Genomic DNA, 57,671 nt, shown 5'->3' with positions numbered 1-57,671 from the left:
CGGCATTTTACGGCCAATGGAAAAATTCATAAACCCCGCATATCCCTTTCCTTCAAGGGGCCGATCAGTTGACCGTTCGGACATCGATACGAGTTCAGTGGAAGCCGTCAGATCCCTATGCGCGGAATTCGTTTCTCCAAAAGTACGTTCATTGAGCTGGCCGACAAAATGATTGGTACGCTGCTCATTTAAAACTGCCACATACGATACGCCCACCGAGGTATAGAATCCGCGCGCCACTTCGTACCGCAAGTCTATGGGAATGTCCAGTGTTACGACACTACTGGTCACCGAAATATCCTGTTTATACTGTTCGGCGTTGGTCGTAAAACCTGAGTATCCTCCAACGGGCGATGGAGACGCATACACTGGCGGCGATCGATCGTACGACGAACCTGGCTGGTAATCCGGGTTCTCGCCGACACCAAGTTGGCCGATCGATACACCGGAGCCGATGGAAAACTTATCCGACAGCCGGTATGCTACGGCAATACCGCCTCCCATATTTACCTTTTCACTGGTCATCGACGGCGATACCACTAATCCCAGATTCCACTTTCTGGCATCATGACGTGTTTTGGCAGCGGCCATCGCCGGTGCAGCATGGTCCGTTGCCGCATGGCGGGAGACGCCCTGCTCAAGAAACCGGCCAACGGATTGTTCTTGCTTGGACGCATTGCCTTCGGCCGTAGCCGCCAAACGAGGCGCATTTTCAGTCGTCGCACTGCTGTCGTCTGCCCCCACCGTAACCACGAAATGTTGCCCGCCAGCACTGTCCGTTGCCGCATTGGTTTGACTTACAACCATCGACAATAAAGGCTGCTCAGCGGCGGGTGTACGTTGGCCATGCTGCCCGCGCGTACCATCCGGCGCTTGTTGCGCGAGCTGCACCGATTGTCCCGATTCGCCTACGGGCGATTCGACCGCCCGTTGCGTATCCGATGCCGAAGGGGCTGACACTGGCGATTCAACGCTGTACTGGACGATATCCGGCACATCGCCTGGTTGGCGACTGAACCAAAACAGCCCCACGGCCAACAGCAATACCGCCGCAGCACCCCAGTAAGGCCATCGCAGCGCCCGCGGCCTCCGCCCGCCATCCATGGCTGAAAAACGCTCCCACGCCCCTTCCCGGTACGGCTCAACATGGTTGCGCAGGGCCTCTGCCATCCGTTGAATCAGTTCCTTATTTTCTTTACGTTCGTTCATTTCAGCATACCGTTAAAATCCTGCTGTGATATTTATTGATGCCAAGTAAAGTTGCCTCAGCTTTTTCTTCGCCCGGGTAAGGTAAGTGCGGGATGTACTTTCAGGAATATCCAGCATAACGGAAACCTCCTCATGCGAATAGCCTTCTACCTCATACAGGTTAAAAATCGTACGCTGAATCTCCGGCAATTGCAACAATAATTTCATGATATCCTCTACATGCAAATTTCCCGACACCTCCACCTGTTGCTGCTCAATTTCCCCTTCGCCAACGTCATCTAATGCCAGCAACTGCTTTTGGGCGCGTAAAAAGTCAATGGAGATGTTTACAGCTATACGGGCCAACCAGGCGCGGAATGAACGTTCAAATCGCTCGCCCGACTCTACGCTACTGAACGTCGCTATTTTATTGAATGCCCGGATAAAACTTTCGTTCGTCAGCTCTTCCGCGTCAAATTCGTTCTTAACATAACGCATCGTAATGGCTCGGACATAACCATAACAGCTCTTGTATATCCATTCCTTGCTTCGCTCATCACCGTTTTGGACACACCCCCGCACTGCGTTCTCCAATGACAACACACGCTTCCCCTTCAAGTATCGGATGTTAAAACTCACGCTGCGGCTATGCTACTATTAATCAGCTCGTTTATTTGACATGCAAACTTAGACAAACCGGCTTTCATATTCAAATCAAAAACGAGCGCCAACGAATCTATACATTCAACCTATCGGCAGTACGTAGCCAGCCCTGAACCGTGCTCCATAAGCTTATCACCTTTGTTTTGTAACACAACGAATCTCAGCACAGAAATGCTACACCTAATAGCCGACGACCGAACTTCCAAACACACATTGCATATCAGCCGTAATTTAGGTAAGTTTGCCGCTCAATTTTCATTGAATGAGTACCACACTATCTGAACAGGAACTTCAACGCAGGGATGCGTTAGCGAAATTGACGGCATTAGGCATAAATCCCTACCCTGCCGAGGCTTTTGACGTCAATGCAACAGCCGAAGATATTTTGGAAAACTACGAACGCGACAAGTTAAATTATAAAAATATCAGCATTGCCGGCCGCATGATGAGCCGCCGTGTGATGGGCAACGCTTCATTTATCGAATTGCAGGATGCCACCGGGCGGATACAAGCGTATGTGAAACGCGACGATCTGTGCCCGGAGGAAGATAAGACGCTTTACAACACGGTGTTTAAGAAATTGCTTGATATCGGCGACTTCCTCGGTATCAGGGGTTTTGTGTTTACGACCAACACGGGTGAAATTTCAATACATGTACAACAGCTTACGCTGTTATCGAAATCATTGAAGCCGTTGCCTGTGGTCAAGTCTGCCGACGGCAAGACGTTCGATGCTGTCACAGACCCTGAATTTCGCTATCGCCAGCGCTATGTCGACCTGGTGGTCAATCCGCACGTGCGCGAAACGTTCGTCAAGGTATCCAAGGTAAAAAGTGCCATCCGGGATTTCCTTAATGAGCGAGGTGCACTGGAAGTAGATACCCCCGTCCTGCAGAGCATACCCGGTGGTGCGGCTGCACGCCCCTTCATCACACATCACAATGCGTTGGACATTCCGCTGTACCTCCGTATCGCCAATGAACTTTACCTCAAACGGCTTATTGTCGGCGGCTACGATTGGGTATATGAGTTCAGCCGCAACTTCCGCAATGAAGGAATGGACCGCACACATAATCCGGAATTTACCGTACTGGAGTTTTATACCGCTTATAAAGACTATCGGTGGATGATGGACATCACCGAAAAGCTATTCGAGCACGTTGCCATTGAGACCAATGGAACAACAAAACTGACGGTTGGCGATAACGAAATTAGTTTTGCCGCCCCCTATCCGCGGATAAGTATCTACGACGCTATCAAGGAACATACCGGATTCGAGGTAGACGGCTTGGACGAAGCAGGCTTGCGTGATGTCTGCAAGCAACTTGGCATTCCCACCGACGAAAGTATGGGCAAAGGAAAACTGATCGATGAAATTTTTGGCGAGAAATGCGAGCATCATTACATCCAACCGACCTTCATCATCGACTATCCGGTTGAGATGAGCCCGCTCACCAAAAAACACCGCTCAAAACCGGGTTTGGTCGAGCGTTTCGAACTGATGATCAATGGTAAAGAACTGGCCAATGCCTATAGCGAACTCAACGATCCCATTGACCAGCGGATTCGCTTTGAAGAACAGCTCAAATTGATGGAACGGGGTGACGACGAGGCCATGTTTATCGACCATGATTTCCTTCGGGCGCTGGAATATGGCATGCCCCCGACGGCAGGCATCGGCATCGGCATCGACCGATTGGCCATGTTGATGACCAATCAGCAGAGTATCCAAGACGTCTTGTTTTTTCCGCAAATGCGCCCCGAGAAAGTTGTGAAACAAGCCGGCGTGGCCGACTATAAGGCGCAGGGAGTACCTGAGGAGTGGATACCGGTATTGCAGAAAATGGGACTTAACACGATAGAAGCGTTGAAAGCAGCCAACCCGAATAAAGTATTCAACGATTTGGGCGGTCTGCGCAAGAAAATGAAACTTGAGATGCCAATGCCTACAAAAGATGAGGTATTAAAGTGGTTCGATTAAGGATGCGCCATGCTCCGCGTCAGTGAACTATATGTTTATCCCATTAAATCATTAGGGGGTATCTCGCTGCAAGAAGCAATGGTAGCGGAGCGTGGTCTTCTGTACGACCGCCGCTGGATGCTGATTGATGCGCATCATCGTTTTCTCAGCCAACGCCAACAGCCACGGATGGCATTGATACAGGTCCACTTGACCGACGACGGGCTGCATGTTACCCATCAGGGCGTCCGCCCCCTACATATTCCCTTCACACAAGTGTATGAACAAGCGGAAACCGTAGCCATATGGGACGACACCTGTACCGCCATGTTGGCGCCCCCAATGTATCACCGATGGTTTAGCCATGTTCTTGGCATCGAGTGCAGGCTGGTTTACATGCCAGAAAGCACGCGCCGAGCCGTCGATCCGCGTTATGCACCCCCCGGCCATATCGCGTCCTTTGCAGATGCTTACCCCTTCCTGATGATCGGGCAGGCGTCATTGGACGACCTCAATAGCCGGCTGGAAACACCCCTGCCGATAAATCGCTTCCGGCCGAACATCGTCTTTACCGGAGGGCAACCGTATGAAGAAGATCGGATGGGCGGTTTCCGGATCGGCCCTATCCGCTTCCATGGTGTAAAGTTATGTGCCCGGTGTGTGATTACCACCATCGACCAGCAGTTTGGAGAAAGAGGCAAAGAACCGCTGAAAACACTCGCTACCTACCGCAGTAAAAACAACAAAACCCTATTCGGACAAAACCTCATTCACCAAGGCACGGGTATGATCCGTGTGGGCGATGCCATCACGGTAGAATATATGCACGACGATGACCGATTTGTGGTTTAAGCACTGCGGAGTGAGTGCAAGTACACAGGAGGGTAGTGCGCTAGCGTCCAGTGCTACGACAGCGAGGCCCGATGCAGCGCTACAGCATACATCTTCATTTGCTTCACCATTGCCAATAAGCCGTTCGCACGGGTGGGCGACAAATGCTCCTTCAATCCGATCTGGTCAATGAAATAAAGGTCGCTACCCGCTATTTCTTCCGCGGTGTGACCAGATAATACTTTGACCATCAAGGCGACCAGCCCCTTGGTGATGATGGCATCGCTATCCGCTGTGAATAAGACCTTTCCGTCCTGGTGGTCCGCATGTAACCACACTTTCGATTGGCAGCCTTTGATGAGGTACTCGTCTTTCTTATATTGTTGGTCAATCAGCGGCAGCTCCTTACCAAGCTGGATGATGTACTCGTATTTGGCCATCCAATCATCAAAGAACGCAAAGTCATCAATAAGTTCGTCCTGTATTTCGTTTATGGTCATTTTTTTTGTGTTCAATTGCCGGTAGTCCGTGATTCGAATGCCCCATCGCTCAGGCTTCCGTCTTCGGCCCCCGGCATCCCGATCTAAATAAGCATTGAAGCCGCTCTTTCGACGCCAGCGACCAACGCATCGATGTCTTCCCGCGTGTTGTATAGGGCTATGGACGCCCTCACCGTACCGGGGATACCGTAGCGATCCATTAGCGGCTGCGTGCAGTGATGCCCTGTCCTGACAGCGATACCCAGCTTATCGAGGATAACTCCCACATCATACGGGTGCGCCCCCTCCAGCAGAAACGATACGACACTCGATTTTTCCTTAGCGGTGCCGATAATGCGCAGTCCGGGGATACGCAGCAAACGCTGGGTCGCATAGTCCAACAGTTCATGTTCATACCGTGCAATGTTATCCAGGCCTATATCCATGAGGTAATCAATCGCATGTGCTAAGCAGATGCCCGCTTCAATATTCGGCGTCCCTGCTTCAAACTTGAATGGCAACTCGTTATAAGTGGTCTTGGCAAACGTCACCTCTTTGATCATTTCACCGCCACTTTGATAAGGCGGCATGGCGTTCAGCCATTTTTCCTTTCCATAGAGCACACCGACGCCGGTAGGTCCATACATTTTATGTCCGGAAAAGGCCAAAAAATCCACATCTAACGCTTGGACATCGATGGTTAAGTGCTGTACAGCCTGGGCAGCGTCGAGCAGTACCGGCGCCCCCGCAGCATGGGCCAACGCAATGATTTCATTAACCGGATTGATGGTCCCCAACGCATTGGACACATAAGTCATCGCTACCAGCCGGGTCCGATCGCTCAGCATTGAACGGTACGCATCCATATCCAATTCTCCCGCATCATTGATGGGCACTACCTTGAGCAACGCACCACGCTCCTCACACATGATCTGCCAAGGAACGATATTCGAATGATGTTCCATGGCAGAGATGATGATTTCATCCCCGGCATGGACAAACGCTTTACCATAGCAATTCGCCACTAAGTTGATGCTTTCGGTTGTCCCTTTGGTGAGGATGATTTCGTGCTCATGGGCGGCATGGATAAAAGGTTGCAGTTTATGCCGTGTCACTTCAAACGCATCCGTGGCCAGCTGGCTTAAGTGGTGTACACCCCGGTGTACGTTGCTGTTCATTTGCGTATAATAGTTTACAATCGCATCGATCACCTGCTGGGGTTTTTGCGTGGTAGCGCCATTATCAAGGTATACCAAAGGCTTTCCATTCACCGTACGGGTGAGTATGGGAAAGTCCTTTCTTACACGCATGACGTCAAATTGCTCCAGTACTGCTGTCCGTTCCATAGTTTACAAAGGTACGAGTAATTTTTGTTTTCTCACCGGTGAAGCACAGACCGTTCTAACCTAATAGCGCAAAACTAACCATCGGATGACAGTTGCGCCGTTTTCATATATGCCGTTTTCATATATACGGTAAGTTAACAGTTATTTTACATAACGAACGCGTGACAAGGCGGGCTTGACGGCCGATTCAGCCGACGACGGTCTGATATTTGTGCGGTTGCGCCCAGATACTAAAACAATACATTCATTAATGAAATATTTACTTTATGCCGTGCTGCCATGCTTATATCTGCAGTCAGCCATGGCCCAGCAGCACACCCTCAAAGGGCAAGTACGCTCTGCCAGTGACAGCATTCCGTTCCCTAATGCAACGATATCCTTACTTCACGCGCCGGACTCACTCGTTATCCGGCAGACGGTGACCCATTCGGACGGTACGTTTGAGCTGGAAGAGGTGGAAGACGGAGAATACGTCCTCCGCGTACAATACCTCGGTTATGAAAACACAGAACAGCCACTGGAAATCAACGATGATATCAATATCGGCACCTTATACCTCCGTGAAGGATCGCGGTTCCTTGACGAAATAACCATCACCAGACGGCCTCCGGTAGGCAAGCAGCGCGGTGACACGACCGAATTCAACGCCGCTGCATTCCAGACGATGAAAGATGCCTCCGCGCAGAACCTCATCGAGAAAATGCCGGGCATGGCCAGTGAAGATGGCAACCTTCAGGCACAGGGTGAAAATATCGCGCAGATCCTGGTGGATGGTAAGCCGTTTTTCGGGACCGACGTCAAAGCGGCGTTACAGAACCTACCCGCCGAGATTATCCAGAGCATCCAGGTGTTTGACAAACTAAGCGACGAGGCCGAGGCCAGCGGGTTTGATGACGGCGAACGCCTGAAAACCATCAATATTGTCACCAAGCCCAATAGCCGCAAAGGGCTCTTTGGCAAATCGTCCGCCGGGTACGGCGACAGCGAAAGGTATATGGCAGGAGCCAGCGTAAACGCCTTCAATGAGGGCCAGCGGCTCACCATTACTGGGCTGACCAATAACATCAACGCGGTAGACTTTTCGGCAGACGCAAACAGCCAGGGCGAGGTACGCCCACAGAATGGCATCATCAACACCAACCGCATCGGGTTGAACTACACCGACAACTGGGGCGAAAAGATAGCAATCAACGCCAGCTACTTATTCAATCATCGCAAAAACTTCGGCGAATCTTCGCTTTTCCGCGAATACGTGCTTCCGGACAGTGATGGGCAACGTTATACCGAATCGAGCACGAATACTCGCCGGAACGCAGCCCACCGGTTCAATATGCGGTTCGAATACCAAATCGACAGCAATAACCGCATCCTTTTCCGGCCAAACTTCTCTGCCCAAAATGACAAGGAAAACAGCTTTTTCACCGGAAATACCTTAGCAGACCCGGGTCCGATAAACCAAACTGAAAACCGCCGCCTGGCCGACAACTCGGATATTGACTTCAATAGCCGGCTGTTGTACACCCGCCGATTCGCAAAGCGCGGGCGGAGCATGCGATTGGGACTGGTGACAGGCAATCACAAAAATGATGATGACGCCGACAGACAGGCAGAAAATGTATTTTTTGACCCCGCTGAGCGCGTCGAGAACATCAGCCAGCAAATTGTGCGCACGCGCAAAGGATTTGACTGGCAAGCCAATGCGGCCTATACAGAACCGCTTGGCAAGCATGGCATGGTCGAACTGGAGTATCAAATCGGTACACGCAAAGACGACTCGGACCAACTGACGTACGATACAGACGATTGGGGAAACCGCGTGCGCCTGGACACCGTACTCAGTAATACCTTCGACAGTAAATACCTGACCCAGGAAGCCGAGTTAGGCTATCAATATTCCTTGGACAGACTCCGCATTCAGGTCGAAGCGGAGTTTCAGCATGCCCAGCTCAAAAACGACCAAGCATTCCCGGTGCCATTCGCATTACAGCGCACGTTCCGGGCCGTAATGCCTTCGGTAAGGTTAGACTATAAAATCACAGACGCTAAAAACCTGGAATTTGATTACGACGCACGCACCAACGCCCCAAGCGTCGGGGACTTGCAAGCGGTTATCGACAATTCGAACCCCCTGCACCTCCGTACCGGAAATCCAAACCTGGACCAATCGTATAGCAACCGGTTCAACCTCCGTTACCGGAGTTACAATCCGAAGACCGAGCGGAGTTTCTTTGCCATGGTACGGTCTACCGTCACCTCCAACAATGTGGTCACCAATACGACTATCGCAGAAGCACCTATTGAGCTGGCAGAAGGTATTGTGCTCGAACGGGGCTCCCAACTCACTCGTCCGGTCAACCTGGATGGTTACTGGGATTTGCGATCAATTTTCCACTACGGTTTGCCTATACGTTTTTTACCAACCAATTTCAATCTGCATGGCGGTATCTCCTACACCCACAGACCGGGGATGATCAATGATCAAATAAATGCTGTAAACACGACCCGCTATAATGGAGGCATTTCGTTAAGCAGCAACATCAGCGACCGGATTGATTTCAACATTTGGACCCGATCGTCGTACAATACCGTCCAGAATTCCCTGCGTCCTACGCTCGACAACAATTTTTTCAATCAGACGACCCGCATCAATTTTAATTGGATCCTCTGGCAGAACCTGATCTACCGGCTGGACGTCAACCACCAGCTTAATACGGGATTGTCAGAAGGCTATGACAACAGCATTTTTCTGGCCAACATGTCCATCGGGAAGAAACTGCTCAGAAACGAACGAGCCGAAGTCAGCCTGAATGTATATGACCTTTTCGGGCAGAACAACAACATCCGGCGTGATATCACGGAGACGTATATCCAGGATTCGCAGTCCAATGTATTGCAGCGGTACGTTATGCTTAGCTTTACCTACAATATTAGGTACTTTGGCAAAGGGACAACCATGGAGGACTACGAGAACATGTATAATTGATGAAAACAAACCGGGTGGGTGCGCATGCTGATGCTTAATAAACCGATGGCTCCTGAAAGGTGAGTAGAAAGATCTGCAAAAACCGCCCATCCCCTTCGCCTACATACCGGTTGTATGCAATGGTGCTCCCATCGGGCGACCAGTTCGGTGCACCAACGGGCTTATCCGCATCTTCAAACCGCGCTGTGAGGCGATGCGTATCGCCGGTAGCCAGTTCGGTGATGAATAGGCTATTGTCCGCCGTATAGGCTACCCATCGTCCATCTGGGTCGCTGTTAAATGGCCCCTGTACCGGAAAGGGATTGGCCGTAAGTTGCCGCGGCTCGCCACCATTGGGCGACACGCCGAACAATTGCACGATGCCTCGGTGATCGTTTGCCAAGTAGAGAATCATTTCGCCATCTGGTGTCGTCCGGAGCCAATGCCGGGGGCCTTCTATGCCCGCTACAGAAAAGGTGATCCGCCGCTGGATTACACCAACGGGTACACAGGGGCGCGTAGTGGCGGTACCCGCCAGCGGCTGCCCATCGGCCTCCTCCGTCAGATCATCCGGCAAATCCGCCACAAAAACCTCCGTGACCGCCCGGCCTTCGGCGTTGCGCACCTTGCCCTGGAAAGCGATAGCGCGGCGCTGCCGCTTGCCATCCGGCTTGAGGTAGCCATGTGTACCAATCCAGCATTCGTCAAAAGCCCGTTCTATTTCATCAGTTCCCCGTGTAGGGCATTCCGTCACCGCTGTCACGACCACAGCAAAATATTCCCCGCTGTTGTTTTCCAAAGATCCATCGTCCGGTACGGCCACCCTCCCGGGCACCATCACACCTACCATGCGCAGATCGCTTACGGCTGAATCCGTTTGAGCCAATTGCTCCATCACATGGTCATTGTATGTAAAGCTAATCCACTGTCCATCACCGCTCCACGTATGCGCATGTGTGCCCCCGCGTAATGCCCCTTTCGTAAATGGCGGTATAATGTTCCGGGCATCCATAAACACCGGTTGTCCGGGCCGATCTATATCGATGGCGACTCCCGTACGGCGTGTCATGCTGTATGGCCGGGAAGCATCCGCATTCCGGATTCCATGGATGAATAGCACCCGATCGGCCACGGGTGACCATGTCGCGGCTCCCACCCCCGGACCATCGGGCGACTGGTTTGGCGTTTGATACAGCGTACGCGTTTCTCCAGTGTGCACGTTGACCATCGCTATGCGACCCGTACGGCCTATTTGGGTATCATCATTTCGCGTATCAAAAACAATCCATTGGCCGTCCTTAGAAAATACTTGCGTATTGTGGATGGTATGCCCCTGCGGGGCATTGGTAAGCTGTATTTCGTTTACGTTCATCGGCTTTTCTTCTATACGGCAAGCCATCAGGCTACAGCCCAGCGCCAATGTCCCTAGTCCGTAGGCTATGACCGCCGGTAGTGGGCTCATAACTGTTTGCTTGAGGTTTTGAAAACAACGTAAAAGTAATCCACCCGTCACAATGCTTCTTGTACAATATTGGTACAAGTATATAGCATATTGGCTTTAGCATATCGCAAAACAACGCAAAGATTCAACAATCTTCGTAAAATTTCTGCCATACAATCGTTTTTTCAAACTATTTTCGTTAGAATCGTCCGTTTTTTAAACGCAAAAGTGCTTATTAACCCAAAACAAAATGACATGGTACATGTGAACTTTTTACGAAAACCCCTTCCCTCAGCTAAGCCGGTAGCGCTGTCCCTGCTGTTGGGGCTCTCCAGTTTGACCACTGCATTTGCACAACCGCAATGGATGATGCAGGAGCAAAAGCTCGAACCGATCGTGGAGCAGATCGTAGCCGAAGCCAATAACAATTCACAACTGGAACAGCTTGCTCACGAACTGCTGGACGTGGTAGGACCGCGATTGGTAGGCACTCCGCAGATGAAAAATGCGCACGATTGGGCGGTTGACAAATACAAGGGGTGGGGCATTGAAGCCCGTTATGAAGAATTTGGCGAATGGCGGGGATGGGACCGCGGCATTTCGCACATCGATATGGTCTACCCACGTGTAAAGACACTGGCAGGCACCCAATTGGCATGGAGTCCCACTACCGGTGGCAAGGCGGTAGAAGGAGAAGTCATTACATTGCCCGATGTACGGGATTCCGTGGCCTTCAAGGCCTGGCTACCCAATGTAAAGGGTAAATACGTATTGATATCCATGCCGCAGCCTACCGGACGGCCCGACCACAACTGGGAACAATTCGGGCGTCCCGAGTCCATTGAAAAGATGAAGAAAGAACGCGATTCGTTGACAGCAGCCTGGAACCAGAAGATTCAGGCAACGGGCGTTTCAGCCAACTCACTTCCACGCATACTGGAAGATGCCGGAGCCGCAGGAATCCTTTCCAGCTATTGGTCGCGTGAGTTTGGTTCCAACAAAATTTTCGGATCGCGCACCACCAAAGTGCCTTCATTGGACATCTCCCTGGAGGATTATGGTATTTTATACCGGCTTGCCGAAAATGGTCATAAGCCGCGCATCAAGGTGGAAACGGACTCCAAGGATCTGGGAACCGTACCGACGTTCAATACCATTGCCGAAATCAAAGGTACCGAGAAACCCGATGAATACGTCATCCTCTCCGCACACTTTGATTCCTGGGAAGGCGGATCGGGTGCTACCGACAATGGGACAGGGACGATAACGATGATGGAAGTAGCCCGCATCTTGAAAAAAGTGTACCCCAATCCCAAACGGACCATCCTGATCGGGCATTGGGGGAGCGAAGAGCAAGGGCTGAACGGCTCAAGGGCATTTGTGCTTGACCATCCGGATATCGTGGAAAAGACGCAAGCAGTATTTAATCAGGACAACGGTACCGGCCGCGTGGCCAATCTGAACGGGTCAGGATTCTTACATGCCTATGATTTCATGGGCCGGTGGATGGCAGCTGCCCCCCGCGACATCACCCGGGATATTCAAACCGATTATCCAGGATCTCCGGGAGGTGGCGGCTCCGACCATGCTTCCTTTGTTGCTGCAGGAATACCAGCCTTCATGATGAGTTCATTATCCTGGGGGTATAGTACCATCACGTGGCACACCAATCTGGACACGTATGACAAGCTGATTTTTGACGATCTGAAATCCAACGTCATCCTTATTGCGACGCTTGCTTACAAAGCTAGTGAAGAACCGGAATTGGTCAATCGGGAAAAACGCGTGCTTCCCCCCGGCAGGGATGGGCAGCCGCAGCAATGGCCAACCATCCGCCAACCCAGGCGTACAGGCGTCGGCTATTAATCCAAAGCCCACGTGAGATTCACGTGGGCTTTGTTGCTTATAGACCGTTGGCTTTCGACCGAGGACAACTATGGTTGCAGCTTTGCCAACAACCACTCCTGAATTTTCGTTTGCTGTTCAGGGAATGTCCAATGCCCCGTTTCTTGCACAAGGAAAAGTTCTTTAGGTGCATCGATTTGGTTGTAAGCCGCATAATAGGAGGTCGGAGGGCAGGTCTCGTCATTATAGCCCCACGTATAAAATCCGGGCACATTGACCGCACGGGCAAAGTTGACCACATCGTAATACGCGGACACGGCTATCTTCTCATCTTTTGCCATAAATTTGGCATTTGCTTCGTTGAACATATGCGGCCAGCCCCCTGCCCGCCCGTGAAGATAGCCGGTCAAGTCGCACAGGGCCGGATACAATGATACCAGGTAATCCACCCGGTTGTCCAGCGCCGCCGTGACGATGGATAAGGCGCCGCCTTGACTGCCGCCCCATACAGCCAGCGTATTTCCGTCGAATTCAGGCAATGAATACAGATAATCGATAGCCCTTATACAGCCCAAGTAAACCCGTTTGTAATAATACTGGTCGCGATCATCCATATTGAAAAACTGATAATTTTTCAATGATGCCGCGCGCAGGTCGTCATACAATCCTGCCTCATAAATCACGGGTATGCCATGTATGCCGATTTGCAAGGTGATAACGCCTTTTTCAGCCAAATCCACGATGCCAGCATAAGGTCGGATACCCGCTCCCGGCACCTGCAATACCGCGGGATACTTTCCTGCAGCCTTGGGCTTGGCCAGTATGCCATAAAGACGTGCGCCGGTCTCGAAATTCTGGATATTCACATGGTATACATCGGCTTTCGCAGTACTGCGCTCAGGAAGCAGCGTCAGCTTGGCGTCCAAAGGTACTTTGGCCGCTTCGGCCTTTGCACCGTTCCAGAAATCCCAGAAGTCGTCCGGCAGTTGCTGTGTAGGCTGAATACTTTCCGGGGCCACTGCTGCCGTGGCAATGCCACGGTATTCCACACCGTCCACGGTAATGCGTGCCTCGCAGCGCAGGAAGCCCGGTTCATCCAGCTTAAGCGCTTTACCGACTGCCGCCGTACCGGTCTTCAATGTGGCCTTTCCCGATTGCAACGGCGTCATCTTTTCCAAACCGATGGAGTAGGTCACTTCAGCATGCTCCATCAGGGCTTGATGCCTGAGCACCGTCACAAAAAAGTTTACCTCTTCGCCTACCGCATAAGTCCAATCAGGCCTTTCCGGAGAAACAACCACTTGGATAAGTTGATTGGAACGCGACTGCGCAAAAACGCCCAGTGAATGGGACAAAAGGCTACAAACCAATGCAACCGTTCGAATGAAGGATAGTCTATTCATCATTACAGGATAAGCTTAATAATCGTTCCCGCGAATATGCATATTTTATTGACGCGCGACAATGTGATAAGCAATATTCCTATCTTCACCAAGCAATCGGTTACCAGGGTTTCCCCGTGCCTTGCACTATCCACGGCTTTGACCATTGGCTGTTCGCCCCCCTATCCTGTGATAGGGGCTCCAGCCGGCCTAAAGCTTCCTGAAGATTCGCGGTGTTGTTATTCAGCTCATTTTCACCGTAGATAAAACGCAACGGCATGTAGCGTTCCTGTGCAGCCTGGCCCGGCGTCAAATTTGGCAATCCTGTCCGCCTGTAATCAAACCACGATTCGGTGGCCGCCGCGAAACTTGCAATCCACTTTTGTTCCATGATGCGCGCAAGCGTGCCATCATAGGCAACACCGGGTTGTGCAATGAATGCATCATACGTGTTATCAGCTTCCCAAGCTTTCAGCGACTCCAGCACACCGTTGTTGTAATGCGTCTCCGCGTCACCCACAGACCAACCTTTTAATGCCGCTTCGGCCAAGATGAAGGCAGTCTCAGCGGCCGACATCAACCGCATGGTGAGTACGCCGCCCGTACGTTCCCTAAAGATTGGCGCCAGCTGCGACACATGTTGATTTTCGACGGTTTGCCCCGGAGTGGGGTTGTAATTATAGGTATCAGGAGCATTGAGCCCCGGGGGTATACCCACATATTCCCGTGTATCCAACACAGCTGTCGTAAACGTGTTGGGGTTAAAGTGGCGTGTGAAGGTATTGCCATTGGCAATTTCCTGCCTATACTGGACATCCGTCAGTGACACGATATTGGTCAGTACGCCGTTTCTCCTGATATACGGATCCACGGGCACAGTGAGCGAAGGATCGGCTACCCAACGGCAATACACGGGCTGGAACCAAACTGGCACCCTCGGATCGTTGTTGGCCAACATGATATCAAGCAATGTGCTGCATGGCTTGCGCCGCCGGAAATCGGTATCGTCCGACGTAAATCCTCCCGCCGTAGGCCAGGAGTTGTCGCGGTCGGTGCCCAGGAAATCATGAGTAGCGTCATCCGCCGCATCTTGGATATAGATGCCTGTTTGATAAACGCTTTCTATTCCTTGTCGCGCCACCTCGGGGAGCTTCTCGGAAATGCGCATGTAATACCGCAGCAAGAGCGAATTGGCGAAACGGTGCCATTTTTCAGCATCTCCCCCGTAGAAGAGATCATATTCGGCGATGATACCGTTCGTATTCCTTTGTGCAAAAATATTGGCTGCTGCTTTGAGATCTTCGATGATCCCCAGGTAAATAACTTCCTGGCTATCGTATTTCGGATGGGTAATGGCGTCTGCGCTCCCCGCCTTTAAGGCCTCCGTGTAAGGGGCATCCCCCCATAAGTCGGTAATCACTCCAAACAGGAACGCCCGCATGGTCAATCCAATTCCAGCGTGGAACGGCCAGCCCAGCTCTTCGGCACGTCGGAGGATCAATTCGTTTGTCCGCAGCGGCCCGTACCATCCCCCCCAGTTTTCCGGTGCCCACTGGTAATGGTTATAGCCGGCGAACCAGCCATCTTCCTGCATATGCTGCATCACCCCGCCGACCGTTCCAAATCCAAGTCGTAAATAGCCCTTGGCCGCTTGAGACAATACGGGGGCAAGCATCAAATTCGGGTTTGCCGAATTCGGGGCAACCGCGTTTGGATTTTCATTAAGTTCGACCAACCGGTCTTTACACGAGAAGCTCAGCATGAGCAGCATACTCACGATGATCTTATATAGTTTACTACCCTTGTTCATGGTGTTTTTTTTAGTCTTGTTTTTACGTTATCCAAATTAAAACGTGACATCCAGTTTAAACCCTACCGGCATGGTCATGGGCATGATATTCTGCAGCTCTATGCCTTGGCGATACATCGTTGAGGTGTTTCCCTGCACACCGGATTGCGCTTGGAACGCCCGTTCGGGATCGATGCCAATCTTGGCCGCGGTCCATAAGACGATGTTTCTCGAAAACACGGAAACCCGCGCATTGCGCAAGCCCCAAAGTTTGGGAATGTCGTATCCAAGGGTTACTTCCCGCAATTTAATGAATGATGCATCAAAGGTAACGGCTTGATTGTAGCTCCAGGGGAACAAGTTAGACACCGGATAGATAACCGTACCTGGGCCACCAAGGTGCTCTCGGTATGTACCGTCGCCATTGGCAATCACACCGGGGATGAACGCACCGTCATAAGCCTGGTTAGGACTGCCGAAATTGTCATTAAGATAACCACCTGTCGATTGCTCATACCCGCCTACCCGCGGGAAATGTCCGTTTCTTGGTATGATATACCGCTCGGGATCCGACCTTAGCATGGCCGCCAAATCAGCCTCGTCATACAAGCCACCCGGTATCAGCTCGCGCATTTGTCTGGCAGACTTCCAGTCGGAGCCGCCATACCGGTACGTAAATGACATAAACTGTCCGCCATGGCGCCAGTCGAAACTAAGGCCGAGCGAGAACCGCTTGTATTGCAGGGTGGTCTGCAGCCCCACCTGAAAATCAGGATTGTAGTTTCCGACGAGCATCCGCGAATCCGGATCGTTGACCGGAATATACTCACCCCGTTCAGTAAGAATCGGCCATCGGTAATAAGGCGAGCTGGGGTCATCGACATATGCATAGCCCCTGCTATACAGGTTACCCAGCCGTTCACCTTCCCGGGCAAAGGAACCGCCGCCGTTATCTGACCACATGGTCAGGATGGGGAAGCCTTCGGTAAGCTCCTCCACGATAGTACGGTTACGGTAAAAATTAGCATTAACGTCCCATGTCCACGAGCTGTTCTGAATGGGTGTGCCGCCAAGGCTCAGTTCCCACCCTTTGCTTACGATGAGTCCGGCATTGACAAACGTACTGGAAAAGCCCGACGATTCAGGCAGTGGAATGGGCAGCTGCTGGTTCTTATTGCCTACGTTATAATAGGTTCCCTCAAAGCGCAGCCGATTATTATAAAGGTTCAAATCCACGCCAAACTCGGCAGATGTCGCTATTTCCGGCTTTAGGGTTGGATTGCGCAAATCAGCAGGCACCGAAGATGTAATCAGGTTGCCATATAAGCCTGTACCCAGCATTTGATGTATTTGGTAAGCACCAGGTGCATTGCCTACCTGTGCCCAGCCGGCCCGGAATTTGAGCAATGAAACGGTTTTCGGCAAATTGAAAGTCTCATTAGCCAGCCAGCTCAAGGAAGCAGATGGATAAAAGAAAGACAGGCCATCTTCGGGCAGCGAGCTGGCCCAGTCATTGCGCGCCGTCAAATCCAAATACAGCATCCCACGATAGCCAATGGATCCCATGGCATACAGGCTGTAAATTGCCCTGTCCGAGGTACCGTTGGAGTACTGGAGCTGATTGGCCGGCACGTTACTTATCCGGTACAGCCCGGGGATGGTCAATGCAGCACCGCCCATATACGCGTCGCGATAGGTCTGGCGCATGTAATTGCCCCCGCCCGAAAAACTTAGATCCACATCCGCAAGTGCTTTGCGATACGTTACCAGGAAGTCGGTATTCAATTCCGCACTGGCGATATCCTGAAGGTAGTACCCTCCCTGTGCGGCCCGGGAATAACTTTTGGGCACTTTAGTCTCTCGGTTTTCATTCGATTTGTCCAACGCTACCCGTCCGAATGCCGAAAATTCGGGAGAAATGTTCCAATCCAGCTTGATATTTCCATAAACGCGATCCCGCACAAAACCATTATTAAGTTCATACGCAAGGAAATAAGGATTGTCCGTATTGTTGTGTACCGACCGCTGTTGGATGTCCTCCTGGCCTTGCTGCCAATAGTCTCTGAGTTCGAGAATGTTGACATGCGGATAAGCCATCACCGCATCTAATGGATTGGCGGTACGGTTGGCTGTGGTTGGCCTGTTATCCGAATTGGATCGCGCAAGGTTGATGTTCGTGCTCAATTTTAATTTGCTATTCAGCTCATAGGCCAGCACAGCCGACAACGAATTGCGTTGCAGGTTGGAATTGGGTATCATACCGCCGTGGCTCATGTTATTGAACGAAAGGCGGTATGAACTGCGCTCTCCGCCGCCACTGACCGACAGGTTGTTTGTCGATGTTATCCCGGTACGCAGAAAGTTCTTCATATTGTCCTTATACGAACGGAGCTCAGTAGGGATTGGCACACCGTTTTCATCCAGAGGACTATTCCATTGCACAGCGGTGATGCCGCGATCCAATGGGAGTCCGGTCCAGTAGGCCGAACCCTCGTCAAGCAAATTGCCCCTATTCCCCGAAGCGTACATATAATGGAAGTCCAGGAATTTAACTGGCTGCTCAAACACGTTGCTCGTTGAAAAATTTACCGTAGTACGTTCACCCTTCCTTCCGGATTTTGTGGTAATCAACACAACACCGTTACCGGCACGCGAACCGTACAATGCCGCTGCACTTGGCCCCTTTAATACCGAGATGCTTTCAATATCATCCGGATTGATGTCGGAGATCGCATTTCCGTAGTCCACGATGTTGCGGTCGCCCATCTGCCGTTGGTTATTCAGTCCGCTGGACACGGGCACACCGTCAATGACAAACAGTGGTTGGTTGTCCGTCGTCAGGGAGTTGGCTCCCCGGATAATCATGCTGACCGACGAGCCGGGCCCACTCGTTTCGTTCAACGTGACACCAGGAAGCTTGGCAGATAGTCCCCCGAAAATATTCTCCTGGGCAACCTTGACCATGTCCTCGCCTTGCACTACGCCCACACTGTACCCCAAGGATTTCTTCTCCCGCTCGATACCGAGCGCCGTCACTACGACCTCGCCGAGCATCTCTTCCAATGGCACGAGCGAAACGTCCACCACCTGCCGGTTGTTTACGGCAACTTCTTGCTGTTGGTAGCCAACCGACGTAAACACCAGCACCGGATTGTCTCCCGAAACGTTGATCGTGTATCTGCCGCTGGCGTCGGTAGCAGCCCGGGTATCCGCACCTTTGACCGCTACGCTAACCCCCTCGACGAGGGCGCCGTCGGTGCTGGTCCTTACAACACCCGACACAGCCCTGCTTTGCTGCTGGGCATTGGCAATGCCTTGCAACATGCAGGCCGAAAGCAAAATGCACAGCATATTTGCCCATTTCATCTTGAATGTAAAACGTTGTTTCATTGTCATCTCATTTTAGGAAGTAGCATATTTTTTCGATTATGGTTGTTGTTTTCTTACCGTGATGTTATTGACCAAAGGTGTCGTCATTGCCTCCAGATCCTTTTTAAATTTTAATGAAGATTTTCCTCCGATAGAGCAGATAAACGAGTATGTAGCACAACGCACATATCCCCAAAGCCCATAGCAGTGATGCCATTTGAGGCCAATTCGCCCCTTCCACCACGCTGCCGACATACCAGCTATTCAATGGCATCAGCAAATCCGGCAATATGCTGCCTATCACGTAAGCCACGATGGCGTTACTCCCGAAGACCACACCAACCTTAGCCCATGCCGCGTGTCCCTGCACCTCAATGACAAAAAACAAAGACGCCAGCACCATCGATGCCAACCCGGATGTGTACAGCACATATGAACTTGTCCAAAGGTTTTTGTTGATTGGAAACCCCCATCCCCATATTGAACCAAGGGCAAAGGCACATAACCCGGCAATATAGAGCCAGATCACCTTTCGCTCCTGTGACATGGCCGTGGCCGCAATAAGCCTGCCGGCAAGCATCCCGGAAATTCCCGATGCAATAGCCGGTACCGTACTCAATACGCCTTCCGGATCCCACGTACCCTGCCACATTTTGCCCGGTACCAGCGCGCTGTCTACCCAAGCGGCAAGATTTTTACCGGGTTCCAGCAAACCCGTACCCACACCGGGAACAGGAATACATACCATCGCTATCCAGTAAAGCAGCAACGCCGCGGCACCGACGACGGCCTGCTGCTTCCAGTTGGTATACCAAAACAACACCGCGCACACCAAAAACACAATGGCAATACGCTGTAATACCCCAGGTATACGTATTTCCGAAAAATTGAAATCAGGGAACAAGCTCAGGAATATACCAATGACGAAAATGAGAAAGGCACGCCGGAACGTTTTCCCAAGTACCTTGCCGGTAGCGACACCCGCTGCTTTGAGCTTCCCGTACGACAAGGCAATGGAGATACCCACAATAAAAATAAAAAAGGGAAAGACATAATCCGTAGGTGTAATACCGTGCCAGGAAGCATGCAGCAAAGGCGGGTACACATGCTCCCAGCTTGCCGGGCTATTTACCACAATCATCCCCGCCACGGTAAAGCCTCGGAAAGCATCCAGCGAAACCAAGCGTCTTGTTGATTTCCCCTGCCCCGGCGTTTCGGTGTTTTTATTTTCAGCCATAAATCGACATTACGAGTTTACATGCACTTACTGCATTTTCATCACCCATTTATACAAAATTCTTTACGAGAATCGGCTATCGTTCGTCTTTCTTGGCCCCTTTCAAGATAAGGCAATTGCTTGAACAACGCTTCAAATTTAACTTAAAGTGTACCACGATACTTGTAGGATATTAGCATTTAAATTGTATATCTTACCATTTAAACGAGCACAAACTACTGATTTACAACACGTAAATGCATATTAATTTGATATAAAGGCTGCATGAAAAAATCATCAATATTCCTACTTGGTGTATGGTGTCTGTTCATCAGCGGGCGGTTGAATCACGCCAAGGTATCGCCCCATCCAATACGGAAACAGCCAGATGTCTCCAGCACTGTTTTCGGCAGCGCCGTTGTTACCGCCATCCAGGATGAAACGGTTAGCGTTGTGCCGCGAGATTTTCAACTCATCGGGTGGTAGTACCGTTTCAATGGTCTGGTTGCGGAAGTTGGGAGGCAACAGGGTAATGTCCTTGCGGTGGCTGTTTGTAACCGTCCACTGTACCAAATCAAGTGGATATTCCTTCAGATACCACACCGCTTCGTCCAGGTCAAAGGTATCGATCTCCGTAATGGCCGTAAAGATGTTCCAAGCCCCTTCTTTTTCGGGGCGTTCGGCTTCCCAATGATCGAGGATAGCCTCCTTGTATTTCACTTTCAAGGTATCATTAAACGCATACCTGTACAGGCCCCAATAACCCGCAAAATACATTTCGTCATCCGAGTGGTTCCACGAACCCGAAAGCAGCTTACTCCAATCATCTGCGCCTTCCGGGGCTTTCCCTATCTCGCTCATCGGTCGCATCAGGTTTTCAAGGTAACCATGGTTGTCCATCAGGTCAAAGGCTTTTTCCTTGTATACCGACTTTCCCGTGAAATGGTAGGCGGTCTGCAACATACCGATGATATTGGATGAGTTCAGTTTACGGTCGCCCACAGTCGTGGGAAATCCATTCACATACTCCGGATTCCACTTGCCCCACGTGGTCGGCTGCCCATCATAATCGACCAAGTAGTAATCATTTTTCACGATGTGGCCCATTAATGTATCAATCAGCCGGATAGCCTTATCCCGCGTTTCTTTGTGATCGACCAGTTCAGCAATAACACCGAAGGCAAAGATATGCCCAATCGCTTCATCGCTGCTTGTCGTTGCCTTCCAATACCAATCGGGATGTTCCGCCAGCTGCCAACGCTCGGGATCAGACAGCATATGGCGCGTATCGCCTTTGCCGCGCCGTTCGAAGGAACGGGCAGGGAAGCCCGGAACGGGAGTGATATCGTATAAGCGGGCCATGGCATCCAGCGATTCCATGCAGTGTTCCAAGGCCTGTTGCTCGCCCGTCGTGGCATAGCGGAATGCCTGCGCAGCCAGGTATAGCGAAGTCCATAGACCATCATTGTCCGAATCGCCCAGGTATCCTGTACTGAAATCACCGTCAGTCATGCCCGTGAGCGTAGCATTAAAACCATTTCGGATATGCCTGTCCCTCACCTGCTGTTCGTAGTACATAGCCTTTTCATGCAGGGTCATCTTTTTGAAGCAGATGTGCCCCAGTCCATTTCGGGTCAATACCAAGACGGTGCCGTCGCCACCTGGAGCAATGGCTACCACCTGATCATCGGGCAACCAACGCTTGCTGGCATAATAAGTGATATTGCCGTTCTCCTTTACGGAAAATGCACCCTTAGGTGTACCAAACCAGCTGTTGCCGTCAATGACTTGCACAGCGGTGATTTCAGTCCACGGAAGCGCCCTTTGTCTCTCGCCCACCTGCTTACCTTCTGCCAAGCCATAGCGTAAATAGCCATCGGCGGTTCCTATGACCAGTTGGTTTTTCCGCACATCGATGTCAAAGGCAGTAAAATCGGTCCCCTCGTGGATTTTCTCCAATTGGTTGGTCGCTGCGGAAAACCGGTACAGCGCTTCAGGGGCCAACAGGAAGAAAAGCGACTGATCTTCCGGATGGCCAAGTACCTGCAACACACCGCCCTCGGGGACCTGTCCTCTCCACGCCACAGCGTGCCGTCGTATAAAATGGAGCACATGCCCATTGGTCACCAAAAACTCCAAACTATCGTTAGCTGCAAACGCTGTTGGATTATCCAGTTGGTGTTCGACGTGGAGTCTCCCGGACCAGGCGTTGCTGAAGATGGTATGCCCACCCAAATAGACAAATTGCCCCTGGCACAGCGCCATATCCACAATATTTTTTGCCGCCATAAAACGATACGTATGGTCGGCCACGACCCTCCCGGGGTATAAAAACCGGCCGTCATGAAGCTGTTTCAGACCGGTGGAAGCCAGCACTTGTATCTTCCCTTCTTTATTGGCATATACCCGCCACAATGCGGCATCTTTTTCATCGACGTGGTACTTCACGCTGTAATCCTGCAGAAACGCCGTATCAGCATAGGACGACGATGCAGTATGGGTTGACGAGGGCTTGCTACAGGCGCTTATCAATAGCGCCAAAGAGCAAAGGATCGTTACGTTGAATTTCATCATGGTTATCGTGTTTAGTGTTTTTTTGGTTCTCGGTTCATGCTTGCGGCAATGCTCAAGGCGTTACCACCACATACTTAATTGCCTTCCGGTCGTTATCAAGGTGGAATGAATACGTCATATGGAGCCGCCCGTCCATCCCTTGGATCAGGGAGGGATAACTATACCTGCCGGATTTGGAAACATCATCTTCAACCGCGAAGCGTATTGGCCAGGTTTTCCCCTCATCGGCCGATAGGTAAAGGCTCAGCCGGTAGCGTCCGTCATCTACGTCATTGCCCAGCATGGCCCACCTGCCGTCGTCCAGCACAACGACATCCACACTTGCGCCGTTGGGTATCTCCGTCTTGCGGGCGACACTCCAGCTTTTGCCACCGTCTCGAGACTCACTAAGCTGCACCCGTGTCGGCGCATCGCCGCTGTCCCGCATGTAGGCAACGATGCTGCCATCTTTGCGTCGGGCCAACGCAGGTTGTATCGGACCCCTGCCCACGATCGGCCGGCTGGGTTGCCAGGAGGCACCACCATCATCGGAAATGGCCAGCATCGACAGGTTAAATCCGTCCGAGTACAACGGCAACAGAATCCGTCCATCAGTAAACACCAGTGGCTTTATCCGCGTCATCCACCCGGTGCTCCGCTTGGTAATATCTTGGCTAGCCGCAATGATTAACTTATCGTACTGCGGTGCATACTCTGACCAACCGGACTGTAACGGCGGTAACATACGAAGTTTCCCGGCCACTTCCGCGGCAAACGTTTCATCAGGCTTCAAGAGGATATTATCCTGCCACTGCCATGTGGGAGCCCCCTCGCCGGTATACGTCGACGTCGACCGTATCCGAAGTATGGAATGCTCCCATTTATTGGCCTGCACAGCAATCCATACCAGGAAAAGTTTATTCCCTGCCATGAAAAGTACCGGGTTGCAATCCGGCAGGTAAGGGGTATCGGCCAGTTCGAAAGGTTTGCTCCATTGACGCTTGCCCTTCTTCAGGCGCGCGCCCATGATACGTACGTCGTCCGCCGTCCGTTCCCCGCTCCCCTCGAACCACGCCAGCAACAAATCGCCGTCTGGCAATTGCACGACGCTGCTTCCATGCACGTGCTGAGACTGCAAGGGAAATACCAGTGTGGAGTCGGCTACCGTGATTGTTGTGGACGGCACTACTTGCGCCACCGACGAACTCCAGCCTGCAAACAGGCAAAACAAGAATATGGATAGGCTTTTCATCATTGATTAAGGAATATATTTATTGCGATCCGGCATGGATCGGGATTTGATTGACCAGCCGGTTTATACCGCCCGGCGTCTTATGTAGTTCAAATTCGTCATAACGTTCGCCTGTTGCTGTCAACGCCCTAAAACGCAGCACATCGTTTTCGATGTCGATCACATGGAACAATTGGGTGTGGTCGGCGCTACGCTCCATCCAATCGGCTTGCAATACATCAGCCATTTTCGGGCCGCTTACCGATACGACGTACATCGTGCCGGACGACTTCCCGTCATCCATGGGAATGCTTGTCATACCGCGGGCGTAGGTGTGGTCATGTCCCTGTAAAACCAAATCCACGCCATATCGGTCAAACAATGGTTTCAGGTCCTTCCGCAGTTCGGCGTTGTCGCGATTGCGTTTGGTCGAGTAAATGGGGTGGTGCATGACGACACAGGTCCACCGGTTGGGGTTATCGGCCAGTAACCGTTCCAACCACTCCCGCTGGTTCTTCCGGTCGTCATTGGAGACGTCATAGCGTTCGGTGTTGATGGATATGAACCTCACCCCCTGCACATCGATGAAATAACAGCTTTCCTCCAACCCGCTTGGCCCATTCTCAGGCAAAGTAAATTGCGGCCGCCAGAATACACTGATGCGATCATCCCCTTGCTCCGTATCGGCATGATCGTGGTTGCCCGGGGTAGGCATAGCCGGCACTTCGCCGTGGATAAACCCACCGGCGGCAAACCATTCTCCCCACTCCACATCGCGATTTGCCCGGTTGACCAAGTCGCCCCCATATAACGCCAACCGCGTTTCGGGTGCCACTCGGTAGGCGTGCCGAATCACCCGCGACCACAATGGACGGATATTAGCCTGTACATCACCGAAATACAGAAACGTCAGTTTCTCTCCTCGATTTCCGGCTGTCGTAAAGTGGAGCCATTCGCTCCAATACTCACCGTTCCCTACACGGTATGCATAAGTGGTATTGGGACGGAGGCCGTTGAATACAACAGCATGATAGTTGGCCCCTACCTCTTCAACATGCAGGGAGTGTGTCGCTGCCGTGACGGTCTTTGCCGAGCCAGCAAAGGCAGGGTTTGCATCCGCAATAGCTATCTGGGCAGCACCAGCCGAGACGTCCCGGCTCGTACGCCACGTCACCGCCATGGAGGTGGAAAGATCTTCCGTCACGTTCAGCACGATTCTATCAGGGATTGGTGAAGGAGGATATGCAACGGTTTGCTGGCCCTGCGCATAAATGCCAACGCCACGACAACAAAGCAAGACCACAAAAAGCAAAGGTAATAGAAAACTATTTTTCAGGGAGGGCTTCATCGTTGTTACATCGTTTTACTCCCCAAATGTAGACACGGCAGGAAGAGCCTTAATATAATAAGTTAGCGAGGGATTGTATGATATTATCCTTATGGAAAAAAAAACATCTCCCCGCTGGTCAATCCGCGTAAAAGTCGATAAGCGAAGCGGCATATTCAGTACGCCAACCATCCACGATGTTATCGTACTCCTCATCGGGAATATTGCTTTGCCTTACCTCCATTGAAGTCCCGTGCTTATGTTCATGGAGCTTGATGGTCACAATGGAGGGCTCTTCCTGCTCACCGAAATACCACTGTTGTTCGATTTTTCTGCCGGGTTCAAACGACAGATTCTTCCCCACTATTGCGCCGTCCCACAGCGAAAACTCCGTGCCGGGTTGGGCAACCATCACGACCTCATCGCCCGTCCAAAGCCGGATGGTCTCCGCCGTGGTAAGGGCCAAATAAACCTGTTCGGGGGGCGCTGGGATAATAAAATATGCTTTGTAGTCTTTCATCGCATTGGATCACGCAACAAAAGTAGGTATTTCGGACGATATGCAGCTACAGCTGGGTGTGCAACAAATGCCGGTTTGTTTCCAGCTGTTGGCGTTTGGGCCTAGGAGCGTGAACGAAGTGAGCGTTCCAGCCCAAACTCCAACAGCTGGAAACATCGGGAATTTCTCAACATCTGAACGTTTTCTCCGTTCCTGCCGCTGTACCGCTGGGCCCTGCTACAACTGTTTTGGATCCAATACCACATACTTTATCGTTCTTCTGTTGTACGTGTATGTGATATGAACCAGTCCGTCAGCCGACTGGATAACAGCTGGATAGGCGTAGCCATCTTGGATAGGTTCGTTTTCCAATGTCATCACCGGCGTCCAATCTTTTCCGTCATCGGACAATGCGACATTTAATATATTCCTTCCTTTAGGTTCTGCCCCTTGGCGGGTCGAATGATTATATACCAGCAATTGACGGCCATCCTGTAACGTTACCGCGTCCGTCCCCGAGTTGGGGTTAGGCAATCCGGTCGCCGTCACCTTACTCCAGGTCCTCCCCTGATCTTCGGACCAGCTTTCGACCAACACATGCTCGCGGCTCCGGCAAATCACTTGCAATTTGCCGTCTGGATAGGTTAATATACTGGGCTGGATTGCATCGAATTCGATGCCATCATTGATGGGCCCCACCACTTCCCAGCTTTGCCCTTTATCGCTGCTGATCTCAAAATATACGCGCCAGTCTTGATCGTCGCCGTCACGAGGATATTCAATACTTGTCGGACTGATAATGGTCCCGTTTGCCAACTCAACCGGTTTGTTCTTGATAGGGCCAAGCAAGTGGCCAACGGCGGCGTCCTCACCCAATTTATGAGCCTGTGACCAGGTAACACCATTGTCATTCGACGTGATGACCATCCCCCACCAGGTTTGCGGGCTGGGCCCGACTTTATAAAACAACATCAAATCCCCACCCGTTGGTTGGAACAGCACCGGATTCCAGCACGGATAACGCAATGTGTCGTTCTGTACACCGTTGACCACTTCCTCAGGCCATGTCCATGTACCGTCTACCAATCGCGATACACGAATGCCCACATCCGGATGTCCCTCTTCGGTACCGGCAAAAAACGCGGCGACCAGCCCATCAGGTGTTTCAACGATTGTTGACGCATGGCACTCCGGCGTAGGCCTGTTATCCAGCGGATAAAGGAGCTCACCTTTTAAATAGGCGCCTTCGCCGATGGTTGCCCGTTCAGGCAACTGCTCGGCAAGCGTATCGGAATCACCGTTAAGTTGACCCCGATGCTTGGCGTTCCCTCCGCAAGCAAGCGATAAAAAGATTATTCCCACCAGCTTTATATAGCACACTTGTTTCATCTGTAAATTATTATTCATTTTACTTCGTAAAGGCTTTAAATGCTTAACGGTACGAATGCACGCTTCGTATCTGTTTCCACATGGGCTTCATTTTCCACCATCTGGCAATCCGTCAACGCCGCTCACTTCGATATGTTGAAACAGTTGTTGATACGCATCATAAAGTACCTCCACACGCTGCTTCACCTGTTCATCAAAGACCCCCACATCCCTTCTGGTAAATGTCGCGATCGGCATACCACGTTTCTGCAAAAAGTACTTGGCCGCCACCGGATATACGGCGTGCATGACATCCATGTGATCAATAAAAAACTGCTGCACTCGGGCAACTTCGTCAGCCAGTGCTGTGTTGTCATAATTTTCACATAACCATACGATCAGCTCCGGAAAGTAATTGCCCTGGATACAGGATAACCCCGCAGCACCGGCTTTCAGCGATTCGACAGCATGTACCATGTAAGCATCATATAAGCCGAAAGCGGCCACATCACGGGTGACTTCAAGTTTGGCACGCACCTGTTCAATATCCAGGCTGGTATCTTTGTGATAAATTACCCGGCCTGTGTCGACAAACTGCTTGAGTTGCGCCGCTGAAAGCACACGTTTAAACGGATCGGGACACTCGTAGAATCCAAGTGGTATTCCATTGGTGGCATCCAACAACTTGAAAACGTTTTCTTCAAACACTTCGTCTGCTTCGGCCGCTCCGGCCAGCATATTGGTGATCACGATAGCCGCATCGATACCCACGTCGTACATCCGCTTCGTGAAGTCGGCCTGCTGAAAAACGGTCCCCCCGAACGTGGTGGTAGCCACCACGGGTACAGCCCCGCCTGCCACGTTGATCACATGCTGCGTCACCGCCAAACGTTCCACTTCGTTCAACTCAAACATTTCGCTCGAAAGGCAATTGGCAAATAGGCCGGCAGCGCCGGCACGCAGATAGCTTTCCGTTAATTTGGTCAGCCCTTTATAATCTACCGCTCCGTTCTCTTCAAACGGAGTCAACATGACGGGAATATATCCTTTATTTTTATTGCTCATCGCTATCAGGGTACTTATCTACCTTATAAATGACACATTCAAAGGTAGGCAGTACAGTAGCCGCTGTTCTGTAGCAAATTGGCGGTGTATTGTAGGATGTTAGCGAAATGATTGCTTCTGTCGGCGGACATTTGCCAACCCGATTCCCACTAACGAAATCACCAGGGTTCCGACCACAATAATCATATTGGCATGTAACGGATATTTCAAGTAACCGTATTGCTCGGGTATCAGGTATGAAAAAGTCATCCAAAGTATGGCAAGTACACCGGTGATCACAGCGACGATAGCATCGCTATTGCGAGCCATTTTACTCATGATCCCCAATAGGAACAGCCCCAGCATGCCGCCGGCAAAGATACCGGAAAGCTGCCACCACACATCGAGCACGCTTTTAATGCCGATCATGGCCACGCCGGTCAGCATACCCGCTAAACCGAAGATTGCGGTCGCCAGGTACAACAGACGCAATTGGCCCTTACCTTCCAGCTTTGGGTTGATATACCGCTTGTAAATATCTTCGGAAAACACCGTAGCTGATGCGTTCATCCCCGAGCTGATGGTGCTCATTGCGGCGGATAGGATGGCCGACACAATCAGCCCGACAAGGCCTACGGGAATTTCGGTAACCATGAAATGCGGCATGACCTTATCACCGTAGTCTTCGGGTTTCAGGGTCGCTGCAAGTGCGGCGATTTCCACCGACGTGGCCGAGCTTCCCAGGTGTTCAGCTGCTGTCTGTATCTTGACGGGTTCGATCAACGTCGGATTGGTCTGGTAATAAGCATACAGGCAGGTGCCGATGATAAAAAACAGCAACGAAGCTGGCACATAGATCCACACACAGAGCCAAACCGACTTACCAGCTTCTTTGGCCGAAGAGGCGGTGTGATAACGCTGCACATAGTTTTGGTCCATCCCGAAGTTGTTGAGGTTGATGAAAAACCCATATAACAGAATCACCCAAAACGACGAGGAAGTAAAATCAAGCGAAAATGTCCCCAGGCCAAATTTATGGTCAGCCTGACCGATTTCAACAATTTTCGAAATACCTCCCGGCATATTGCTGACCACCAGGAAAACAATCAGGGCCGCCCCAAGTGTCTTGATAATCCCCTGCACCACTTCTGTCCAGATGACGGCCTCAATGCCCCCCATCACGGTATAGATAATGATGCATATACCGGTTATCAGCATAATCGTCTCCATGGAATAGCCGGTAAGCGCTTGCAGACTGAGCGCTATCCCGAAGAAAATCGACCCCATTCGGGCAAGTTGGGTCAGCAAAAAACAGACGACCGCATAACTGCGCGCCCAGGGGCCAAATCGCTTTTCCAAATTGGTATACGCGGAGACTTCGCCCGTTGCCCGGTAAAAAGGCACAAAATACTTGACCGCCACCCAGGCTGCCAACGGCATGGAAACACTGAACACAAAGGCATTCCAATTGCTGCCGAACGCCTTGCCCGGCACCCCTAAGAATGTATTGCTGCTTAAGAATGTCGCATAGATTGAAAGCCCGATCGCCCATCCGGGAATCAGGCCCGAGGCTTTCGTGAACTGATCGGCACTCTTGTTTTTCCTTGAAAACCATACGCCCACCAGCACCATGGCGGCCAAGTAAGCAATGATTACGGCAATATCAATAAGGGGTAGATTTTTCATCAAGGTTTATTATTTGATATTTAGTCTGTGGAAGCAAAGATAGCGCCTTGACGATATAAATCGTTCTACTATTTTTCCCACTGCCTATAGGATGTTGGCTTCCCCGGGGGCAACCCAAACCCGGATAGATTGGAATTTATTGCCTTCTTATTGTACAATCTTGCCATTTCCTTGGAAATCGGATTTTTATTCTATATTTTAGGACTCGTGCTGGGGTGACAGATCCTCAGCCGTGAAGTACACAGGTTATAGACCTTTTTTTTCAACGCCGAAAGAAGAAAAAAAACAACGATTTTAAGCCATGAAACCACTTTTCCACAAAGTACCGACCCAAATTCAGTCATCATTCAGTGCGCGGCACGACGTCTTGGCGAATTTCGGATCGCTATGGCATTACCACCCCGAATTGGAGCTGCATCACGTTATCCGGGGCAAAGGCGTACGCTTTATCGGTGATAATATCGGCAACTTTTCGGAAGGTGAAGTGCTGTTACTGGGCGGCAACCTACCGCATATGTGGCAGTGCAACGAGGAATATTACCAAAACCATCCGGATCGGAAGGTGGAAGCTATTGTGATTCATTTTCTTCCCGACTGCCTTGGCCGTGACTTCCTTAACCTACCGGAAACCTACTTGATTCCCAAGCTGTTTGAAAAGGCCCGCAAAGGAATGAAATTTACGGGCAGAAGCCGCACCAAATTGATCGACCTAATGCACAGCGCAACGTCGGCAACCAACATGGAACGGCTGATTATACTCCTGTCTATCCTCAAAACGATGGCAGAAACCGATGAGTATGTATCGATTGCTTCTGCACATGCGTTTTACAACTCCAATGAAATGGACGCCGCGCGCATCAACAAGGTATGCACCTATACGTTAAGCAATTATAAAAAGGAAATTTCCCTGGATGAGATCGCCTCGATAGCCAACCTAAGCGTCACCTCGTTTTGCCGATACTTCAAGCTGATGACCAAAAAAACCTACTACGACTTCCTGATTGAAATACGCATTAGCCATGCATGCCGGCTATTGGTAGAAGACATCCTACCTACGGAAGTCGTTTGCTTCGAGTGCGGGTTTAACAATGTGTCCAATTTTTACCGGCATTTCAAGAAGGTCACGGATATGACCCCACTGGAGTATAAAAGGAAGTACCTGCACAGAAAGGCCGCTGTAGGGATCTGACTGGCGGTATTCGGTGGCGGGTGAACAGCGAACGGTGATGAGTGAACCGTGATGGGTGATCGGTAGCCGTCATAAGACAGGCCACTGCCCCCCATCACTGACCACTTATGTATCTATCTTCGCATACTTGGCATTGCGCTCGATAAACTCACGTCTCGGCGCTACTTCATCACCCATTAGCATAGAGAAAATCCGATCGCATTCCGCTGCATTCTCTATGGTCACCTGCCGCAGCGTCCTGGTCTGGGGATTCATTGTAGTTTCCCAAAGTTGCTCCGCGTTCATCTCGCCGAGACCTTTGTACCGCTGCACATGGACACTATCTTCCTTGCCGGCACCTTTCAGTCGTTGGATTGCCGCATCCCGTTGGTCATCATTCCAAGCATATTCCTGCTCCTTACCCTTTTTGACCAGGTACAGCGGTGGCGTGGCGATATACACATAACCGTTTTCAATCAGCTCCTTCATATAACGGAAATAGAAGGTAAGGATCAACGTGGTAATGTGCGAACCGTCCACGTCGGCATCGGTCATGATGATTACCCGGTGATATCGCAACTTATCCAGATTCAGCGCTTTGGCATCGTCTTCCGTGCCGATACTTACACCCAAAGCAGTAAACATGTTCTTAATCTCCTCGTTTTCGTAGATCTTATGCTCCATCGCTTTCTCTACGTTGAGGATTTTACCTCGGAGCGGCAATATAGCCTGAAACTCCCGGTCGCGGCCCTGTTTGGCGGTTCCGCCCGCAGAGTCCCCTTCCACGAGGTATATTTCACACTTCGACGGATCATTGTTCGAGCAGTCCGCCAATTTGCCGGGTAGGCCGCTGCCTCCCATCACGTTCTTGCGTTGCACCATATCGCGGGCCTTGCGTGCCGCAGCACGGGCTTGCGCCGCAATAATTACTTTCTGAACGATAGCCTTGGCTTCCTTGGGGTTTTCCTCGAGATAATTGCTGAGAATTTCACCGACGGCCATGTCTACGGCACCCATGACCTCATTGTTGCCCAACTTAGTCTTGGTCTGTCCCTCAAACTGCGGCTCGGCCACCTTCACCGAAATTACCGCCGTGAGCCCCTCACGGAAGTCGTCTCCCGTGATTTCTACCTTCATGTTTTTAAGCAGGCCGGATTTGTCCGCGTAGGCTTTCAACGTACGGGTAAGCCCCCTGCGGAACCCCGCCACATGTGTACCGCCTTCGATGGTATTGATGTTGTTGACATACGAATGCACATTTTCGGAGTACGTATCGTTGTATTGCAAAGCCAGCTCCACAGGAATCCCCTGTTTGATGCCTTCGACATAGATGGGATCCGGAATGAGCGGCTGGCGGGTGCCATCAAGGTACTTGACAAACTCCTTCAATCCGCCCTCCGAATAGAACACATCGCTCAGCAACGAACCATCCTCTTGCTCCTCACGTTCATCAACCAGCGTCAGCCGCACACCTTTATTCAGGAATGCCAGTTCACGCAGGCGGCTTGCCAGCGTGTCATAATTGTATACGGTTGTGGTCGTGAATATTTCCGGATCGGGATGAAACGTCACCTTTGTACCGGTTCGCTCGCTCTCGCCCACTTCCTTCACGTCGTACTGCGGCTTCCCCTTGTGGTATTCTTGCATGAATACCTTTCCCTCACGGTGTACCTCAGCTATCAGCACCGTGGATAAGGCGTTTACGCAGGACACCCCCACGCCATGGAGACCGCCGGAAACCTTGTAGGTATCCTTATCAAACTTACCCCCGGCATGAAGCACCGTCATGACCAATTCAAGGGCCGATTTGTTTTCTTTCTTATTAATCCCGGTGGGAATCCCTCTACCGTTATCCTCAACCGTAATGGAATTGTCTTTGTGGATAATTACATGGATATCATCGCAATAACCGGCAACGGCCTCATCGATCGAGTTGTCTACCACTTCATATACCAAATGGTGCAATCCTTTGACGCCCGTGTCACCGATATACATGGAAGGCCGTTTACGCACGGCCTCCAATCCTTCTAATACCTGTATGTTATCTGCTGAATAAGTTGATTGCTTCTTATTTTCTTCGTTCATTATTGTTGTTAAATTCGGTGCCCAAAGATACGAAAAATGTGCAAGAAATGAAATAGTATTCGCGCACTGCTGTACGTCCCGTTATTCGTTAATAGTAGCGACCGGCGAGGTGAGCAATTACTGCTTCGCTATGATTTGCAGTACCAAGCACGAGCCTGCGTAAATACCCCCTTACCGCCACCGTTTCGCCATGTTGCGTCGCCTAAGAGCCGCCGGATGGCGGATGACCGGACGGCGCCGCGCGTCAAAATGGCGCCTGCAAATCGCAATTTAGTGCGGGAAATATGGGATTTTTATCTTAGGTTTGCCCTTTAATTAAGAAAATGAACAAGAGAAGTATGAAAAACGCGTTCGCATTTATTGCAAAAGCCGGAATATGTGCATTGCTGGCCGCCACTGTAGTGTCCTGCAATAACCAAGGAACAAAGCCATCGACAGCTGCCCCAGGGGGAGACTCACTCCAAGCCAACAACGCCGAAAAGATTGTCTATGTAAACATAGATACCTTGCTCGAAAAATTCGAATACTTCAAGGATGTGAGGACCAAACTGGAGGACAAGGCAAAGAAAGCACAGGCCGACCTGCAATCCCGCAGCAATGCTTTTCAGCGCGAAGTCGCGGATTATCAACAAAAGGCAGCAACCATGAGCGCCGCTGATCGGCAAAGCACCGAGGAGCGTCTGGCCCGCAAACAGGACGAACTGGCCCGCCATAACCAGAATGCAAGCGCTTCATTCGCACAGGAGGAGGCCGCTGAAAACGAGAAATTGTATTCGCGGATCACGGATTACCTGAAAAAACATGCAAAGGAGAACGGTTACAAGTTGGTATTAACCTACTCTGCGGCCAATCCGGGTGTGCTCTATGCCGATGAAAGCTTAGAAATCACCAATGAGGTGCTTTCCGCGCTGAATGCAGACTATGCGAAAGAGAAAAAATAGCAAGCAAATGCGGCGAGATGCGCCATGAGACATTATCCTGAGGCTGCCTTTTCGGCAGCCTCTTTTTTTATTCAAAGTTTGGCATCCTATTAGCTCATGCTAATTAAGCTGTAATGCATGGATGAGTAAGGAAATAGCGCTGCAGTCAACTGAATTTTTGTCAGTTCTGGTGAAAATCGAAACTAATTACCGTTTTTTAAGTTTAAAAGAACACGAACGTTTATTGTTAGGAATAAATTTTACCATTACGAAAACACGATGAAGATTGCATTAATTGGCACCTACACGCCGCGGCAATGCGGTATTGGTTCTTTTTCAAAAAATCTGTTTGACTCCTTATCTTCCGACACCGGAAACACCGCTCAAAACTTCGTGGTAGCCATTAATGACCCGGGGGGTGAATACAATTACCCTGCCGAGGTGAAGCATATTATCCGCCAAGACGATCACGATACCTATTTGAAAGCGGCGGATGTTATCAATCAAAGCGGTGCAGACCTCTGCCTAATCCAACACGAGTACGGGATCTTTGGCGGACAAAACGGCGTATATATTCTTGCCTTGCTGCATAGCCTGGAAATTCCGGTTGTCGCCACCTTCCATACCGTACTCAAAAAACCCTCGTACAACGAATTGTATATCCTTAAGGAAATTACGAAGATAGCGCAACGCGTAGTGGTCATGGCTGATAAAGCGGTTGAGCTCCTTCAAACCATTTACGAGATTCCCGCCAGTAAAATTGTGGTGATACCCCACGGCGTTCCGGATATCCAATACGACCGGCGGGCAGTAAGGCAGGAACTGAAGCTAACCGACCGGAAAGTACTTTTGACCTTTGGGTTCATCGGCCGCAATAAAGGTATCGAAACGGCGATCACAGCCTTGCCGGCCGTAGTGCATCAGCATCCCGATGTCCGCTATATCGTGCTTGGGAAAACCCACCCCAACGTCATCAAGCATGCTGGCGAAGAATACCGCCTGTTCCTCCATCGGCTGGTCAAAAAGCTCCAACTGGAAGAACATGTGGTTTTCCTGAACCAATACGCATCGCAACACGAACTCTTCAAATACCTCACTGCTTCGGATATCTACATTACGCCCTATCTCAATGAGGCGCAGATCACCAGTGGAACGTTGTCTTACGCGCTTGGCGTGGGTTCCGCCGTCGTCTCGACCCCCTACTGGCATGCTGCCGAACTCCTTGCCGATGGCAGGGGAGCACTGTTTGATTTCAACGATAGCCAACAGCTTGCTGCGGTACTGATCGATCTATTCAGCCATCCGGAAAAGTTGGCGGCCATGCGATCCCGAGCGCTCGAATTTGGCGAACTGATTACGTGGCCGAAGATCGGTGAGCTTTACAGCGATCTTTTCCGGCAGGTCATCCAGCACGCTTTAATCCATCCGATTAGAAAGGATCCCGCATTCGACCGAAGTATCCTCCCGCCATTGCGCCTGGACCATGTCGTACGGCTCACGGACAGTACCGGCATTTTCCAGCACGCGACATACGGCATCCCCAACTACCATGAAGGGTATTGCCTGGACGACAATGCGCGAGCGCTGCTGATGGCGCTCATGGCTTATCGGCGTGCCAAGGATGAAACAGCCCTGCGTTATATCCCGACATACCTTGCCTATATCCATTATGCGCAAAACGACGATGGGACCTTCCGCAATTTCATGGGATTCAACCGTAATTTCCTCGATAAAGTGGGCTCGGAAGATGCCTTCGGCCGGGCTATCTGGGCCATCGGCTACGCTATGGCCCACGCACCCAAAGATGCCTATTTCCAGGTAGCCCGCAAGGTGTTTTTCAAGGCCGTCCCGCAATTCGAGCGCCTGCAGTCTATCCGCAGCATTGCCAATACCATCCTCGGACTATACCATTACCTGAAAAGCCATCCGACAGATGACGGCATGATGGAGCTCACCCATCGGCTTGCACTCCGCCTCCATCGGGAATATACCATCCACCGGCGGGATAATTGGCATTGGTACGAGTCGCTGTTGGCTTATGACAACGCGTTGCTGCCGCTATCGATGATGCGGGCCGGCGAATTGCTCAATGATGATACCTTTCGGCAAGTCGGCTTTGAAAGCATGGCCTTCTTAGAAACACACACCATGCATAAGGGATACCTAAGCCTGGTAGGCAACGAAGCATGGTTCAAACAGGATGGGACATGCTCACGGTTTGACCAGCAACCCGTCGATGCCATGGCCACTGTACTGTTGTTTCTCCAAGCGTACAACAACACCGGCGATCCGCATTACCTACGGTCTGTATATACGGCCTTCATGTGGTTTTTGGGCGAAAACGATTTACGCATCAGTCTTTACGACTTCGAGACCGGCGGTTGTTGCGACGGCCTGGAAAAGGACGGTGTCAATCGCAATCAGGGAGCGGAAAGCACCCTCGCGTATTTGATTTCTTACCTGGCTGTACAGCAGACATTTGAGAAGCCCACGAATCGTATACTTTCACAGGAGACCAATGAAGATAGCCATATTAGCTCCCATAGCTTGGCGGACGCCGCCTCGTAAATATGGCCCCTGGGAGCAGGTTGCCTCTACACTTGCGGAAGGGCTGGTACAAAAAGGCTTGGATGTAACCTTGTTTGCCACAGCAGACTCCATCACTGCGGGCAAACTTCGTTATACTGCACCTCGGGGGTATGCCGAGGATCCAGCGCTCGATCCCAAAGTGGAGGAATGCCTGCATATTGCCCAGGTCATGGAAGCGGCAAATGAATTTGACATCATCCACAACCATTTTGATTTTCTTCCACTGACCTATTCAAGGTTAATCCGCACCCCTGTGGTCACCACCATCCATGGCTTTTCCTCACCCAGGATTGTCCCGGTATACAAGCGATATAACCGGACAAGCACCTATATTTCCATCAGCAATGCCGACCGGTCACCGGCGCTCGACTACCTGGCCACGGTTTACAACGGTATTGATACGTCGTTGTTTGATGCGGTCGAGCAGCCGGACGATTACCTGTTGTATTTTGGACGAATACATCCAGAAAAAGGAGCCCACCTCGCTATCGAGGTGGCACAACGGACGGGACGCCGGCTTATCATGGCCGGCTTGGTACAAGATGAGCATTATTTTGACGCCAGCGTATCGCCTCATATAGATGGCCACCAGATTCAATATGTGGGCAATGTCGGTCCGGATGAACGGAACCGCTTATTGGGCAACGCCGCGGTGCTGCTGCACCTGATTGGTTTCGATGAGCCATTCGGCCTGAGCGTCGCCGAAGCCATGCTCTGCGGCACACCGGTAATCGCCATCAATAGGGGCTCCATGCCGGAACTGGTGGTTGACGGCAAAACCGGATTCCTGGTATCCGGCGTGGATGAAGCCGTATCGGCGGTTGCAAGGGTCGGACAATTATCCCGCATGGATTGCTGCCACTGGGCACGATCCATGTTTTCCAGGGAAAAGATGGTGGATAGCTACCTTGACGTTTACCGACACATCTTAGCCAGCTGATTCGCTGCCATTGTCAAGTAGCTTTTCCAACAATTCATCCACATCTACCACCGCATAAGTGGACGCATAGTCCGACATGGCATATGGGACAATCAGCTTTCCTTCGTGGATATAGGCACCGCATGAATACACAACGTTAGGCACATACCCCTCACGCTCTTTCCGATTAGGCACAAGCAATGGTTCTTTCAGACGTCCGATTTCGTGCTCCGGATGCTCCAAATCGAGCAGCAAAGCACCTAACACGTATTCGCGCATGGGCCCGACACCGTGCGTAAGCACAAGCCAGCCGGCCTTCGTTTCCAGCGGAGAGCCACAGTTACCCATTTGCACCAATTCCCAGGGTTCATGTGGCGTCTGGATCAGCTTGGCTTCGCGCCATACATTGACCGTATCGGAGTACGCGATATAATTATTCACCCCATCAATACGGCATAACATGGCATATTTCCCATTAACCTTGCGCGGAAACAACGCCATACCTTTATTCTGGGCAATATATCCATGCAGGGGCATTACCTTAAAGTGACGGAAATCCTTGGTTTCCAGCAGCTTGGGAAGGATGGATATCCCATCATAAGCGGTGTAGGTAGCATAATAAGTAACAGCTCCCTTTTCGCCGATGAAACGGACAAACCTGGCGTCTTCGATGCCGTTTTTCTCGGTATCAGCAATGGGGAAGATAACCCGCTCGCACACCGAAGTATCGGTAGAAAATGTCATCTCATAATGGGATGATGCCAACCACCGCACCTCCTGCAGGAAGGCCAGGTTATCCTGACGGGGCTCCAGCTTTACCTGCACTTCCTTCAATGCATGCTTTAACTCCTCATAGGTAAACGTGTCTTGCAGTTGATCGCTAATAATTTCGTACGCCTCGTCATTACGGTAACCGCTGTCACCCCACATTTCACGCAGCTTACGGAGGAATGATTTTTTATGATAGGTATGGTTTTTTACCTGCTCGGGTACCTCCAGCATTTTCCCCGGAGGCTCCACATCGATATCCATGTTGCTATCGAGTACACCTTGCCTGAACGCAATCGATGAAATATGCCCCTCTCCCGTAGCCCTGAAACTGATAATGATACGCTTCTGGCCCCGCCCAAGTGATGTCTGGTCCGGATGTTCAATGATAGACGGATTGAAAAACGCGGCGGCCTCGATGGAATACTCCATGGTGAAATACGCCCCGATAAGCTGCTTCAGGTGATCAGGCAATTTCGTATGATCAATTTCCATCAACTCCATCACGGGAATCAACCGTGCGAAATGGTTTGCAAATATCTTTTTAAGGCTGCGATGGCGCTTCGAATATTTGCGCAATACCTGACTAAGCACGTCACGCTGCTGTTCATCACTGAGCGCCATCAACGCCATAATCAACCGTTTGGCCCGCTCTTCGCCGGCAAAGAAAAACCTGGCAATGACACGGCTGGAATCTGGCTCAAATATCTTTTCCTTTCTGATTACTGTTACTGGCATGTACTTGTTCGTTATCGCAATTCTCTTGTTGTTGCAACAACAAAAAAAGGATTTTTGTCAGAAAAAATAACATAAAACCAAAGTTTTTTTTAGACATTCGGTCATCGCATTTAAATGATAAAGGCTCATGATACAGCTACTGGCATCCAAAAGCACGAATGGCTTCGACTGGGTTGATTTATCGGCACCGAGCGATGCGGACATCAGGCAGGTAGCCGACCAATATGCGCTGCACGAGGCGTCCATTAAAGACTGCATGCAACCGGACCATTTGCCCAAATACGAACTATTCGACCATTATACGTTTATCATCTTCAGGGTTTTTTCGCCTGACCAGGGTGATGAGGCAGACACCATCCAGGAGCTGACCAATAAGATTGCCATATTTTTCACAGGCGATTACCTCGTCACCGTGCACCGTGCCGAATACAATTTAATTGACACCGTCAAAACTAATCGTATCAATACAGGCAAGTGCACCACGACGCAGCATCTACTCCAGGCATTGATCAGGGAATCGATTCTGACCTTTGAGCGACCGGCATGGCAGCTGTCCGAATCTTTGGATTATTACGAGGAACAAGTGTTTCTGAAACAACCGGAATCGCTGATACTCCGGAATCTGTATTACGTAAAACGCCAGATCGATGTTATCAGAAGGTTGATGCTGCTTTCCTATGAAATCGTTGACAGTATCGATTCAGTGGAGCAAAGCAATGCGTATACCCGTGACCTTCGTGATCTTTACATCCGTACACAGACTATTTTCGACAACCTCTCCGAAAATACAGGCCAGCTATTATCCGTTTATTTTTCGATATCGTCAAAACGCACCAACGAGATAATGCGCGTATTGACTATTTTTTCAGTCTTCTTCATGCCGCTTACCTTCATCGTGGGTGTCTATGGAATGAATTTCAAATTTATGCCTGAGCTCGGATGGCATTACGGTTATCCGGTTACCATAGCGCTTATGGTGGGCATTTCCGCCGGCATCTATTTTTGGTTCAAACGGAAGGGCTGGTTGTGAAGTTTTTGTTTTCGATACCATACCGGCATTTCTTTTTAGCTCGCCGCCGCGCCCAGTGGCCCACCGGATCGCCTTGGGCACTTAGGCCGCTCACCGTTGTTTCGGCGTAGTCGCCACAAAGTCCTTAAGGTAGTAGGGCTCGAAATAAGCAACGTCTTCAAACTGCTTGTCCAGCAATGCCTGGTATGCGCAGCCACTTAAGTAACGTGCCGAATTCCTGAAATGCGGAATCACAGCCACCCGTTCGTTGGCTGCAAACAGCTCCTGAAACTTGTCCGCACCATTCCCAAAGAGAAGGACCCGCTGGCCGACGGGCAATTCGCTGAACGAATGGGTATCGATAATGATGGCGGCGGCGGATTTCAGCGGTTTAAGCCGGTGGTCGTACATCCCTGTATACACCTCCATGCGGCGTGCGTCGACCATCGGGCACAGCCACGCCTTTGGCTCAATCTCTTCCGCATGCTTGGCTGCAAAGCCGGCAGCCATGCCCGCCAAGGTGTCCACGCCGATCAATGGGAGATCCGTTGCATAACACAGCCCTTTCGCAGCGGAAACACCGATGCGTAAACCGGTATAGGACCCCGGCCCTTTACTGACGGCAATTGCCGATAAATCTGCGAACGTCAGACCGGCCTCGCGTAACAACGCTTCTACCAGCAACGTCAGCTGCGACGCATGCACGTTGGGTTCGTCGATATCGCGGAACGCTATCGTGGTCCCATCTCTTGACAGGGCCACCGAGCATACCTGTGTAGCCGTTTCGATTTGCAGAATAAAATGCGTTGGCATATGGCGGCGAAGTTAGTGATTTTTTGTTAATCGGTCATGGGTAGGCGGTGGTCCGGGATTAAGGAACGGGGTCGTGGCCATGCCCTCCCCAAGGATGGCAACGGGCTATCCGTTTGATGGCAAGCCATCCACCTTTAAACGGCCCGTACCTCCGTATCGCTTCTACGGCATACTGCGAGCAAGTAGGGCTATAACGGCATGAAGCACCCAGCATGGGCGACAACAATAGCTGATAGGCTTTAATCAGCACCAAAAAAACGCTTCCGAGTGCTGCCTTGATCATCTTTTCCCAAATGAAACTAACCACGCTCATGACTATCCGGTATATTCCCTTCCGAGAGATGCGCATCCCGAAGTTTCGCCAACGCATCAGCCATCCGCACATGCATCATCGGATAGTCCAGCAACGTTTTACCCACATACTGGATGGCTACAGCCAACCCGTAGGGTTGCTTTTCGAGCGATGGATACAGCAACTGCCCCTTCTGCAGGCGATAAGCCTCCCGCATCCGGCGTTTCAACAGGTTTCGATGCACAGCACGGGAAAAACGGCGTTTTGAAACGGACAACACCACCTGGACCTTGGGGGCCAGCCCCGTCACCCGTATAAACACCACACGGTAAGGATAAATAAAAAAAGAAGAACCATTGTGGAAAAGGCTATCAATCAACCTTTTGCTACACAACCGTTCTTCTTTTGGAAATTGATATGTTTTCATGCTCGATGGCTTACGCGAAACCGGCTGAAGGCTCCGGACGCAAGCGGTCACCGGCAATATCGTGATTAGGCTTTATGGCGGCCTTCGTCCGATACGGTCAGGCGTTTCCTTCCTTTTGCACGCCTTGCGGCTAACACACGGCGACCGTTAGCGCTGCTCATGCGCTCTCTGAATCCATGCTTATTCCTTCTTTTCCGTAGCGACGGCTGAAATGTTCTCTTCATGACGCTTAATATCTATTTTTGTTTATATCCCAAAACGAGAGCGCAAATGTACGGGTTAATAGGATAAATATCAAATTTATCCCACATTTTTTTCCGCTTACCGATCTGTAAAAACCCGTATATTCGCATCATGACAAAAAGGATACTTTGCTGCTTATTGGGTCTGTTCCCGTTAGCTGCCGCAGCCATGCAGCCGGACAGCATCCGCTACCGGATATACGACACACAGGAAAAACGGGAAATCGGATTGCAGGATTTGGCGTCGGCAATCCAACGCGCCGACGTGGTATTCTTCGGTGAAGAGCACAATGATTCGATTGCCCATGTGTTGCAGTATGAACTGCTGGTTGCGCTGAACGAACGATACGCCGGCGTCGCACTTTCCATGGAAATGTTTGTGAGCGATGATCAATTGGTATTGGATGAGTACCTCTCGGGACTCATCACCGAACGCAACCTGCGTAAAGATGCCGTACTATGGAACAATTACGATGATTACCGCCCCATGGTGGAGTATGCAAAGGACCACCACCTGCCTGTCCTGGCGGCAAATGCACCCAGCCGTTACACCAACAGGGTGACCCGCGAGGGACTGGAGAGCTTGTCAGCGCTGGATAAAGCCGCCCGGGCTTTGCTTGCCCCTCTTCCAGTAGATACGCTAACCGGCGCCTATTACCAGAAATTTGCCGGCCTCTTGGGCGGACATGAAGGGATGGGGAACTCAAAAATATATCAAAGCCAAAACCTCTGGGATGCGACCATGGCTTACCGGATCAGCAAAATGGCAAAAAAGAAGTCCGTAAAGAAAATCCTGCACCTTAATGGCCGCTTTCACAGCGACGAGCGGTTAGGAACAGTCGCCCACTTAACGAAATATGCGCCAAAGCTTGCGGTTTTAAACATCTCCTGCTTCCCCCATGAAAGCATCGACCAGCCGGACTGGTCTTCTTTTAGCCATTTGGGCGATTTTGTCATTCTTACCGATCCGGCGGTAGCTAAGACGTTTTGACCCGCAGTGAAAAGCGAGGATTACGGCGATAAGCGATAAGTGTGCAGAAACGCACACCTATCGTGGTTGTTCATCATTATTGCTTTGCCTTCAGCAAATCCCTGATCTCGGTCAACAACAATTCTTCCTTAGTGGGTGCGGGTGGTGCAGCAGGCGCTTCTTCCTTTTCGCGTTTCAGCGAATTGATACCCTTGATAACCATGAAAATACAAAATGCGATGATGATAAATTCAATGACAATATTGATGAAGTTACCAAAATTGATGGCCGTTTCCGCCACCCCGTTGGCTTCGTCCGCCGGCTGGATAACGTATTTCATTTCGGAAAAATCTATTCCTCCGGTTAAGAATCCGATCGGGGGCATGATAATGTCATTCACCAAGGATGTGACAATTTTACCGAAAGCACCACCGATGATTACACCGACTGCAAGGTCTACCACGCTTCCCCGCATGGCAAACTCTTTGAATTCTTTCAACATTCCCATAAATTAAAAGGTTAATTTGTTTTTGTTTTTTCTGAACCCTAAAATGGATATTTTTGGCAAGTAATCAAATTTTTTTTTCATTCATAAATAGCCAAGGCGATAGCATTGCCCTAAAATTAACCATCCAGCATATATTTTTGCTGCTTACGCATTAAATTTAACCTCAGAGATTGATGTATATTAACATTTTAACTTTATATTTGCGATTGTTCGCAACGAAGACATCCTTGCTTATGAAATGACCAAGCGTCATCCGTGTGGCGCCTCTATGACAAACTTTAAATTCACATGACAGAGATATTAATAGCAGATGATCACGGTATCGTTAGGCTGGGCACGTCGATAGTGGTAAAAGAAACCTTGCCCTTAGCAAAAGTCACGCAAGCGGAAGACTTTGACGAAATGATCAAGTTATTATCGGAAAAACAATTCGAACTCCTACTCTTGGACATCAATATGCCAGGAGGGAACAACATAAAGATGGTCGAAAAAGTGTTGACTGTACAGCCAAATATCAAAATCCTGGTCTTTTCATCATACGATGAAACGCTCTACGCGCTGCGTTACCTGCAGGCGGGCGCGGCTGGCTACCTCAACAAAAACACATCGAAAGCCGATTTAAAGGAAGCCTTGCTTGCGGTCATCCAACGTGGCAAGTACATGAGCCCGGAAGTGAGAGAATTATATTACAACACATTGACCATGGGAAAATCTGTCTTGAAGGCAGACAATCCGCTGAATAAACTTTCCAACAGGGAAGTGGATGTAGCCAAGTACTTAGTACAGGGGCTGGGCATCATGGAAGTATCGAAGGCGCTCAGCCTGAGTACGTCAACGGTAAGCACCTACAAAACCCGGATTTTCGAGAAATTACAGGTCGACAACATCGCCGAACTGATCGAGAAATTCCGGTTGCATTCTGGTGTTTAGCCACCCGGGGCGCCCAGCTACCGGATATTATTGCAGCTGGTCGATTGTCTTTACCGGCACATCGTGCGTCCTGCTGGCTACTAAAGGCTTGGCGTTACGATAAGCATAACCAACTGATTCATCCAACGCCCAGAGCATTGGCGACAGAAACCTGACGGTCGCCTGATATCCCTGTATGATAGCCTGCAAATTGCCGGTGTCTTTGGAATTCCGTGCTTCGTTTTCGATTTCGTATGGCCCGTCAAAACCTTTTTCGGCAAGCAACTCCACAAATGCCCGCCAGTCCATGCTATCGGATCCCCCAAAACCGGGCAGCATGGCTTCATAATGGTGCCGATCCCAATCGTTTGAAGGAACCGCCACCCCCGCTTTATCTGCCAGTGCCTGCTCCACAGCCTGCATGGGATACATGCCACCCCAATCGATCCGGGCCTTGGTTTTTAGGTTACGCGTGGTCTTTACATGGATACGGTGAATCCTGGAGATGTCACTCTGTGCAATAACGTCCACGGGGTCTGTATGCTGCCAAATGTCATGTGAAGGGTCATATATTTCGCCGTGCGCTTTGCTCGGAATCAGGGCGTACATCAACTTTCGAGCCGCCAGCACACCGGGCAAATTATTGAAAGTCGTTGTAAAAGACGCCGGCCGCCACCCTTCCATGGGGCAATTTTCGTACAAGATGGTCACCCCCATATCTTCGGCGTACTTAACAATGGGCTCAAACACCCGCTTATATTCATCAAGGTTCTTTTGAAAACCATATTCAGCGACACCGAGCTCATGGTTATATCCGACAAATGTACCCACCTTTATATCGTTTTCGTCGCCTCCGAGCAGATGTGCAATCCGAATCAACTTAAGCAAGTGATTTTGGTTTTTAATCCGTTCCACCGGGTTTCCGCCGATCATGTTTTCGAAAGCGCCCAGCGAGAGCCTTAGTCCGGCCGCGTTGAAATCGTCGATTAACCGCTTGGCTGTATCCAAGGTAAAAAGATCATAATCCAAATGAGTCGCTACATGGTCCTGCCGTGTACCGTCACGCCGGAAAACACACAAGTCAATTCCCTGGACGCCCAACTGCGGAGCGGTTTCAATAAGCTCCGCCAACGACAATTGGTCGAAGGCTGAACTCATGACCCAAATCGGATTATTTAATTTACGAGCCATCATCATATTGTTTGCAGCGATAATACAAAAAAAGTAGCGATCGGAAAATACCAAAATAAAAAAGCCCTGACATCTCAGGGCTTGAATTGAAAGCACTAATGCATATCAAAAAAGTACGCTTACTTTGCGTTTTTCGCATCCTGGATCTCCAAGCGAATTTCTTGAGCCAGGTTTTTAACTTCTTGCAAGCCTTTTCTCACGCGAGTCCCGGCCGCGTTGTTGCCTTTATTGAAGAATTTGTCAGCATCCCCTTCCAGCCCGTCGATTAAGCTCTTAAGCTCATTAAATTTCTGAATACTTGCCATAATAAATACTCCTTTAAGTTTGAATTTAATTAAGTTAATAATCTACAGTGCGTTAAAAGTAGAATCTTTTTTTGGAAAAAAAAACAATAAAACATGCAAAACAGGCTGTAAATGCACTTTTTTTTCCACATCTCACGAAACAACAGCTATATGTTCCGCGCAAACAAAACACAAACTACTGATATACAGCAAATTACAACCGAATCGCCTATCAACAAAATAAAGAGCCCGAGCCGGCTTTTTTAGCGTGTTATAGCCCACTGGTCGCTATTTTCGATGCTACGCCTATTCCGATGGCAAGGAAACCGTCTGTTTGTAATAGCCGGTCTGTAATTTTTCGCTAACTGCGGTGAACGCTTCCAACGTATAGTTGACATCCTCCAGCGTATGCATCGCGGTAGGGATAAGCCGCAACTCGATTAACCCTTTGGGGATAACAGGGTATACAACAATGGAGCAAAATATGCCATGCGTTTCGCGCAGATCCCGGGTAAGCGCCGTAGCTTCGTTGAGATCACCCTTAAGGAACACGGGTGTGACCATGGTATTGGTCGTCCCGATGTCAAACCCTCGCTCACGTAATCCATTCTGCAACGTGCGGGCCACATTCCACAGCCTTTCCCTGAGTTCGGGACTATTTTTCAATAGCTCAAAGCGTTTTTTCAACCCGATAACCATGGGCATAGGCAGCGATTTGGCAAACGTCTGGGAGCGCATATTATAGCGCAGGTAGGTGACCACTTCCTTCGTTGAGGCCACAAATGCGCCGATACCGGCCATGGATTTAGCGAAGGTCCCGAAATAGATATCAATATCGTCAATGCAGTCCTGCTCTTCATGCGTACCTGCGCCCGTCGGCCCCATGGTACCGAAGCCGTGAGCATCATCAACGAGCATCCTGAAACCGTACAGCTTTTTTAAGGCAGCGATTTCTTTCAATTGCCCTTGGATGCCGGACATGCCGAACACACCTTCGGTGATTAACAACACTGAACCGCCATTGGCGCGCGCCAATTTGGTCGCCCGTATCAACTGTTTTTCACAGCTTTCGATATCGTTATGCCGATAGACGAATCGCTTGCCCATATGCAAGCGCACACCGTCTACAATACAAGCATGGGATTCCGCATCATAGACCACCACATCATTACGGTCTAATAGTGCGTCGATGATGGAAACCATTCCTTGATACCCATAATTGAGCAAAAAAGCATCTTCTTTGCCGACAAAGGTGGCGAGATCCTGTTCCAGTTCTTCATGATACGAGCTATTTCCGGACATCATCCGGGCTCCCATGGGATAGGCCATGCCAAAGTCAGCGGCGGCTTTCGCATCCACTTCCCGGACTTCGGGATGATTGGCTAACCCTAAATAATTATTGAGACTCCAAACGAGATGCTCCTTCCCATTAAATAGCATACGGGGCGCGATATCGCCTTCAAGTTTAGGAAATGAAAAATAGCCGTGTGACCACTCATAGTGCTGGCCAATTGGCCCGAAATTTTTCGCAATTTTATCAAATAAGTCCAATACCTGTCTATTAATAAATTGTACAAAAATTGTTGCAAAGATAAACTTTAAATCAAAAGCTGCCAACTTGCTCTGGTTATTTGCCGCGTCTGGCAGCGTGTTTTGTCTGTGCAGGGTTACATCGCATCTATACAAAAAAACTGTTTGGCTTGATTCTGCTAAATCCTCACCAAACAGTTGTACGTATTAGATAGGCAGACGAAAATGCGTTAATCTACATTATCGTGCAGAAATGAATTGTTTGGTCTGATTTCAGTGATGCCCTCCTCGGTAGATAGCGTAAACCGCGACACCTGCGATTCGGATGAGTGCGGTACATCATCCAATGCCAGTTGTTTGCGCCGATATGCGGGCTCGGATTCCAGTTCTTGCAGGCCATTGGCCGACTTCAATTTCAAACTCAGTTGTTTCAGCCGGAAAATCCGATCTTTGACCGTCAACAGTTCTTTCTCTACCTCTTCCGGTGTCCTATGGTCGTTGGCTTGATAACCTTGTTCCGGGGATCTCGCCACATTATCCAGTTTTTCTTTATACGCCTCCGGCTCGGGGTCCGGCTCACGGATTTCGTCGTTCCTGGTCGGCAGTTCGAAGTGGAACGGCGAAGGGGTCACTTTCACTTCAAATCCATCCGCTGCCTGTTCGTCTTCATTGGCCTGCTCATTCTGGGGAGTCAGCGTATGACGAATGATGCCGTCTTTATCCGGTGTGCTGTTCCGCAATTGAGGTTTCGAAGAAGAAGGCGAAGGCGCGCTGAACAAGTCTACCTGCTGCGTCACCGGCCGTATCGTGGGCTCTTCGGTCACAGCGGGCTTGGCGGCTACAGGCGCCGGATCCGCGACTCCTTTATCTTTTTGCACAAACTGATTAATTGGCTTGACATAAGGAGCCTTCGGCTCTTCAGGAGTCAGCGGTATTTCAATCCGCTCATTTTCTTTCTCTTTCTTGCGCTCCTCGGAAGTCTGAAATCCGGTGGCAATAATGGTTACGGACAATTCATTTTCCAGTGATTCATTAATACAATTGCCCCAAATCAAGTCAGCGGATAAACCAGCCTTTTCCTGGATGTAATCGGTGATAATGGTCACTTCATCCATCGTCACCTCTTGTTTGCCCGATGTGATATTAAGCAATATATAACGTGCACCCTCAATCTCATTATCTTTGAGCAACGGCGAAGCAAGCGCCCCCTCTACCGCGCGTAGTGCGCGTTGTTCGCCTTCTGCCACCGCATTGCCCATGATCGCAACACCGCTGTCATTCATTACGGTGCGTACGTCCTTGAAATCCACATTGACATAACCGGGTATCGTAATGATCTCGGCTATACCCTTGGCCGCGGTGGTGAGGATATCGTCAGCCTTGGCAAAAGCCGCCGTCATGGTCAGGTTGCCAAAGATATCGCGAAGGCGATCATTCGAAATCACCAAATACGAGTCTACGTATTTCTTTAATTCGCCCAACCCTTCTTCGGCCTGCATCCGCCGTCTTTTGCCTTCAAAAGCAAACGGCGTGGTCACAATGGCCACGGTAAGAATGCCCAACTCCTTTGCAGCCTTAGCCAGCACCGGGCTTGCACCGGTTCCCGTGCCGCCTCCCATCCCGGCAGTGATAAACAGCATCTTGGTATTCGAGCCCAACATGCGTTTGATATCTTCAATGCTCTCAATGGCCGAATTTTCACCTACCGTCGGGTCTGCACCTGCCCCCATGCCTTCGGTAAGGCTTGCACCCAACTGTACTTTATTAGGAATCGGGCTTAATTCGAGTGCCTGCGCATCCGTGTTGCACACGATGAAATCCACGCCACTGATACCTTGCTTATACATGTGGTTGACAGCATTACCACCACCACCACCTACGCCAATTACCTTGATAATTGCCGATTGTTCCTTTAACATTTCAAACTTAAAAGACATATCTCAATCGTATTTTGCTCCAACTGAGCGTGATACAAAAACCATTTCGACCCGCTAATCGTAGTGTAATAATAGCACTTTTTACACAATAGTTTTCCACAACTGTTAACAATGTGGAAAAAACAGCTGTTGTTGAAAACTATTTCTTGCCCAAGTAGGTTTCATCGTCAATTTCATTGCCATCTTTGATGATGTCTTTGAACCATTTGAAGAAACCTTTTTCTTTGTAACCCTTCTCGGTAATGTCTTTTACTGATAGCGGAGCGCTTGTTTTTTCGTTCATTTCGGCCTGTTCCTCTTCCGCTTGGATGCCCTTGATCAGCAAGCCGATACCGGTGGCATATAACGGGCTTTTCAATTCATCGTAGATGTTCTTTGGAAGCACTTCGTTTTTGGCTAAGTGTTCGTTGGGGAATCCCACCCGGCAATCGATACCGGTGATGTATTCAACCAACTGTACCAAATGCTTCAATTGGGCCCCGCCGCCAGTAATTACAATACCGCCGATTAGTTTATTTTCATAACCTGAGGATTTGATCTCATAATATACATGTTCGATAATCTCTTCCATCCTCGCCTGGATGATGTAAGCAAGATTCTTAACCGAGATTTCCTTGGGCTCACGCCCTCGCAGCCCGGGCACACAGATGACTTCGTTTTCCTTGTTTTCATCGGCAAGGGCTGAACCGAAACGGATTTTCAGCAATTCAGCTTGGTTGCGCAGTACTGAGCAGCCTTGTTTGATATCTTCCGTGACAATATTGCCTCCCAGCGGGATAACTGCCGTATGTCGGATAATCCCTTCGTGGAAGATGGCTACGTCGGTGGTTCCGCCGCCGATATCGACAAGCACCACCCCCGCGTCTTTGTCGGCTTCGTCAAGCACCGCTTCTGAGGATGCCAAAGGCTCAAGGATGAGATCCTGCACTTCCAATGACGCATTATCGATGCACTTTTTGATGTTTTTGACGGCGCTTACATGACCTGAAATGATATGGAAGTTGGCTTCCATCCGCCGTCCCGCCATCCCGATAGGGTCTTTGATGCCCGGTTCGTTATCAATCGTGAATTCCTGCGGAAGGACATGGATAATTTCCTCGCCCGGAGGAAGCACAAGTTTATACATGTCTTCGATGAGCCGTTCGATATCCAGTCGGCTGATTTCATTGTCGTCTTTTCGTGTCAGGATACCCCGGTGCTGGATGCTTTTGATGTGCTGGCCAGCTATTCCGACATTGACAACCTTGATATCCACGTTGGATTGCGCACTGGCTTCTTCGACCGCCTGCATGATGCTATTCACCGTCTTCTGGATGTTAGCCACTACGCCCCTGCTTACTCCCGATGATTCGGCTTTACCTACCCCAAGAATCTCTATTTTTTTGGCACCACTCCGTCTCCCCACGGTAACACATATTTTCGTAGTTCCGATATCAAGCCCCACGACGATAGGCGAGTCTCTTTCTGTTGTTATTTTTGTCTTCATAACTATTGTGTATTGATGCTATTTGTTGTATGATGATATGTAGAATCCTGCGTGACCATTAAATCTTCGGGTTTGAACCGCTCGTCTCGTTCGCAAACAATCTGACCGGCAAATTTCAGGTTCACCGACTTATAGGCCTCGATGCCTGTCTTCGGCACAATCTTTTTATAAAACAGCATGAGTTTTTCGAACTTGCGATCGAGCGAATCGGCGTTGCCCAATATAATCTGCTGGCTCCCCACTCGTGGCACCAATTCGATATCCTGATATTCGTTGACATACAACTGCACGACTTGGCTGCTCCATACGCTATCTGCACGGATAAACTGCGCGGTTTTGAAAATGTCTTTTACCAGTTGGCTCTCGATGGTGTCAAGCGTGCCGTTGTACGGCTCAGTGATGTACCCGTTTACGACAGGCACACGCGGCACATATTTCAGCGACACGGGCATTTTATGCCCCTGACTGTCGATATAAAAGTCAAGCCCCTTATTATTGATTACACGTACCACCGCTTCCCGTTGCACGATCCGTACGGTAAGCAGCCCGTCCATATCAATGGTTACCATGGCCGAAAACACAAAGGGGATCTGACGCAAATCCTTTTCCATTTCATGGGTCGGGAGCGCTTCCAACGTACGGCCCTGAAGCTCGCCATACTTCTCCACAAGCATGGCGACGATGTCTTTCTGTTCGACAAACGACTCATCGCCCAGCACCACGACATGCACATCCGTGCAAGCTTGCTCACTGCTCTTTTTGTTGATAAAACCCATGAGCGTGACGAGCCCCGTCAGTGCTATGAGCGCTACCACACTATACAGCAGCCGCTGCCAAAAAATCCGGTTTGACAACTGTTTAAGCATGTTCCAAAATCGACTTCAACGGTTTCACCAACAAATCAATATCGCCCGCGCCCATGGTCACCAACAGCTCGGGACGATGCGCACGTACATAATCCTTTACGTCGTCTGCACTGACAATACGCTTATCTTCCGACACCACCTTGCCGAGCAACATCGGTGCATCCACCCCATCTATGGGAAGTTCCCGCGCAGGATAAATATCCATCAGCAACAACGTATCAGCCATGGCCAATACCGCAGCAAATTCATCGGCAAAATCGCGGGTACGGGTATACAAGTGCGGCTGAAAGACCGCCGTAAGTTTCTTGGTGGGATAAAGCTGTTTCACGGCAGACAGAAACGCCCGCAGCTCTTCGGGATGATGGGCATAGTCGTCGATGTATACGCTATGGTCCGCTTTTACAATGTATTCAAAACGGCGTTTCACACCGGCGAATGAAGACAACGCACGCCGGATATCAGCTGCCGCAATGCCCAGTTGCCGGGCGATGGTAATGGCAGCCACGGCATTTTCAATGTTGTGTTTTCCGGGCACGCCAAGGTGCAGGCCGCCCATCCTTCCTCCACTCCAGACATAATCAAAGAAGAACGCACCGTCTACGATATGGATATTTTCGGCATAAACATCGGCAGGACCGTCTGCCGCATAGCGGATCGTTGCTTCAAACGGCAACCCTGCTTTCACGATGGCAGTACCGCCTGCCTGCAATTGGTGCAGGAATAAATTGAAGGACTCCTCAAGGTGTGCCTTATCCCCGTAAATGTCAAGGTGGTCCGCATCAGCCGAAGTCACTACCGCCACATCGGGATGTAATGTCAAGAAAGACCTGTCATACTCATCTGCTTCTACGACGACCACATCATTTTCCGAAAAAAGTACGTTGCTGTTGTAATTGGTGCTGATCCCCCCCAGGAATGCCGAACAATCATAGCCGCTATCCTTAAGCAGGTGGGCAACAAGTGTGGATGTAGTGGTCTTGCCGTGCGTTCCGGCCACGGCAATAGTAAACCTGCTCCGGCTGATAAACCCGAGTACCTGCGAACGTTTATACAACGTATGGCCAAGCCGCTGAAACTGGTTAAGAATATCCAATCCACCAGGCACCGCCGGTGTATAAATGATAAGTGTATGTTCGCCTGCGGTCTTAAACGCATCAGCGACCAAATCGAAATCATCCAAATAAATCACCGGGATACCTTCAGCACCCAATTGCACAGTCAATGCCGTTTCCGTTTTATCATAACCTGCCACCAAGCATCCCAAATGACGGAAATAACGCGCCAGGGCGCTCATGCCGATACCGCCAACCCCGATAAGATATACCTGCTTGATGTTATCTATGTTCATGTTATTTTAGTATTGTTTAGCGACCACTTGATTCGTTCGCTGCTCATGTCATGCTTCATTCCCCTGCCAGTTTCAACACTTCCCTGGCTATAATTTCATCTGCGTCCCATATGGCCAGTTTACCGATATTTGCTCGCAACACCTTGATGCGCTTCTCATCGTCGAGCAACGCCAATGCGGTATCCACCAACTTTTGGGGAGCCTCCATATCGCTCACCATTAAAGCGGCATCCTTGTCGACCAAGGCCATTGCGTTCTTTGTCTGATGATCTTCAGCAACATTAGGCGACGGTACCAGAATAGCGGGCTTACCTACTGCGCACAATTCGGCAATGGTACCGGCTCCAGCTCTGGCGATAATGACATCTGCCGCCGCATAAGCAAGATCCATCCGGTGGAGAAAAGCCGTCAGCTTCACGCCTTCATGGCCATTGCCGAGCGCTTCGCGAAGTTCATCATAGTAATAGCCGCCGCATTGCCAAATAAGCTGTACATCTGCGGCTGCCAACCTATCCAATCCGTCGCGCATGCACGTATTTAATGTACGCGCCCCCAAGCTTCCGCCCGTCAATAAGATGGTTTTTTTATGCGGCGAGAGACTCAGCAATTCCGCCGCTTCAAACCGTTTATTCCGGATATCCACTGACTCGCGCCGAATGGGATTTCCGGTCAGCAGGATCTTTGACTTCGGAAAAAACCTATCCATGCCTTCAAATGCGACGCATATCTTATCCACTTTCGCACCCAGGCGCTTATTAGTAATACCAGCGTATGAATTCTGCTCTTGAATCAGGCAAGGGATACCCATTTGCACAGCCGTATGCAGCAACGGACCAGATGCATATCCGCCTACCCCCACGGCGACGTCGGGTTTGAAATCATGGAGAATCTGCCGGGCTTTACGGATGCTTTTGTACAACTTAAACGGCAAGATTAGGTTTTTCCAGAACGACTTCCTATTGATTCCCTGAATATCCAAGCCGATGATCTCATATCCTGCAGCCGGCACCTTGTCCATCTCCATCTTGCCCTCGGCTCCTACAAACAGCAGTTCGGTGTCGGGCGCCAAACGTTTCAGCGCATTAGCAATCGCTATAGCCGGAAAGATATGCCCTCCCGTGCCGCCTCCGCTGATGATGATCCGTTTTGTCTTGATACCCGCCATAATGCTGTTTGATTAATGATGTTGGCCGTGCGTTATTCCATGACTGGAATCTCGCCAACAATGACCTTTTTATTTCGTTCTGCGACTACTTTTCCCTTCATCTCATCAATATTCCGACTCACACTTAATATAATACCGAAAGCTACACTAGTAAACAAGATAGACGTTCCGCCCATACTTACAAGCGGCAACGGGATACCGGTCACGGGACCGAGACCTACCGCAACCGCCATGTTTCCAAGTGCCTGCAAAGTAAGGCTGAAGCCCAGGCCCGCTGCAAGCAGCGCTCCGAACGCCTTGGGACTGAGGGTCACAATACGGATACATCGAAACATGAGCGCCACATACAAACAAACCAGCACAACGCCGCCAATAGTACCGTATTCCTCGACGATAATGGCAAAAATGAAATCCGAATAAGGGTGCGGCAGTACATTGCGCTGCGTGCTGTTGCCCGGCCCTTTTCCAAACAATCCACCCGAAGCGATGGCAATCTTGGCATGATCGGACTGGAAAGACTTATCGTCATCAGCAGCTTCGCCACTTAGATAGGTTTCGACACGCGACATATAGGTCTGCCGGCGCGGCCCGAGGGCCACAATCAAAATGAGCAGCACAAAAACTCCCGAACACACGTAAAAAATCTGCTTGATACTGATTCGGCCGATGATCAATAACAATACACTTACGCCAAACAGCAACAGCGCCGTTGAGAGGTTCGCAGGCGCTATAAGCGCGAAGATTAAGCAAACGGCCCCCATAATGGGCAAAAACGCTTTCTTCACGTCCTTGATATTTTCTTGCTTGCGCGTCAGCGTCCGCGCAAGGAAAGTAATCAATGCCAGTTTCGCCAAATCGGAGGTCTGAAACGTCTGATTGATAACCGGAATCGTCACCCATCGATTGGCCTCATTGATGGTATTCCCAAAGATCAAGGTATACAACAACAACGGGATGGTAATCGCCATCAAAATCTTTGAGATCCCAGCGTACCACCGGTAGTCCAGCAAATGCGAAATGTACATCAACGCAAAGCCGCCGAAAATAAGCAGTGTATGCTTGATAAGGTATACTTCCGTACCCTTGCCTTCTTTATAGGCCAACGTACCCACCGAACTGTACACCGCAAGCAACGACCATACGGACAATACGATAATGATAATCCATAGCCATCGGTCACCCTTTAATTTTGAAAATGCTTGTTCCATTTCTTAACCCTATTAATTTGGTATCGTTTCACCGATCACCGGTTACTGATCACAAATCCATCACGGCTTCTTTAAACTGATTGCCACGGTCTTCAAAATTCTTGAACCAGTCAAAGCTTGCACAAGCGGGCGAGAGCAGTACGGTATCGCCCTTTTGTGCCAGATGCGAAGCGATTTCCACCGCATCGCGCATGCTGGAGCTATTTACGATAATCCGTGCATCATCTTCCAGCGAATCGTATATCCGTGAGTTGTCTTTCCCAATACACACAATTGCCCGAACCTTGGTCCGCACCAAATCCCGCAGCATTTCATAATCGTTGCCCTTATCCACGCCACCCATAATCAACACGATCTGTGGAGCCAGGCTTTCCAGCGCATACCACACGGCATTGACGTTGGTCGCCTTGGAATCATTAATGTAGTTGACACCCGCGATACAGGCCACGAACTCCAGGCGGTGTGGGATATTTTTGAACGACCCCATGCTCTCCTTCATCGAAGCGTTGCGGAGTTCCTGTACTTTGGCTACCAAACCGGAAGCCATGTTGTTGTAAATGTTGTGTTTACCCTGAAGGGAAAGTTCATTAATATCCATTGTAAATAGTTCTTGTTGTGGTACGTTAATCACTAATTCGTTTTTCTCATCCAAGTAAGCCCCTGGCACGACCTTTTCGGTAAGGCTGAACGGCAACGTCATTGCCGCGGGTTGGTGGCGTTCCAGTCCGGCTTTGGTAATCGGATCATCCAGGCAGTAGATAAAGTGGTCTTCGGGCCGTTGGTTGCGGATAATACGGAACTTGGAATCCACGTAGTTTTCCAGCTTGTGATCATACCGATCCAGGTGATCCGGTGTGATGTTCAGCAGCACGGCGATATCCGCCCGGAAGTGTTCCATATCGTCCAGCATAAAGCTACTCAACTCCAAGACGTAATAATCATATTGCTCGTTGGCGACCTGCAAAGCAAAACTACGCCCGATATTGCCCGCCAAGCCGACGTTGAGCCCACCTTGCCGGAGGATATGCCAGGTAAGCATCGTGGTCGTCGATTTGCCATTCGAACCGGTAATGCATATCAGCTTGGCATCCGTATATTGAGCGGCGAATTCTATCTCCGCTATCACGGGTATCCCCCTGTCCTTAAGCTGCTGTACGATCGGCGCGGTGTTGGGTATACCTGGGCTTTTAATGACCAAGTCCGCCGCCAGTATTTGCGCTTCGCTGTGCTGGCCTTCCTCATAAGCCAGCTGCGCCTCCTCCAATTGTTTTTTATATTGGTCGGCAATGCGCCCGACATCAGACACCCACACATCAAAGCCCTTCTTTTGGGCCAATACAGCCGTTCCAACACCGCTTTCCCCGGCACCGAGTACCACGAGTTTGCCCTGTTGCGGATAATGATATGCAGGTATAATTGCCATTGACTTGTTTCTGTTTTTACCTTACTTTCAATGTCACAATCGTTAAAATCGCCAAGATAACGCCCACAATCCAAAACCGCGTAACGATTTTCGCTTCGTGGTATCCTTTTTTCTGATAGTGGTGGTGCAAAGGCGACATCTTGAAAATCCGCCGTCCTTCCCCGTATTTCCGTTTGGTATACTTAAAGTAAGAAACCTGCAGGATGACCGAGACAAGCTCGATAAGGAATACACCACAGAGAATAGGAATCAACAATTCCTTCCGGATAAGTACGGCGAATGCCGCAATAATCCCCCCGATTGTCAAACTGCCCGTATCGCCCATGAATACTTGCGCAGGGTATGAGTTATACCACAGGAATCCCGTGCATGCACCTACAAAAGCTCCGGCAAAAATCACCAGCTCACCCGAATTGGGTATATACATGATATTCAGGTAATCTGAAAAAATCACGTTGCCCGACACATATGCCAAAATGGCCAGTGTACCACCAATGGTAGCCGACGTGCCCGTAGCGAGCCCATCGATACCATCGGTGATATTGGCGCCGTTGGATACGGCGGTTACAATAAAAACAACAAATACTAAAAAAACGATAAAGGTAACTGTAGGGCCATTGAGGTTGAATATACTAAGCACTTTGGCGTAGTCAAATTCGTTATTTTTGTAAAAAGGGATATTTGTTTTCGTCGATTT

At 50.2% G+C, this 57,671-nt stretch carries 45 protein-coding genes (2 of these 45 cut by a window edge); 11 read left to right on the top strand and 34 right to left on the bottom strand.

Going from position 1 to position 57,671, the window contains the following annotated elements; translation table 11 throughout:
- A protein-coding gene (locus B5X72_RS15235) for a hypothetical protein (RefSeq protein WP_079717773.1) crosses the window boundary here: on the bottom strand, positions 1-1,209 show its 5' portion. 117 nt of this gene lie to the left of the window's left edge; the window shows 1,209 of its 1,326 coding nt (coding positions 1-1,209); its start codon is at positions 1,207-1,209; its stop codon lies off the left edge, out of view.
- Between the two features lie 12 nt (positions 1,210-1,221).
- A complete protein-coding gene (locus tag B5X72_RS15230; protein WP_245826951.1) occupies positions 1,222-1,806 on the bottom strand; it encodes an RNA polymerase sigma factor in 585 nt (194 codons plus the stop codon).
- A 307-nt stretch (positions 1,807-2,113) separates the two neighbouring features.
- Between B5X72_RS15230 and lysS the strand changes: the two genes are divergently transcribed.
- Both lysS and B5X72_RS15220 read left to right on the top strand, forming a co-directional pair.
- Positions 2,114-3,832 carry a lysine--tRNA ligase gene (lysS, locus tag B5X72_RS15225; RefSeq protein ID WP_079717771.1) on the top strand — a complete coding sequence of 573 codons (1,719 nt, stop codon included), beginning with the start codon at positions 2,114-2,116 and terminating at the stop codon, positions 3,830-3,832.
- 9 nt (positions 3,833-3,841) lie between these two features.
- On the top strand, positions 3,842-4,663 hold the full coding sequence (locus B5X72_RS15220; protein WP_079717770.1) for an MOSC domain-containing protein: 822 nt from the start codon (positions 3,842-3,844) through the stop codon (positions 4,661-4,663).
- Positions 4,664-4,716: 53 nt separating this feature from the next.
- On the opposite strand, the gene B5X72_RS15215 is transcribed toward B5X72_RS15220, so the two are convergent.
- Positions 4,717-5,142 carry a SufE family protein gene (locus B5X72_RS15215; protein ID WP_079717769.1) on the bottom strand — a complete coding sequence of 142 codons (426 nt, stop codon included), beginning with the start codon at positions 5,140-5,142 and terminating at the stop codon, positions 4,717-4,719.
- A gap of 83 nt (positions 5,143-5,225) precedes the next feature.
- Positions 5,226-6,467 carry a cysteine desulfurase gene (locus tag B5X72_RS15210; protein ID WP_176146232.1) on the bottom strand — a complete coding sequence of 414 codons (1,242 nt, stop codon included), beginning with the start codon at positions 6,465-6,467 and terminating at the stop codon, positions 5,226-5,228.
- 250 nt (positions 6,468-6,717) lie between these two features.
- Here B5X72_RS15210 and B5X72_RS15205 point away from each other — a divergent pair, with 250 nt between their 5' ends.
- On the top strand, positions 6,718-9,450 hold the full coding sequence (locus B5X72_RS15205) for an outer membrane beta-barrel protein (protein WP_079717844.1): 2,733 nt from the start codon (positions 6,718-6,720) through the stop codon (positions 9,448-9,450).
- 34 nt (positions 9,451-9,484) lie between these two features.
- Here the strand turns inward: B5X72_RS15205 and B5X72_RS15200 are convergent, their stop codons facing one another.
- Positions 9,485-10,891: a DUF3748 domain-containing protein gene (locus tag B5X72_RS15200; RefSeq protein WP_245826950.1), complete on the bottom strand. Its 1,407-nt coding sequence runs from the start codon at positions 10,889-10,891 to the stop codon at positions 9,485-9,487.
- Between the two features lie 234 nt (positions 10,892-11,125).
- Here B5X72_RS15200 and B5X72_RS15195 point away from each other — a divergent pair, with 234 nt between their 5' ends.
- The gene (locus tag B5X72_RS15195; protein WP_139378720.1) at positions 11,126-12,736 is read left to right on the top strand and encodes a M20/M25/M40 family metallo-hydrolase; all 1,611 of its coding nucleotides are present in this window, start codon (positions 11,126-11,128) and stop codon (positions 12,734-12,736) included.
- A gap of 68 nt (positions 12,737-12,804) precedes the next feature.
- Here the strand turns inward: B5X72_RS15195 and B5X72_RS15190 are convergent, their stop codons facing one another.
- The 11 genes from B5X72_RS15190 to B5X72_RS15140 form a co-directional block, all read right to left on the bottom strand.
- The gene (locus B5X72_RS15190; protein ID WP_200121309.1) at positions 12,805-14,121 is read right to left on the bottom strand and encodes an acetylxylan esterase; all 1,317 of its coding nucleotides are present in this window, start codon (positions 14,119-14,121) and stop codon (positions 12,805-12,807) included.
- Between the two features lie 97 nt (positions 14,122-14,218).
- Positions 14,219-15,907, bottom strand: a complete 1,689-nt coding sequence (locus B5X72_RS15185) for a SusD/RagB family nutrient-binding outer membrane lipoprotein (protein ID WP_079717767.1) — start codon at positions 15,905-15,907, stop codon at positions 14,219-14,221.
- A gap of 36 nt (positions 15,908-15,943) precedes the next feature.
- Positions 15,944-19,276, bottom strand: a complete 3,333-nt coding sequence (locus B5X72_RS15180; RefSeq protein ID WP_079717766.1) for a SusC/RagA family TonB-linked outer membrane protein — start codon at positions 19,274-19,276, stop codon at positions 15,944-15,946.
- A gap of 103 nt (positions 19,277-19,379) precedes the next feature.
- A complete protein-coding gene (locus tag B5X72_RS15175; RefSeq protein ID WP_079717765.1) occupies positions 19,380-20,492 on the bottom strand; it encodes an acyltransferase family protein in 1,113 nt (370 codons plus the stop codon).
- Between the two features lie 285 nt (positions 20,493-20,777).
- Positions 20,778-23,045 (bottom strand): hypothetical protein, encoded by a 2,268-nt coding sequence (locus tag B5X72_RS15170; RefSeq protein WP_079717764.1) that lies wholly within the window; start codon positions 23,043-23,045, stop codon positions 20,778-20,780.
- A 52-nt stretch (positions 23,046-23,097) separates the two neighbouring features.
- On the bottom strand, positions 23,098-24,279 hold the full coding sequence (locus B5X72_RS15165; protein ID WP_079717763.1) for a sialidase family protein: 1,182 nt from the start codon (positions 24,277-24,279) through the stop codon (positions 23,098-23,100).
- A 16-nt stretch (positions 24,280-24,295) separates the two neighbouring features.
- The gene (locus B5X72_RS15160) at positions 24,296-25,603 is read right to left on the bottom strand and encodes a purple acid phosphatase family protein (protein WP_079717762.1); all 1,308 of its coding nucleotides are present in this window, start codon (positions 25,601-25,603) and stop codon (positions 24,296-24,298) included.
- A 118-nt stretch (positions 25,604-25,721) separates the two neighbouring features.
- Positions 25,722-26,102: an SRPBCC domain-containing protein gene (locus B5X72_RS15155; protein ID WP_079717761.1), complete on the bottom strand. Its 381-nt coding sequence runs from the start codon at positions 26,100-26,102 to the stop codon at positions 25,722-25,724.
- Positions 26,103-26,318: 216 nt separating this feature from the next.
- Positions 26,319-27,488 carry a sialidase family protein gene (locus B5X72_RS15150; protein ID WP_217698152.1) on the bottom strand — a complete coding sequence of 390 codons (1,170 nt, stop codon included), beginning with the start codon at positions 27,486-27,488 and terminating at the stop codon, positions 26,319-26,321.
- Positions 27,489-27,557: 69 nt separating this feature from the next.
- Positions 27,558-28,514, bottom strand: coding sequence for a dihydrodipicolinate synthase family protein (locus B5X72_RS15145; protein ID WP_079717759.1), 957 nt, complete (start codon positions 28,512-28,514; stop codon positions 27,558-27,560).
- Between the two features lie 99 nt (positions 28,515-28,613).
- Positions 28,614-30,179, bottom strand: coding sequence for a sodium:solute symporter family protein (locus B5X72_RS15140; protein ID WP_079717758.1), 1,566 nt, complete (start codon positions 30,177-30,179; stop codon positions 28,614-28,616).
- A gap of 301 nt (positions 30,180-30,480) precedes the next feature.
- On the opposite strand from B5X72_RS15140, the gene B5X72_RS15135 reads away from it, so the two are divergent.
- Complete coding sequence (locus B5X72_RS15135; RefSeq protein ID WP_079717757.1) at positions 30,481-31,368, top strand: AraC family transcriptional regulator; 888 nt, start codon at positions 30,481-30,483, stop codon at positions 31,366-31,368.
- Between the two features lie 105 nt (positions 31,369-31,473).
- Here B5X72_RS15135 and gyrB read toward each other — a convergent pair whose 3' ends face one another.
- On the bottom strand, positions 31,474-33,432 hold the full coding sequence (gene gyrB, locus B5X72_RS15130) for a DNA topoisomerase (ATP-hydrolyzing) subunit B (RefSeq protein ID WP_079717756.1): 1,959 nt from the start codon (positions 33,430-33,432) through the stop codon (positions 31,474-31,476).
- Positions 33,433-33,755: 323 nt separating this feature from the next.
- Here gyrB and B5X72_RS15125 point away from each other — a divergent pair, with 323 nt between their 5' ends.
- The 3 genes from B5X72_RS15125 (at position 33,756) to B5X72_RS15115 (ending at position 37,881) form a co-directional block, all read left to right on the top strand.
- Positions 33,756-34,373, top strand: coding sequence for an OmpH/Skp family outer membrane protein (locus tag B5X72_RS15125; protein ID WP_245826948.1), 618 nt, complete (start codon positions 33,756-33,758; stop codon positions 34,371-34,373).
- 258 nt (positions 34,374-34,631) lie between these two features.
- Positions 34,632-36,920 carry a glycosyltransferase family 4 protein gene (locus B5X72_RS15120; protein ID WP_079717754.1) on the top strand — a complete coding sequence of 763 codons (2,289 nt, stop codon included), beginning with the start codon at positions 34,632-34,634 and terminating at the stop codon, positions 36,918-36,920.
- Complete coding sequence (locus tag B5X72_RS15115) at positions 36,871-37,881, top strand: glycosyltransferase family 4 protein (protein ID WP_079717753.1); 1,011 nt, start codon at positions 36,871-36,873, stop codon at positions 37,879-37,881. Before B5X72_RS15120 ends, B5X72_RS15115 begins: the two co-directional genes overlap by 50 nt.
- Here the strand turns inward: B5X72_RS15115 and B5X72_RS15110 are convergent.
- Positions 37,870-39,366: a glycoside hydrolase family 130 protein gene (locus B5X72_RS15110; RefSeq protein ID WP_079717752.1), complete on the bottom strand. Its 1,497-nt coding sequence runs from the start codon at positions 39,364-39,366 to the stop codon at positions 37,870-37,872. The genes B5X72_RS15115 and B5X72_RS15110 overlap by 12 nt on opposite strands.
- Positions 39,367-39,493: 127 nt before the next feature.
- On the opposite strand from B5X72_RS15110, the gene B5X72_RS15105 reads away from it, so the two are divergent.
- Positions 39,494-40,396, top strand: a complete 903-nt coding sequence (locus B5X72_RS15105; protein ID WP_079717751.1) for a magnesium transporter CorA family protein — start codon at positions 39,494-39,496, stop codon at positions 40,394-40,396.
- Positions 40,397-40,486: 90 nt separating this feature from the next.
- On the opposite strand, the gene tsaB is transcribed toward B5X72_RS15105, so the two are convergent.
- The 4 genes from tsaB to rpmH all read right to left on the bottom strand — a co-directional run bounded on the left by tsaB (position 40,487) and on the right by rpmH (position 42,131).
- A complete protein-coding gene (tsaB, locus tag B5X72_RS15100; RefSeq protein WP_079717750.1) occupies positions 40,487-41,188 on the bottom strand; it encodes a tRNA (adenosine(37)-N6)-threonylcarbamoyltransferase complex dimerization subunit type 1 TsaB in 702 nt (233 codons plus the stop codon).
- Between the two features lie 58 nt (positions 41,189-41,246).
- Positions 41,247-41,501 (bottom strand): membrane protein insertion efficiency factor YidD, encoded by a 255-nt coding sequence (gene yidD, locus B5X72_RS15095; protein WP_079717749.1) that lies wholly within the window; start codon positions 41,499-41,501, stop codon positions 41,247-41,249.
- On the bottom strand, positions 41,488-41,907 hold the full coding sequence (locus B5X72_RS15090; RefSeq protein ID WP_079717748.1) for a ribonuclease P protein component: 420 nt from the start codon (positions 41,905-41,907) through the stop codon (positions 41,488-41,490). The genes yidD and B5X72_RS15090 overlap by 14 nt, the downstream gene beginning before the upstream one ends.
- Before the next feature lie 65 nt (positions 41,908-41,972).
- Positions 41,973-42,131 carry a 50S ribosomal protein L34 gene (gene rpmH, locus B5X72_RS15085; protein ID WP_079717747.1) on the bottom strand — a complete coding sequence of 53 codons (159 nt, stop codon included), beginning with the start codon at positions 42,129-42,131 and terminating at the stop codon, positions 41,973-41,975.
- A gap of 130 nt (positions 42,132-42,261) precedes the next feature.
- On the opposite strand from rpmH, the gene B5X72_RS15080 reads away from it, so the two are divergent.
- On the top strand, positions 42,262-43,140 hold the full coding sequence (locus tag B5X72_RS15080) for a ChaN family lipoprotein (protein ID WP_079717746.1): 879 nt from the start codon (positions 42,262-42,264) through the stop codon (positions 43,138-43,140).
- Positions 43,141-43,216: 76 nt separating this feature from the next.
- Here the strand turns inward: B5X72_RS15080 and mscL are convergent, their stop codons facing one another.
- On the bottom strand, positions 43,217-43,627 hold the full coding sequence (gene mscL, locus B5X72_RS15075; protein ID WP_079717745.1) for a large-conductance mechanosensitive channel protein MscL: 411 nt from the start codon (positions 43,625-43,627) through the stop codon (positions 43,217-43,219).
- 288 nt (positions 43,628-43,915) lie between these two features.
- Here mscL and B5X72_RS15070 point away from each other — a divergent pair, with 288 nt between their 5' ends.
- Positions 43,916-44,557: a response regulator transcription factor gene (locus B5X72_RS15070; protein ID WP_079717744.1), complete on the top strand. Its 642-nt coding sequence runs from the start codon at positions 43,916-43,918 to the stop codon at positions 44,555-44,557.
- A gap of 27 nt (positions 44,558-44,584) precedes the next feature.
- On the opposite strand, the gene B5X72_RS15065 is transcribed toward B5X72_RS15070, so the two are convergent.
- The 11 genes from B5X72_RS15065 to mraY all read right to left on the bottom strand — a co-directional run.
- Entirely contained in the window at positions 44,585-45,694 is a 1,110-nt protein-coding gene (locus tag B5X72_RS15065) for a sugar phosphate isomerase/epimerase family protein (protein WP_233632651.1), read from the bottom strand.
- Positions 45,695-45,846: 152 nt separating this feature from the next.
- Positions 45,847-46,032 (bottom strand): histone H1, encoded by a 186-nt coding sequence (locus B5X72_RS15060; protein WP_079717743.1) that lies wholly within the window; start codon positions 46,030-46,032, stop codon positions 45,847-45,849.
- Between the two features lie 285 nt (positions 46,033-46,317).
- Positions 46,318-47,562, bottom strand: a complete 1,245-nt coding sequence (locus B5X72_RS15055) for an aminotransferase class I/II-fold pyridoxal phosphate-dependent enzyme (protein WP_079717840.1) — start codon at positions 47,560-47,562, stop codon at positions 46,318-46,320.
- 209 nt (positions 47,563-47,771) lie between these two features.
- Positions 47,772-49,478, bottom strand: coding sequence for a cell division protein FtsZ (gene ftsZ, locus B5X72_RS15050; RefSeq protein ID WP_079717742.1), 1,707 nt, complete (start codon positions 49,476-49,478; stop codon positions 47,772-47,774).
- A 139-nt stretch (positions 49,479-49,617) separates the two neighbouring features.
- Positions 49,618-50,964, bottom strand: a complete 1,347-nt coding sequence (gene ftsA, locus B5X72_RS15045) for a cell division protein FtsA (protein ID WP_079717741.1) — start codon at positions 50,962-50,964, stop codon at positions 49,618-49,620.
- Positions 50,965-50,966: 2 nt separating this feature from the next.
- Positions 50,967-51,830: a cell division protein FtsQ/DivIB gene (locus B5X72_RS15040; RefSeq protein ID WP_176146231.1), complete on the bottom strand. Its 864-nt coding sequence runs from the start codon at positions 51,828-51,830 to the stop codon at positions 50,967-50,969.
- Complete coding sequence (gene murC / locus B5X72_RS15035; protein ID WP_079717740.1) at positions 51,823-53,178, bottom strand: UDP-N-acetylmuramate--L-alanine ligase; 1,356 nt, start codon at positions 53,176-53,178, stop codon at positions 51,823-51,825. Before murC ends, B5X72_RS15040 begins: the two co-directional genes overlap by 8 nt.
- 55 nt (positions 53,179-53,233) lie before the next feature.
- Positions 53,234-54,343: an undecaprenyldiphospho-muramoylpentapeptide beta-N-acetylglucosaminyltransferase gene (gene murG / locus B5X72_RS15030; RefSeq protein ID WP_079717739.1), complete on the bottom strand. Its 1,110-nt coding sequence runs from the start codon at positions 54,341-54,343 to the stop codon at positions 53,234-53,236.
- A 32-nt stretch (positions 54,344-54,375) separates the two neighbouring features.
- A complete protein-coding gene (locus B5X72_RS15025) occupies positions 54,376-55,551 on the bottom strand; it encodes an FtsW/RodA/SpoVE family cell cycle protein (protein ID WP_079717738.1) in 1,176 nt (391 codons plus the stop codon).
- A 49-nt stretch (positions 55,552-55,600) separates the two neighbouring features.
- Complete coding sequence (murD, locus tag B5X72_RS15020; protein ID WP_079717737.1) at positions 55,601-56,974, bottom strand: UDP-N-acetylmuramoyl-L-alanine--D-glutamate ligase; 1,374 nt, start codon at positions 56,972-56,974, stop codon at positions 55,601-55,603.
- A 16-nt stretch (positions 56,975-56,990) separates the two neighbouring features.
- On the bottom strand, positions 56,991-57,671 hold the 3' portion of the coding sequence (gene mraY, locus B5X72_RS15015; RefSeq protein WP_079717736.1) for a phospho-N-acetylmuramoyl-pentapeptide-transferase. Its footprint extends 564 nt past the window's final position; the window shows 681 of its 1,245 coding nt (coding positions 565-1,245); its start codon lies beyond the right edge, outside the window — the gene reads right to left on this strand; the stop codon is at positions 56,991-56,993.

Source organism: Parapedobacter luteus, assembly GCF_900168055.1.
In the GTDB taxonomy this organism is placed as follows: Bacteria; Bacteroidota; Bacteroidia; order Sphingobacteriales; family Sphingobacteriaceae; genus Parapedobacter; species Parapedobacter luteus.
Note: the sequence above shows the minus strand (reverse complement) of the source record. Positions and strands in the feature narration are given on the sequence as shown.

Excerpts from the sequence above, each read along its gene's own strand:
- B5X72_RS15090 (WP_079717748.1), bottom strand. The coding sequence starts at position 41,907 with ATGAAAACATATCAATTTCCAAAAGAAGAACGGTTGTGTAGCAAAAGG.
- B5X72_RS15150 (WP_217698152.1), bottom strand. The coding sequence starts at position 27,488 with ATGAATAATAATTTACAGATGAAACAAGTGTGCTATATAAAGCTGGTG.
- B5X72_RS15200 (WP_245826950.1), bottom strand. The coding sequence starts at position 10,891 with ATGAGCCCACTACCGGCGGTCATAGCCTACGGACTAGGGACATTGGCG.
- B5X72_RS15190 (WP_200121309.1), bottom strand. The coding sequence starts at position 14,121 with ATGATGAATAGACTATCCTTCATTCGAACGGTTGCATTGGTTTGTAGC.
- B5X72_RS15220 (WP_079717770.1), top strand. The coding sequence starts at position 3,842 with ATGCTCCGCGTCAGTGAACTATATGTTTATCCCATTAAATCATTAGGG.
- B5X72_RS15210 (WP_176146232.1), bottom strand. The coding sequence starts at position 6,467 with ATGGAACGGACAGCAGTACTGGAGCAATTTGACGTCATGCGTGTAAGA.
- mscL (WP_079717745.1), bottom strand. The coding sequence starts at position 43,627 with ATGGGAATGTTGAAAGAATTCAAAGAGTTTGCCATGCGGGGAAGCGTG.
- B5X72_RS15115 (WP_079717753.1), top strand. The coding sequence starts at position 36,871 with ATGAAGATAGCCATATTAGCTCCCATAGCTTGGCGGACGCCGCCTCGT.
- B5X72_RS15140 (WP_079717758.1), bottom strand. The coding sequence starts at position 30,179 with ATGAAAAATCTACCCCTTATTGATATTGCCGTAATCATTGCTTACTTG.
- B5X72_RS15040 (WP_176146231.1), bottom strand. The coding sequence starts at position 51,830 with ATGCTTAAACAGTTGTCAAACCGGATTTTTTGGCAGCGGCTGCTGTAT.
- B5X72_RS15070 (WP_079717744.1), top strand. The coding sequence starts at position 43,916 with ATGACAGAGATATTAATAGCAGATGATCACGGTATCGTTAGGCTGGGC.
- B5X72_RS15065 (WP_233632651.1), bottom strand. The coding sequence starts at position 45,694 with ATGAGTTCAGCCTTCGACCAATTGTCGTTGGCGGAGCTTATTGAAACC.
- tsaB (WP_079717750.1), bottom strand. The coding sequence starts at position 41,188 with ATGCCAACGCATTTTATTCTGCAAATCGAAACGGCTACACAGGTATGC.
- B5X72_RS15145 (WP_079717759.1), bottom strand. The coding sequence starts at position 28,514 with ATGAGCAATAAAAATAAAGGATATATTCCCGTCATGTTGACTCCGTTT.
- B5X72_RS15215 (WP_079717769.1), bottom strand. The coding sequence starts at position 5,142 with ATGACCATAAACGAAATACAGGACGAACTTATTGATGACTTTGCGTTC.
- B5X72_RS15155 (WP_079717761.1), bottom strand. The coding sequence starts at position 26,102 with ATGAAAGACTACAAAGCATATTTTATTATCCCAGCGCCCCCCGAACAG.
- B5X72_RS15165 (WP_079717763.1), bottom strand. The coding sequence starts at position 24,279 with ATGATGAAAAGCCTATCCATATTCTTGTTTTGCCTGTTTGCAGGCTGG.
- B5X72_RS15205 (WP_079717844.1), top strand. The coding sequence starts at position 6,718 with ATGAAATATTTACTTTATGCCGTGCTGCCATGCTTATATCTGCAGTCA.
- ftsZ (WP_079717742.1), bottom strand. The coding sequence starts at position 49,478 with ATGTCTTTTAAGTTTGAAATGTTAAAGGAACAATCGGCAATTATCAAG.
- B5X72_RS15175 (WP_079717765.1), bottom strand. The coding sequence starts at position 20,492 with ATGGCTGAAAATAAAAACACCGAAACGCCGGGGCAGGGGAAATCAACA.
- rpmH (WP_079717747.1), bottom strand. The coding sequence starts at position 42,131 with ATGAAGAGAACATTTCAGCCGTCGCTACGGAAAAGAAGGAATAAGCAT.
- B5X72_RS15105 (WP_079717751.1), top strand. The coding sequence starts at position 39,494 with ATGATACAGCTACTGGCATCCAAAAGCACGAATGGCTTCGACTGGGTT.
- yidD (WP_079717749.1), bottom strand. The coding sequence starts at position 41,501 with ATGAGCGTGGTTAGTTTCATTTGGGAAAAGATGATCAAGGCAGCACTC.
- B5X72_RS15185 (WP_079717767.1), bottom strand. The coding sequence starts at position 15,907 with ATGAACAAGGGTAGTAAACTATATAAGATCATCGTGAGTATGCTGCTC.
- B5X72_RS15025 (WP_079717738.1), bottom strand. The coding sequence starts at position 55,551 with ATGGAACAAGCATTTTCAAAATTAAAGGGTGACCGATGGCTATGGATT.
- B5X72_RS15160 (WP_079717762.1), bottom strand. The coding sequence starts at position 25,603 with ATGAAGCCCTCCCTGAAAAATAGTTTTCTATTACCTTTGCTTTTTGTG.
- murC (WP_079717740.1), bottom strand. The coding sequence starts at position 53,178 with ATGAACATAGATAACATCAAGCAGGTATATCTTATCGGGGTTGGCGGT.
- lysS (WP_079717771.1), top strand. The coding sequence starts at position 2,114 with ATGAGTACCACACTATCTGAACAGGAACTTCAACGCAGGGATGCGTTA.
- B5X72_RS15170 (WP_079717764.1), bottom strand. The coding sequence starts at position 23,045 with ATGATGAAATTCAACGTAACGATCCTTTGCTCTTTGGCGCTATTGATA.
- B5X72_RS15180 (WP_079717766.1), bottom strand. The coding sequence starts at position 19,276 with ATGAAACAACGTTTTACATTCAAGATGAAATGGGCAAATATGCTGTGC.
- B5X72_RS15125 (WP_245826948.1), top strand. The coding sequence starts at position 33,756 with ATGAACAAGAGAAGTATGAAAAACGCGTTCGCATTTATTGCAAAAGCC.
- B5X72_RS15060 (WP_079717743.1), bottom strand. The coding sequence starts at position 46,032 with ATGGCAAGTATTCAGAAATTTAATGAGCTTAAGAGCTTAATCGACGGG.
- murG (WP_079717739.1), bottom strand. The coding sequence starts at position 54,343 with ATGGCGGGTATCAAGACAAAACGGATCATCATCAGCGGAGGCGGCACG.
- B5X72_RS15135 (WP_079717757.1), top strand. The coding sequence starts at position 30,481 with ATGAAACCACTTTTCCACAAAGTACCGACCCAAATTCAGTCATCATTC.
- murD (WP_079717737.1), bottom strand. The coding sequence starts at position 56,974 with ATGGCAATTATACCTGCATATCATTATCCGCAACAGGGCAAACTCGTG.
- B5X72_RS15080 (WP_079717746.1), top strand. The coding sequence starts at position 42,262 with ATGACAAAAAGGATACTTTGCTGCTTATTGGGTCTGTTCCCGTTAGCT.
- ftsA (WP_079717741.1), bottom strand. The coding sequence starts at position 50,964 with ATGAAGACAAAAATAACAACAGAAAGAGACTCGCCTATCGTCGTGGGG.
- B5X72_RS15120 (WP_079717754.1), top strand. The coding sequence starts at position 34,632 with ATGAAGATTGCATTAATTGGCACCTACACGCCGCGGCAATGCGGTATT.
- B5X72_RS15195 (WP_139378720.1), top strand. The coding sequence starts at position 11,126 with ATGGTACATGTGAACTTTTTACGAAAACCCCTTCCCTCAGCTAAGCCG.
- gyrB (WP_079717756.1), bottom strand. The coding sequence starts at position 33,432 with ATGAACGAAGAAAATAAGAAGCAATCAACTTATTCAGCAGATAACATA.
- B5X72_RS15110 (WP_079717752.1), bottom strand. The coding sequence starts at position 39,366 with ATGCCAGTAACAGTAATCAGAAAGGAAAAGATATTTGAGCCAGATTCC.